The 57,671-nt window shown below is 63.5% G+C and carries 49 protein-coding genes, 1 tRNA gene and 1 pseudogene (2 of these 51 running past the window's edge); 26 read left to right on the top strand and 25 right to left on the bottom strand.

Annotation, left to right across the window (positions count from 1 at the left end):
• The 7 genes from hfq to WD006_RS07035 all read left to right on the top strand — a co-directional run.
• Positions 1 to 34, top strand: partial view of an RNA chaperone Hfq gene (hfq, locus tag WD006_RS07065; protein ID WP_011516814.1) — the 3' portion only. It extends 206 nt beyond the left edge of the window; 34 of the gene's 240 nt are visible here — the last part of the coding sequence; its start codon lies beyond the left edge, outside the window; it ends in the stop codon at positions 32 to 34.
• A 223-nt stretch (positions 35 to 257) separates the two neighbouring features.
• On the top strand, positions 258 to 1,493 hold the full coding sequence (gene hflX / locus WD006_RS07060; protein WP_011516813.1) for a GTPase HflX: 1,236 nt from the start codon (positions 258 to 260) through the stop codon (positions 1,491 to 1,493).
• Positions 1,494 to 1,598: 105 nt separating this feature from the next.
• Positions 1,599 to 2,942, top strand: coding sequence for an FtsH protease activity modulator HflK (gene hflK, locus WD006_RS07055; RefSeq protein WP_029307564.1), 1,344 nt, complete (start codon positions 1,599 to 1,601; stop codon positions 2,940 to 2,942).
• 11 nt (positions 2,943 to 2,953) lie between these two features.
• On the top strand, positions 2,954 to 3,856 hold the full coding sequence (gene hflC, locus WD006_RS07050) for a protease modulator HflC (protein ID WP_011516811.1): 903 nt from the start codon (positions 2,954 to 2,956) through the stop codon (positions 3,854 to 3,856).
• Positions 3,857 to 3,977: 121 nt separating this feature from the next.
• On the top strand, positions 3,978 to 5,129 hold the full coding sequence (locus WD006_RS07045) for an ATP phosphoribosyltransferase regulatory subunit (protein ID WP_029307565.1): 1,152 nt from the start codon (positions 3,978 to 3,980) through the stop codon (positions 5,127 to 5,129).
• Positions 5,130 to 5,308: 179 nt separating this feature from the next.
• Positions 5,309 to 6,652, top strand: a complete 1,344-nt coding sequence (locus WD006_RS07040; RefSeq protein WP_011516809.1) for an adenylosuccinate synthase — start codon at positions 5,309 to 5,311, stop codon at positions 6,650 to 6,652.
• Between the two features lie 126 nt (positions 6,653 to 6,778).
• On the top strand, positions 6,779 to 7,348 hold the full coding sequence (locus WD006_RS07035; RefSeq protein ID WP_029307566.1) for a phosphoribosyltransferase: 570 nt from the start codon (positions 6,779 to 6,781) through the stop codon (positions 7,346 to 7,348).
• Positions 7,349 to 7,478: 130 nt separating this feature from the next.
• On the opposite strand, the gene WD006_RS07030 is transcribed toward WD006_RS07035, so the two are convergent.
• From WD006_RS07030 to WD006_RS07020, 3 genes are all read right to left on the bottom strand, one after another.
• Complete coding sequence (locus WD006_RS07030; protein ID WP_029307567.1) at positions 7,479 to 8,090, bottom strand: NAD(P)-dependent oxidoreductase; 612 nt, start codon at positions 8,088 to 8,090, stop codon at positions 7,479 to 7,481.
• 63 nt (positions 8,091 to 8,153) lie between these two features.
• Positions 8,154 to 8,588, bottom strand: a complete 435-nt coding sequence (locus WD006_RS07025; protein WP_008643779.1) for an Rrf2 family transcriptional regulator — start codon at positions 8,586 to 8,588, stop codon at positions 8,154 to 8,156.
• A 263-nt stretch (positions 8,589 to 8,851) separates the two neighbouring features.
• A tRNA-Leu gene (locus WD006_RS07020) sits at positions 8,852 to 8,938 on the bottom strand.
• 69 nt (positions 8,939 to 9,007) lie between these two features.
• Here WD006_RS07020 and rnr point away from each other — a divergent pair.
• The 3 genes from rnr to WD006_RS07005 are packed head-to-tail and all read left to right on the top strand — an operon-like array spanning position 9,008 to position 13,162.
• Complete coding sequence (rnr, locus tag WD006_RS07015) at positions 9,008 to 11,638, top strand: ribonuclease R (protein ID WP_425648149.1); 2,631 nt, start codon at positions 9,008 to 9,010, stop codon at positions 11,636 to 11,638.
• A gap of 43 nt (positions 11,639 to 11,681) precedes the next feature.
• Complete coding sequence (gene rlmB, locus WD006_RS07010; RefSeq protein ID WP_029307568.1) at positions 11,682 to 12,425, top strand: 23S rRNA (guanosine(2251)-2'-O)-methyltransferase RlmB; 744 nt, start codon at positions 11,682 to 11,684, stop codon at positions 12,423 to 12,425.
• A 2-nt stretch (positions 12,426 to 12,427) separates the two neighbouring features.
• On the top strand, positions 12,428 to 13,162 hold the full coding sequence (locus tag WD006_RS07005) for an SIR2 family NAD-dependent protein deacylase (RefSeq protein ID WP_011516803.1): 735 nt from the start codon (positions 12,428 to 12,430) through the stop codon (positions 13,160 to 13,162).
• A gap of 63 nt (positions 13,163 to 13,225) precedes the next feature.
• Here the strand turns inward: WD006_RS07005 and tal are convergent, their stop codons facing one another.
• Complete coding sequence (gene tal, locus WD006_RS07000; RefSeq protein ID WP_029307569.1) at positions 13,226 to 14,182, bottom strand: transaldolase; 957 nt, start codon at positions 14,180 to 14,182, stop codon at positions 13,226 to 13,228.
• A 118-nt stretch (positions 14,183 to 14,300) separates the two neighbouring features.
• On the opposite strand from tal, the gene rpiA reads away from it, so the two are divergent.
• The gene (rpiA, locus tag WD006_RS06995; protein WP_011516801.1) at positions 14,301 to 14,987 is read left to right on the top strand and encodes a ribose-5-phosphate isomerase RpiA; all 687 of its coding nucleotides are present in this window, start codon (positions 14,301 to 14,303) and stop codon (positions 14,985 to 14,987) included.
• Between the two features lie 61 nt (positions 14,988 to 15,048).
• Here rpiA and WD006_RS06990 read toward each other — a convergent pair.
• Together WD006_RS06990 and WD006_RS06985 are read right to left on the bottom strand one after the other, a co-directional pair.
• Positions 15,049 to 15,700 (bottom strand): annotated as a pseudogene (locus WD006_RS06990) (response regulator).
• Positions 15,697 to 17,712, bottom strand: coding sequence for a type IV pili methyl-accepting chemotaxis transducer N-terminal domain-containing protein (locus WD006_RS06985; protein WP_029307570.1), 2,016 nt, complete (start codon positions 17,710 to 17,712; stop codon positions 15,697 to 15,699). The pseudogene WD006_RS06990 and the gene WD006_RS06985 overlap by 4 nt, the downstream one beginning before the upstream one ends.
• A gap of 250 nt (positions 17,713 to 17,962) precedes the next feature.
• Between WD006_RS06985 and WD006_RS06980 the strand changes: the two genes are divergently transcribed.
• Together WD006_RS06980 and WD006_RS06975 are read left to right on the top strand one after the other, a co-directional pair.
• Complete coding sequence (locus tag WD006_RS06980; protein WP_011516799.1) at positions 17,963 to 18,409, top strand: hemerythrin domain-containing protein; 447 nt, start codon at positions 17,963 to 17,965, stop codon at positions 18,407 to 18,409.
• Between the two features lie 16 nt (positions 18,410 to 18,425).
• A complete protein-coding gene (locus WD006_RS06975; RefSeq protein ID WP_029307571.1) occupies positions 18,426 to 19,760 on the top strand; it encodes a hypothetical protein in 1,335 nt (444 codons plus the stop codon).
• Between the two features lie 3 nt (positions 19,761 to 19,763).
• Here the strand turns inward: WD006_RS06975 and WD006_RS06970 are convergent, their stop codons facing one another.
• The 15 genes from WD006_RS06970 to argA form a co-directional block, all read right to left on the bottom strand.
• Complete coding sequence (locus tag WD006_RS06970) at positions 19,764 to 20,945, bottom strand: NAD(P)H-dependent flavin oxidoreductase (RefSeq protein ID WP_011516797.1); 1,182 nt, start codon at positions 20,943 to 20,945, stop codon at positions 19,764 to 19,766.
• Positions 20,946 to 21,063: 118 nt separating this feature from the next.
• Complete coding sequence (locus WD006_RS06965) at positions 21,064 to 22,035, bottom strand: radical SAM protein (protein WP_029307572.1); 972 nt, start codon at positions 22,033 to 22,035, stop codon at positions 21,064 to 21,066.
• Between the two features lie 2 nt (positions 22,036 to 22,037).
• A complete protein-coding gene (locus WD006_RS06960; RefSeq protein ID WP_011516795.1) occupies positions 22,038 to 22,529 on the bottom strand; it encodes an AsnC family transcriptional regulator in 492 nt (163 codons plus the stop codon).
• Entirely contained in the window at positions 22,526 to 22,975 is a 450-nt protein-coding gene (locus tag WD006_RS06955) for an AsnC family transcriptional regulator (protein ID WP_029307573.1), read from the bottom strand. The genes WD006_RS06960 and WD006_RS06955 overlap by 4 nt, the downstream gene beginning before the upstream one ends.
• Positions 22,976 to 22,977: 2 nt before the next feature.
• Entirely contained in the window at positions 22,978 to 24,150 is a 1,173-nt protein-coding gene (locus WD006_RS06950; protein WP_011516793.1) for a cytochrome D1 domain-containing protein, read from the bottom strand.
• Positions 24,150 to 24,503: a c-type cytochrome gene (locus WD006_RS06945; RefSeq protein WP_035832664.1), complete on the bottom strand. Its 354-nt coding sequence runs from the start codon at positions 24,501 to 24,503 to the stop codon at positions 24,150 to 24,152. The genes WD006_RS06950 and WD006_RS06945 overlap by 1 nt, the downstream gene beginning before the upstream one ends.
• A gap of 38 nt (positions 24,504 to 24,541) precedes the next feature.
• Complete coding sequence (locus tag WD006_RS06940; protein WP_029307575.1) at positions 24,542 to 25,276, bottom strand: carbonic anhydrase; 735 nt, start codon at positions 25,274 to 25,276, stop codon at positions 24,542 to 24,544.
• A 12-nt stretch (positions 25,277 to 25,288) separates the two neighbouring features.
• Positions 25,289 to 25,972: a respiratory nitrate reductase subunit gamma gene (gene narI, locus WD006_RS06935; protein WP_011516790.1), complete on the bottom strand. Its 684-nt coding sequence runs from the start codon at positions 25,970 to 25,972 to the stop codon at positions 25,289 to 25,291.
• A gap of 37 nt (positions 25,973 to 26,009) precedes the next feature.
• Entirely contained in the window at positions 26,010 to 26,669 is a 660-nt protein-coding gene (gene narJ, locus WD006_RS06930; protein WP_011516789.1) for a nitrate reductase molybdenum cofactor assembly chaperone, read from the bottom strand.
• A gap of 17 nt (positions 26,670 to 26,686) precedes the next feature.
• Positions 26,687 to 28,240 (bottom strand): nitrate reductase subunit beta, encoded by a 1,554-nt coding sequence (gene narH / locus WD006_RS06925; protein WP_008643816.1) that lies wholly within the window; start codon positions 28,238 to 28,240, stop codon positions 26,687 to 26,689.
• On the bottom strand, positions 28,240 to 31,998 hold the full coding sequence (locus WD006_RS06920) for a nitrate reductase subunit alpha (RefSeq protein ID WP_029307576.1): 3,759 nt from the start codon (positions 31,996 to 31,998) through the stop codon (positions 28,240 to 28,242). Before WD006_RS06920 ends, narH begins: the two co-directional genes overlap by 1 nt.
• Positions 31,999 to 32,029: 31 nt before the next feature.
• Positions 32,030 to 33,412, bottom strand: a complete 1,383-nt coding sequence (locus WD006_RS06915; RefSeq protein WP_011516786.1) for a NarK family nitrate/nitrite MFS transporter — start codon at positions 33,410 to 33,412, stop codon at positions 32,030 to 32,032.
• Positions 33,413 to 33,448: 36 nt separating this feature from the next.
• Positions 33,449 to 34,732 carry an MFS transporter gene (locus WD006_RS06910; RefSeq protein ID WP_029307577.1) on the bottom strand — a complete coding sequence of 428 codons (1,284 nt, stop codon included), beginning with the start codon at positions 34,730 to 34,732 and terminating at the stop codon, positions 33,449 to 33,451.
• Positions 34,733 to 35,000: 268 nt separating this feature from the next.
• Positions 35,001 to 35,276, bottom strand: coding sequence for an oxidative damage protection protein (locus WD006_RS06905; protein ID WP_024570137.1), 276 nt, complete (start codon positions 35,274 to 35,276; stop codon positions 35,001 to 35,003).
• Between the two features lie 99 nt (positions 35,277 to 35,375).
• Complete coding sequence (argA, locus tag WD006_RS06900; protein ID WP_029307578.1) at positions 35,376 to 36,812, bottom strand: amino-acid N-acetyltransferase; 1,437 nt, start codon at positions 36,810 to 36,812, stop codon at positions 35,376 to 35,378.
• A 23-nt stretch (positions 36,813 to 36,835) separates the two neighbouring features.
• Here argA and hrpA point away from each other — a divergent pair, with 23 nt between their 5' ends.
• The 6 genes from hrpA (at position 36,836) to WD006_RS06870 (ending at position 45,601) form a co-directional block, all read left to right on the top strand.
• On the top strand, positions 36,836 to 40,786 hold the full coding sequence (hrpA, locus tag WD006_RS06895) for an ATP-dependent RNA helicase HrpA (RefSeq protein WP_029307579.1): 3,951 nt from the start codon (positions 36,836 to 36,838) through the stop codon (positions 40,784 to 40,786).
• 133 nt (positions 40,787 to 40,919) lie between these two features.
• Positions 40,920 to 41,906, top strand: coding sequence for a cytochrome D1 domain-containing protein (locus WD006_RS06890; protein ID WP_024570139.1), 987 nt, complete (start codon positions 40,920 to 40,922; stop codon positions 41,904 to 41,906).
• Positions 41,907 to 41,919: 13 nt separating this feature from the next.
• On the top strand, positions 41,920 to 42,795 hold the full coding sequence (locus WD006_RS06885; protein WP_029307580.1) for a polysaccharide deacetylase family protein: 876 nt from the start codon (positions 41,920 to 41,922) through the stop codon (positions 42,793 to 42,795).
• Positions 42,795 to 43,790: a sterol desaturase family protein gene (locus WD006_RS06880; RefSeq protein ID WP_029307581.1), complete on the top strand. Its 996-nt coding sequence runs from the start codon at positions 42,795 to 42,797 to the stop codon at positions 43,788 to 43,790. Before WD006_RS06885 ends, WD006_RS06880 begins: the two co-directional genes overlap by 1 nt.
• A gap of 111 nt (positions 43,791 to 43,901) precedes the next feature.
• Positions 43,902 to 44,777, top strand: coding sequence for an EI24 domain-containing protein (locus WD006_RS06875; protein WP_011516778.1), 876 nt, complete (start codon positions 43,902 to 43,904; stop codon positions 44,775 to 44,777).
• Positions 44,778 to 44,800: 23 nt separating this feature from the next.
• The gene (locus tag WD006_RS06870) at positions 44,801 to 45,601 is read left to right on the top strand and encodes a competence/damage-inducible protein A (protein ID WP_011516777.1); all 801 of its coding nucleotides are present in this window, start codon (positions 44,801 to 44,803) and stop codon (positions 45,599 to 45,601) included.
• Positions 45,602 to 45,629: 28 nt separating this feature from the next.
• Here WD006_RS06870 and WD006_RS06865 read toward each other — a convergent pair whose 3' ends face one another.
• Entirely contained in the window at positions 45,630 to 46,094 is a 465-nt protein-coding gene (locus WD006_RS06865; RefSeq protein ID WP_029307582.1) for a rhodanese-like domain-containing protein, read from the bottom strand.
• A 527-nt stretch (positions 46,095 to 46,621) separates the two neighbouring features.
• Here WD006_RS06865 and WD006_RS06860 point away from each other — a divergent pair.
• The 4 genes from WD006_RS06860 (at position 46,622) to ntrC (ending at position 51,564) form a co-directional block, all read left to right on the top strand.
• Positions 46,622 to 48,037 carry a 3-hydroxylaminophenol mutase gene (locus tag WD006_RS06860; protein ID WP_011516773.1) on the top strand — a complete coding sequence of 472 codons (1,416 nt, stop codon included), beginning with the start codon at positions 46,622 to 46,624 and terminating at the stop codon, positions 48,035 to 48,037.
• A gap of 121 nt (positions 48,038 to 48,158) precedes the next feature.
• Positions 48,159 to 48,740 (top strand): DUF4124 domain-containing protein, encoded by a 582-nt coding sequence (locus WD006_RS06855; RefSeq protein WP_375199098.1) that lies wholly within the window; start codon positions 48,159 to 48,161, stop codon positions 48,738 to 48,740.
• 5 nt (positions 48,741 to 48,745) lie between these two features.
• A complete protein-coding gene (glnL, locus tag WD006_RS06850; RefSeq protein ID WP_011516771.1) occupies positions 48,746 to 49,909 on the top strand; it encodes a nitrogen regulation protein NR(II) in 1,164 nt (387 codons plus the stop codon).
• A gap of 95 nt (positions 49,910 to 50,004) precedes the next feature.
• Positions 50,005 to 51,564 carry a nitrogen regulation protein NR(I) gene (gene ntrC / locus WD006_RS06845; protein ID WP_029307584.1) on the top strand — a complete coding sequence of 520 codons (1,560 nt, stop codon included), beginning with the start codon at positions 50,005 to 50,007 and terminating at the stop codon, positions 51,562 to 51,564.
• 79 nt (positions 51,565 to 51,643) lie between these two features.
• Here ntrC and WD006_RS06840 read toward each other — a convergent pair whose 3' ends face one another.
• The 3 genes from WD006_RS06840 to WD006_RS06830 form a co-directional block, all read right to left on the bottom strand.
• Positions 51,644 to 51,952, bottom strand: coding sequence for a hypothetical protein (locus WD006_RS06840; RefSeq protein ID WP_029307585.1), 309 nt, complete (start codon positions 51,950 to 51,952; stop codon positions 51,644 to 51,646).
• Positions 51,953 to 51,998: 46 nt separating this feature from the next.
• A complete protein-coding gene (locus WD006_RS06835; protein WP_413784089.1) occupies positions 51,999 to 53,633 on the bottom strand; it encodes a M30 family zinc metallopeptidase in 1,635 nt (544 codons plus the stop codon).
• Positions 53,634 to 53,796: 163 nt separating this feature from the next.
• Positions 53,797 to 54,603, bottom strand: a complete 807-nt coding sequence (locus tag WD006_RS06830) for an HAD-IIB family hydrolase (RefSeq protein ID WP_029307587.1) — start codon at positions 54,601 to 54,603, stop codon at positions 53,797 to 53,799.
• Positions 54,604 to 54,808: 205 nt separating this feature from the next.
• Between WD006_RS06830 and ugpB the strand changes: the two genes are divergently transcribed.
• The 3 genes from ugpB to ugpE all read left to right on the top strand — a co-directional run.
• Positions 54,809 to 56,119, top strand: coding sequence for a sn-glycerol-3-phosphate ABC transporter substrate-binding protein UgpB (gene ugpB / locus WD006_RS06825; RefSeq protein WP_029307588.1), 1,311 nt, complete (start codon positions 54,809 to 54,811; stop codon positions 56,117 to 56,119).
• Positions 56,120 to 56,195: 76 nt separating this feature from the next.
• Entirely contained in the window at positions 56,196 to 57,077 is an 882-nt protein-coding gene (ugpA, locus tag WD006_RS06820) for a sn-glycerol-3-phosphate ABC transporter permease UgpA (RefSeq protein WP_011516765.1), read from the top strand.
• A gap of 10 nt (positions 57,078 to 57,087) precedes the next feature.
• Positions 57,088 to 57,671, top strand: partial view of a sn-glycerol-3-phosphate ABC transporter permease UgpE gene (ugpE, locus tag WD006_RS06815; protein WP_029307589.1) — the 5' portion only. The gene runs 265 nt beyond the window's last position; the window shows 584 of its 849 coding nt (coding positions 1–584); it begins with the start codon at positions 57,088 to 57,090; its stop codon lies off the right edge, out of view.

The raw sequence follows: 57,671 nt of genomic DNA, 5'->3' as shown, positions 1-57,671 counted from the left end.
CAATTTCCGTGTGGATGATTCTTCCGAGAGCTGATTTTTCCTCTCCCATGGGCGGCCGCATCTCCGTGCGGCCGTCGCATCGCGTGCCTCGGCTTGTCAGCCGTCTTTTCCGCCCGGAACGGGCGAACCCTTCCGTCGCTTCCCGCTTGCAACCTGAACCTGTCCCGAGCCTTACGGCGTCCGGGGGCGGCAGGCTGCGCCAACGCGGCCAGATTTTGTCTTAACAACGATCCCTTCGGCGCACTGCGTCCATCCGCTTGCAACCCAGAGCTACCTCCCAGACCGAACCGACCCGTGCCATCCTGGTTGGCGTCGACTTCGGCAAGCATGACTTCCAGGAAAGCCTTTCCGAACTGGCGCTGTTGACGACCACGGCCGGCTCGGTGCCTGTGCACACGCTGACCGGCAAGCGTTCGCGCCCCGATCCGGCACTCTTCATCGGATCCGGCAAGGCCGAGGAACTGCGGCAGGCCGCTGACGCGCTGGATGCCGATGTGGTGGTGTTCAACCACGCCTTGAGTCCTGCCCAGCAGCGCAACCTGGAGCGATTCCTGGGGCGTCATGTGATCGACCGAACCGGTCTGATCCTGGATATCTTTGGTCAGCGTGCACAGAGCCACGTCGGCAAGGTGCAGGTGGAACTGGCGCAGGTGCAGTACCAGGCGTCGCGCCTGGTTCGCGCGTGGAGCCACCTGGAACGGCAGAAGGGTGGTATCGGGATGCGCGGCGGCCCTGGCGAGCGACAGCTCGAACTGGATCGGCGGATGCTCGATGATCGAGCCAAACGACTCAAGTCCGATCTGGCGCGCCTGCAGCGCCAGCACCATACGCAGCGCCGCGCCCGGGCCCGTAATGACACGCTCAGTATCTCGCTGGTCGGATATACGAACGCCGGCAAGTCGACGCTGTTCAATGCGCTGACCAAGGCGCGGGCCTATGCGGCCGATCAGCTTTTTGCCACGCTCGATACGACCTCGCGCCGCCTGTTTCTCGACGGATTCGGCAATGTGGTGCTGTCCGACACCGTCGGGTTCATCCGGGATCTGCCGACACAACTCGTGGCGGCGTTCCGCGCCACGCTCGACGAGACCGTGCATGCCGACCTGCTCCTGCATGTGGTCGATGCATCGAGTCCAGTGCGCCACGAGCAGATCGAACAGGTCAATCGTGTGCTCGCCGAGATCGACGCCTCGGACATTCCGCAGATCGTGGTCATGAACAAGATCGATGCGGCACCAGAGCTGCTCGAACTCGGCCCCCGTGTCGAGCGAGACGAAGACGGTGTTCCAACGAAAGTGTTTGTCTCCGCCCGGGATGGCCTGGGGCTGGATGGCCTCCGCGAGGCCATCGTCGCGATGGCCCAATGGCTGTCGTCGCGGCCGGAGGCCCCGGCCCCCTATGATCCAAGGCTGGAAGGGCTGCAGCCCGCCCAGGATGGGGAGCCGTGGGACGTCGATGACGAACCAGATACCCGCCAGCAAGGTGCCAATTGATCGTTTTTGAACGAGAATCCCCGCCCGATTGGGGATTCTGGGCAAAAGTGATCAAGATGGCTGCTAGAATCCCTCTGATCCAAACTTCCCGGACCCGTGCTCTTCATGCCCCTGTTCCCTCGGAATCCTGACCCGCACATCGTGCCAGGCAGCCGCGCCCTGCGGTTTGCGCGCTGGCCGCGCCTGCGCGCCATCTTCTCGCTGAACGACCCCCGCTGGGGCCGCAACGGACAGGACGATGAAGACAAGGACAATAGCCGCCAGCAAAACCAGCGCCCGCAGGATGGCCCGCCCGATCTCGACGAGCTCTGGCGCGACTTCAATCGCCGCCTGAACGGCCTGCTGGGCCGCAAGGACAACGGCGGTGGTGGCCAGGGTTTCGGCAGTGGCCCGCGCCCGTCAGGCAAGGGTTCTAATGTCGGCATCGGCGTGATCATCGCCGCCGTGATCGGTATCTGGCTGGCCAGCGGTTTCTTCATGGTGCAGGAAGGGCAGACCGCTGTGATCCTGCAGTTCGGCAAGTTCAAGTACTCCACCGGTCCCGGTATCAACTGGCGTATGCCATGGCCGATCCACTCGGCCGAAGTGGTAAACCTGTCGGCTGTGCGTTCGGTGGAGGTCGGTCGTGCCACGTCGATCAAGGACAGCAACCTGAAGGACTCGTCGATGCTGACGCAGGACGAGAACATCATCGACGTCCGGTTCACGGTGCAATACGACATCCAGGACGCCAGCGAATTCCTGTTCTTCAACAAGACCGACCGCGGTGGCGACGAAGAACTCGTGACGCAGGCCGCGGAAACGTCGGTGCGTGAGATCGTCGGCCGCAACAAGATGGATGCGGTGCTCTACGAGAATCGCGAGCAGATTGCGCAATCGCTGGCCAAGTCGATTCAATCGATCCTCACGGCCTACAAGACGGGTATTCGTGTGATTTCCGTCAACGTTCAGAGCGTGCAGCCGCCCGAGCAGGTGCAGGCCGCATTCGACGACGTCAACAAGGCGAGCCAGGATCGCGAGCGCGCGATCAGCGAAGGCCAGGCCTATGCGAACGACATCATTCCGCGCGCGAAGGGCACGGCGGCTCGCCTGAAGGAAGAATCGGAGGCCTACCGTTCCCGCGTGGTGGCACAGGCCGAAGGTGACGCAGCGCGCTTCCGCTCGGTGCAGTCCGAGTATGCCAAGGCACCGCAGGTCACGCGTGACCGTATTTATCTGGAGACCATGCAGCAGATCTACGCCAATTCGAGCAAGATTCTTGTCGATGCCAAGTCGGGCAATAACCTGCTGTATCTGCCGCTGGACAAGCTGATGACACAGGTGCCGGGCTCGTCGGCCGCACCGTCCTCGGCAGCGCCGGGCACGAATGCGCCGGCGGTACCGGATGCGACCACGCCGGATATCCGGTCACGTGAGTCGATGCGCAACCGCGACCGCGACATTCGCTAAGGAGACCCGTCATGAATCGACTGATTTCCTTTGTCATTGGCCTGTTTATCCTGCTGGCCGTCGCTTCGTCGATGCTGTTCGTGGTCGACCAGCGCCAGTACGCCGTCGTCTTCGCTTTCGGCGAAATCAAGCAGGTCGTGCGTGAGCCCGGTCTGCATTTCAAGCTGCCGCCGCCGTTGCAGAACGTAGTGTTCATGGATCGTCGTCTGCAGACGATCGATGTCGCAGCCAACGAGCGTTTCCTGACCGCCGAGAAGAAATCGATGGTGGTGGACTGGTTCGTGAAGTGGCGCATCACCGATCCGCGCAAATTCTTCGTGGCGTTTGGTGGCAACCTGCGCGGCGCGCAGGACCGCATGACGCAGCGTATCGATGCTGTGGCGCGTGAGGAGTTCGGCAAGCGCACCGTGGCGGATGTGGTGGCGGGCCAGCGCGAGCAGGTCATGCAGAACATCCGGGTCGGTATGGCCGAGTACGCGCAGTCGGTGGGTGTCGAGATCATCGATGTGCGCCTGAAGCGTGTGGATCTGCTGCCGGCCATCAGCGAGTCGGTCTATCGACGCATGGAGGCCGAGCGCAAGCGCGTGGCCAACGAACTGCGTTCGACTGGCGCCGCGGAAGGTGAGAAAATCCGGGCCGATGCTGATCGCCAGCGTGAGGTGGTGCTGGCCGAGGCTTATCGTGATGCGCAGGTGGTCAAGGGTGAGGGCGATGCCAAGGCTTCGCAGATCTATGCCGATGCATTCGGCAAGGATCCGAGCTTCGCCCAGTTCTGGCGCAGCATGGAGGCCTACCGCAACACGTTCCGCGACAAGGGCAACGTGATGGTGCTGGAGCCCAATTCGGACTTCTTCCGCTATATGCGTTCGCCGGGTGGCAACACCGCACCGGCCCCGTCAGGTGGCAAGAAGTAGCGTGGATGGCGCACCAGGCGCCTGATCGCGTGATTCGACAGAACCCCGGATCTTCCGGGGTTTTGTCCGGCTGGAGGGCATGAACCTTTCCCGCCTGTGTTTTTGATAGAAGAGATTCCCCATGTCCAACCGCTGGCTCCTGCCCGAAAACATTGCCGATGTCCTGCCGTCGGAAGCGCGCAAGATCGAAGAACTGCGTCGCCGAATGCTGGACCTGTTCCGCACCTATGGCTATGAGTTGGTCATGCCACCAATGCTCGAGTACCTGGAGTCGTTGCTGACTGGTACCGGGCACGATCTGGATCTGCGCACGCTGAAGCTGGTGGATCAGCTTTCCGGTCGCACGCTGGGCCTTCGCGCGGATATCACGCCGCAAGTGGCCCGCATCGATGCGCACCTGTTGAACCGCCCGGGCGTGACACGCCTGTGCTATGCGGGCAATGTGCTTCACGCGCGTCCGGCGGGTTTCAATGCGACGCGCGAGCCGATTCAGATCGGTGCCGAGATCTATGGCCACGCCGGGTTGGAAGCCGACGTCGAGATCCAGGAACTGATGCTGGCCGCGTTGCAGGTGGCTGGTCTGTCGGACATTCGTCTGGACCTGTGCCATGCCGGTATTCTCGAGGCGCTGCTGGCGGCGTTGCCGTCGATTCGCCAGATCGAAGAGGCGATGTTTGCGGCGCTCGAAACCAAGGATGTGCCGGCCCTGCGCGAATTGACCCAAGGGCTGCCCGACACCGAGCGGAACGCGCTGCTGGCGCTGCCGACGCTGTACGGCGGTGTCGAAGTCATTGAGCGCGCTCGCGCCACGCTGCCTGCCAGCCCGGCCATCGGCCGTGCGCTGGACGAACTCGCGGCGCTCGCCGCGCAGGTGAGCAATGCGAGCGTGAACATCGATCTGTCCGATTTGCGCGGTTACCACTATCACAGCGGCGTGATGTTCACGGCCTATGTTTCTGGTTTGCCCAACTATGTGGCGCGTGGCGGCCGCTATGACAAGGTGGGCGAGGCCTTTGGTCGCGCTCGTCCGGCCACGGGCTTTTCGCTGGATCTGCGTGAAGTGGCGGCGTTGTCGCCTGTCGAGGTGCGAGCCCAGGCGATCTTCGCGCCGTGGGATGCCGATCCGGCGCTGCGTTTCGCCATTACCACGCTGCGTGCCAATGGGGAGATCGTGATCCAGTCGTTGCCGGGCCACACGCATGAACTCGACGAGTTCAATTGCGACCGGCAGTTGCAGCGCCAGGGCGCAAACTGGGTGGTGGTGCCTCGCTGAATTTCCTGGCCGGACGTGCGAGCCGGCCGTTTTTGGTGCTCTCAGATGACGTTTGATGCCCGTGGCGGCCTGTAATCGCCCGCATTGGACAACAATCGTCTGTCATACGCGTGCCCGAAAACCGGGAACCGTAGAACAACGAGAGTAGAATACGTTTTTAACCTTCTGACCAATTCAACATGTCCGCATCCGCAGTAGGCCAGGGACGCAATGTCGTCGTGATCGGAACCCAATGGGGTGACGAAGGCAAAGGGAAAATCGTCGATTGGCTTACCGATCATGCTAAAGGTGTGGTGCGGTTCCAGGGCGGCCACAACGCTGGCCATACGCTCATCATCGGCGGCAAGAAGACCATTCTGCGACTGATCCCGTCGGGGATCATGCGCGAAAGCACCGTCTGCTATATCGGCAACGGTGTGGTGCTGTCGCCTGAGGCGCTGTTCCGCGAAATCGAAGAGCTCGAGTCTGCCGGCCTGCAGGTGCAGAATCGCCTGCGCATTTCCGAAGCCGCTACGCTGATCCTGCCGTACCACGTGGCCATCGACAAGGCACGTGAAGCCCGCCGCGGCGCCGCCAAGATCGGCACGACGGGACGCGGCATCGGCCCGGCATACGAAGACAAGGTGGCTCGCCGCGCGCTGCGCGTGCAGGACCTGTTCGATCCGAAGCACTTCGCTGAGCGTCTGCGCGAGAACGTCGAATTCCATAATTTCATGCTGACTCAGTACCTCGGCGCCGAAGCCGTCGACTATCAGCAGATCCTGGACGAATCGCTGGCATTCGCGCCGCGCCTGAAGCCGATGGTGGCCGATGTGTCGGCCGAGTTGTACGCTGTGAATGCGGCAGGCAATAACCTGATGTTCGAAGGCGCGCAAGGCACTCTGCTCGACGTGGATCACGGCACCTATCCGTTCGTGACCTCGAGCAACTGCGTGGCCGGCGCCGCAGCGGCTGGTGCGGGCGTGGGCCCGGGTCGCCTGAACTACATCCTTGGCATCACCAAGGCGTACTGCACGCGCGTTGGCGCTGGTCCGTTCCCGAGCGAACTGTACGACAACGACAACCCTGCCCGTCAGGATGCCGTGGGCGTGCGCCTGGCCAACGTCGGCAAGGAATTCGGTTCCGTGACCGGCCGTCCGCGCCGCACTGGCTGGCTCGATGCCGCCGCGCTGAAGCGCTCGGTGCAGATCAACGGTGTGTCCGGTCTGTGCATGACCAAGCTGGACGTGCTCGATGGTCTGGAAACGATCAAGCTGTGCGTAGGCTACGAGCTCGACGGCAAGCGCGTCGATATCCTGCCGCGTGGCTCGGATGCCGTGGCCGCTTGCGTGCCGGTGTACGAAGAGTTTCCGGGCTGGAACGAATCGACCTTTGGCGTGAAGACCTGGGATGCGCTGCCCGAAGCGGCACGCGTTTACCTGAAGCGAATCGAGGAAGTGGTCGGCATTCCGATCGACATGGTGTCGACCGGTCCGGACCGCGACGAGACGATTCTGCTGCGCCATCCGTACCAGGTCGCCTGACCCGCCTGCATTACCCCGTGAGCATGATCGTGGCGCCACGAGCGCCACGGCCTCACAGATAGTCCTCGGCCCGCGATATGCGGGCCGATGCTTTATCCATTGGCCATCGATACAAGAAAAGACGCCATGAACCTGCCAATCAATGATGACGAGAACCTGTGGGTCTCGTGGGACGACTATCATCGCCTGATCGCGCGTCTGGCGCTGAACGTGCACGAGTCGGGCTGGAAGTTCGACCAGATCCTGTGTCTGGCGCGCGGCGGCCTGCGCGTGGGCGACCAGATGTCGCGCATCTTCGATGTGCCGCTGGCGATCCTGGCCACGAGCTCGTACCGCGAGGCGGCGGGCACGCAGCAGGGCGAACTCGATATCGCGCAGTACATCACGATGACGCGTGGCAATCTGTCCGGCAGGATCCTGCTGGTCGACGACCTCGTCGACTCGGGTGTCACGCTGGAACGCGTGGGACGCCACCTGAAGGAGCGCTATCCCGAGGTGACGGATGTGCGTTCGGCCGTGCTCTGGTACAAGGCTTGTTCCAAGGTGACGCCCGATTACCACGTGACGTTCCTGCCTTCGAACCCCTGGATTCACCAGCCGTTCGAAGAGTACGACACGCTGCGTCCGCATAACCTTGCAGCCTGGCTCAAGCGCGGCAAGCGCGCCAGCCTGCAGGAAGACGATTCGGCGGCCTGAAGGCCGCCGTCCCTCCTCCCGCAAGTGCGGGAGGGTAGGGGCTCGGGGAGCGTCGGGGTTCGATCTGGTCGACCCGTGCTCCCATCCTGTCTCTCAAGAATGGGGGGGCGGGTGATTGTCGCGGGTGAATTCAATACCCAACCGTGAATCTCTCCCGCACATGCTCTGGCTGCTCGATCTCATCGAGCATCGCGATGGCATAGTCCTCCATCGAAATCCAGCTCTTGCCGTCAGCGGCGACAAGCAGATCTTCCTTGCCAAGGCGGAACTTGCCCGTGCGCTCGCCGGGCGTGAACAGTGCCGACGGCGACAGGAACGTCCATTCGAGCTGAGATTCGCTGCGCAGGGCGTTCAGGAAATCGCGGCCTGCGGATGCCTCTGCCTTGTACAGGTCCGGAAACTCCGGTGTATCGATGAGTTGCACGCCTGGCGCCACGTAGAGGCTGCCCGCGCCGCCCACCACCAGCAGGCGCTTGATACCGGCCGTCTTGGCCGCATCTGTGATCTGTGCCGCTGTGGCTTGCAGAAACCGGACGGTGCTGATGACGACGTCGTTGCTGCGCACGGCATCAGCCAGTGCATTGGCGTCGGCGACATCGGCGTCGCGGGTGGTGACGCCGTCACGTGTTGGCAGTTTCGATGCCTGGCGGGCGATTGCGGTGACGGTATGGCCGCGGCGGAGTGCTTCGTCGGTCAGGCGCGTACCTACGTTGCCGGTAGCACCGATGATGGCGATCTTCATGGTCGTATCCTCTCGGAAGTGGTTGATATGAAACCAATGTGGTTACATATCCGGGCAAAAAAATCAGCGCTTGCGGCGCCGGGCGGCATGTTCGACTTCTCCGAGCATGCTGGCAATCGTGATCTCCGCGAGCGTGGCATCCATGGCGGCTTGCGCCCGATCGGCGACCACCTGCAGGGCGCCGGTGATCTCGCGGCCCACCAGGCAAGCAGGATTCGGCGCGCTTTGGTGCAGCGTGATCAGCGCAGTGGTCTCCGTGGCCTGAAACACCTCGAGCAATGTGATCTGGCTGGCGGGTCGCGCAAGCATTGCGCCGCCGGTGCTGCCCATTGTCGTGGTGACGAAGCCCGCCTCCGTGAGCGCGCCGATCATGCGCCGGATGAGTGCGGGGTTGGTTCCCACGCTGCCGGCGATCATCGACGACGGCACCGGTCCTTCGGCCTGCGCGAGCAGGGTGAGGATGTGAACGGCGACGGCAAACCGGCTACTGGTGCTCATACGGAAATCTCAATGTGAAACTATGGTAGTTACATATCGCCGGCGCGTCAAGCGACGAGTTGGCGTGGCAATACCGCGTGTTTTTCGTGATGGACGCTACGAGAGTGGCGAGATAATGCCGGAATCGGCACTGAAGCTGATACACTCATCCACGGCTTTGCGCCATAGAGAGAGTGAACAAAAGAGAGGAACGAGATTTGAAGGATTCGGCGACGCAAAAACAAAAAACCCGCAACGTGTGTTGCGGGTTTCTCGCCAAATCTTGGTGCCCAGGAGAGGACTCGAACCTCCACAGTGTTGCCACCGCTAGGACCTGAACCTAGTGCGTCTACCAATTCCGCCACCTGGGCAGGTGTCGAAACAACCGAAGCGGCCATTATAGCGACCGTAAAACGTTTGTCAAACAGTTTCGAGAAAAATTGAATCAGAACAACTATCCGATCCCCAGCCGGGAAGAAATCCTTGGCGTACTGAGAACTTCGGGGTCGCCCCTGTCGGCCGGCGATATCGCCAAGGCCCTGGCCGTCACGCGCAAAGAGCATGACGGCTTTCAGAAACGGCTCGCCGCGATGGAACGCGACGGCCAGATCGAACTCAATCGCAAGGGCCGCTATGAGCTGGCCCATCAACCCAATTTCGTGCTTGGCCGCGTGCAGGGCCATCGCGACGGCTTCGGCTTCCTGATTCGCGACGACGGCGAGGACGATATCTTCCTGCCCGAGCGCGAGCTGCAGAAGGCGATGCACAACGATCGCGCGCAGGTGCGCGTGGTTGGCTATGACCGACGCGGCCGTCCGGAAGGGCAGATCGTCGAGATCGTGGAGCGTGCCAATCGCTTCGTGATCGGCCGACTGCTGTCTGAAAATGGCGTGCTTGTGGTGGCGCCGGAAGACAAGCGCATTGGCCAGGACATCCTGATTCCGCCCAAGGCCCAAGGCAAGGCGCGCGTGGGGCAGGTGGTCAGCGTCGAACTGATGGAATGGCCTGATCGCTACGTGCAGCCGGTGGGCCGCGTGGTCGAGGTGATTGGCGATATCGACGATCCCGGCATGGAGATCGAGATTGCCGTGCGCAAGTATGGCGTGCCGCATCAGTTCTCGCCCGCTGCCGTCAAGGAAGCACAGGGGTTGCCCGATGAGGTGCGTCAGGCCGACCTCGATCATCGCATCGACCTGCGCGACATTCCGCTGGTCACGATCGATGGCGAGGATGCGCGCGACTTCGACGATGCCGTCTATTGCGAGCAGGTCAAGATCGGCCGTGCAAAGGGCTGGCGTCTGATCGTGGCGATCGCCGACGTGTCGCACTACGTGCGGCCGGGTACGCCGCTCGATGCCGATGCGCTGGATCGCGCCACGTCGGTTTACTTCCCGCGCCGCGTGATTCCGATGCTGCCGGAGAAGCTGTCGAATGGCCTCTGCTCGCTGAACCCGAACGTCGACCGTCTGTGCATGGTTTGCGACGCGGTGATCACGGCCAAGGGCGAACTCAAGGGCTACCAGTTCTATCCGGCGGTGATGCACTCCGCGGCACGCCTGACCTACAACGAGGTCTGGTCGGTTCTGTCGAATACCAAGGGGCCCGAGGCCCACAAGCGCGCGGAGCTGGTGCCGCATCTGCAGAACCTGTATGAGCTGTTCCAAGTTCTGCTCAAGGCTCGCCGTGCCCGTGGCGCGATCGACTTCGACACCACCGAAACCTATATCGTCTGCAACGCGCAGGGCAAGATCGAGCAGATCTTGCCGCGCACTCGCAACGACGCGCACCGTCTGATCGAAGAGTGCATGTTGACGGCTAACGTCTGCGCGGCCGACTTCCTCGAGCGATTCAAGCATCCGGCGCTGTACCGGATTCACGCGGGTCCGAGCGAAGAGAAGCTCAAGAATCTGCGCGAGTTCCTGAAGACCGCTGGGCTGTCGCTTGGCGGTGGCGACAAGCCGCAGGCCTCGGACTATGCCGAGGTCATGGACAAGATCAAGTCGCGTCCCGATGCGCCGATGTTGCAGACGATGCTGCTGCGTTCGATGCAGCAGGCGGTCTACAGCCCGGACAATATCGGCCACTTCGGCTTGGCCTACGAGGCGTACGCGCACTTCACCAGCCCGATCCGCCGCTATCCGGACTTGCTCATGCATCGTTCGATCAAGGCGATCCTCGCGCATACGAAGTATCGGCCGGCCTTTATCCAGGGGACGGAGCTCAATACGCAGATCTCGCCGAAAGCGCGCCGGATGCAGGCCGCCGATGCCGAGAAGCGTGCCGAGAACGTTGCCGCGCGCGCGAAGCGCGACGAGGGCGTCTGGGACGAACTGGGGTTGCACTGCTCGGCCAACGAGCGTCGTGCCGACGAGGCATCGCGCGACGTGGAGGCCTGGCTCAAGTGCTACTTCATGCGCGACAAGCTGGGCAGCGATTTCGCTGGCACGATCAGCGCGGTGACGTCGTTCGGCATCTTCGTGCAGCTCGACGAGCTGTATGTGGAAGGCCTTGTGCACGTGACGGAACTGGGTAGTGACTATTTCCAGTACGACGAGGCGCGCAACGAACTGCGTGGCGAGCGGACTGGTATCCGCTATCGGCTCACCGATCGCGTGCGCGTGCAGGTGTCGCGCGTCGACCTCGATGCCCGCAAGATCGACTTCCGTCTGGTGCAGGAGCCGTCCGCCAAGACGCTGCGCGCCCGGGCCGGCGTGCCCGAGCAGCCGCGGGTGCCGGCTGCCCACGCGGTGCCGGCGCGCAAGAAGGGACGCCAGCTTGCCGCGTTGCTCGGTGGCACTTCGAAGCCGGAAGAATCGTTCGACGAAACGCTCGACCGTGTGATCGAAGAGCAACCGGTGTTCGAGGCGGTCATCACGCCGCTCAAGCCGCGCGACGCCCATGTCGGGCATGCGCCGCATGGCCGCGGGTCGGCGAAGAAGGCGCAGTCAGGCAAGCCCGCAAAGCGAGCGGCCAAGCCAAAGCCGGCGCATCTGAAGACCGAACGGCAGCCGACGACCAAGCGCGCGCCCAAGCCCGCCGGCAAGAGCACGCGGCCGGCCCGCAAGCGCTAATCTGGCGCGTTTGAAGTTGGCCATGGCGGGTACAATGCGCGCCATGGCCAAACACAAACTCCTGATCGGCTTTCATGCCGTCAACGCACGCCTGCGCCAGAACGCGCAGAGCGTGTCCGATATCTACATCGAAGCGAATCGCCGTGACCGGCGCATGCAGGACTTTATCCGCCTGGCGGAGAGTCTTGGCGTGACGCTGCATCCGGTTGATGCCGAGCGCCTGCGCGGCATGGCCGGCACGGATCGCCACCAGGGCGTGGTGGCGCGGGCCGATGATGTCTCGCTTGCGCTCAACCTCGACGAACTCCTGGATGGCATCGAAGGCACGCCGCTATTGCTCGTGCTCGACGGCGTCACCGATCCGCACAACCTCGGCGCATGCCTGCGCGTGGCCGATGGCGCTGGCGCTCACGCGGTGATCGCGCCGAAGGACCGTAGCGTGGGTCTGAACGCCACGGTGGCGAAGGTTGCCAGCGGCGCGGCCGAAACCGTGCCGTACATCACGGTGACGAACCTTGCGCGCACGCTGCGCGAACTGCAGGAGCGTGGCATCTGGGTGATCGGCACGGCTGACGGCACCGAGAAGGCGCTGTACGACGTCGACCTGAAGGGACCGACCGCCATCGTCATGGGCGCGGAAGGCGAGGGTATGCGCCGCCTGACGCGCGAGACTTGCGATGAACTGGTGGCAATTCCGATGGCGGGGGGCGTCGAGAGCCTGAACGTGTCGGTGGCCAGCGGCGTGTGCCTGTACGAAGCGGTGCGTCAGCGCCGTCTGCCGCGCTGATCATGGATAGCCTCGCCCTTGAGCAGGCGCGTGGCTGGGTTGCCGAGGCCCGTCAGATCTTTGTGCTGACGGGTGCCGGGATTTCCGCGGAGTCCGGTGTGCCGACGTTCCGCGATGCGCTGACCGGCCTATGGGAGCGCTTCGATCCCGAGGAACTGGCGACGGAAGAAGCGTACCGGCGTCAACCAGCGCTGGTGTGGCAGTGGTATCAGCACCGGCGCGAGCTGGTGGCGGCGGCCCGGCCGAATCCAGCCCACCATGCGCTTGCGGTGCTGGCCCGGCTGAAGTCGATGACGCTAGTGACGCAGAATATCGATGGCCTGCATCAGAAGGCGGGTAGCGAGCAGGTGGTGGAGCTGCACGGCAACCTCTTCGCCAACAAATGGCTTGATGGCTGTGGTCGTTGCGATACCGTGCCGCCGATTCCGGGCGATCCCCCGCGATGCGCGATATGCGGTGCGATGATGCGTCCTGGCGTGGTGTGGTTCGGCGAGGACCTGCCGCGAGTGGCCCGTTTCCGCGCCGACCATGCGGCCGAGTCCTGTGACCTCTGCCTGGTTGTGGGCACGTCGGGGCTGGTGTATCCGGCGGCGGCGCTGCCGGGTGTGGCGAAGGAAAACGGCGCGCGTGTGATTGTGGTGAATCCGAAGCCGTCAGCACTGGACGAGACGGCGGATATCGTCCTGCCCGCGCCGGCGGGTGAATGCCTGCCGTTGCTCTGGCCGCAGGCAGTCTGAACGACTGTTCGACTGCGGATCCGCGGCTCCCTCCAAGGTGTTGGATAGAGCCGCGATCCCGACTCAACCGGCCAGTTCGCCGACGAGTTTTTCCAATTTCACCGCATCGGCTGCAAACAGGCGGATACCTTCGGAGAGCTTCTCCGTTGCCATCGCATCTTCGTTGAGTTGCCAGCGGAAGGCGGGTTCATCTGCGGCGATTCGCGCGACGTTGCCGGCCTGTGCCTGTTCCACGGACAGCTTGAGCGCAACGGCACTCTGTCCGCCTGCAAGCTGCTCGAGCAGTTCCGGACTGATCGTCAGCAGGTCGCAGCCTGCCAGCGACAGGATCTGATCGGTGCCGCGGAAACTGGCACCCATGACCTCGGTCGCGTAGCCGAACTTCTTGTAATAGTCATAGATCTGGCGCACGGAACGCACGCCGGGATCGTTTTCGCCGCCGTTCGCCACGGGGTCCCATTTCTCGCCAGCCTGCTTCTTGTACCAATCGAGAATGCGGCCCACGAACGGGGAGATCAGCTGCGCGCCGGCCTCGGCACAAGCCACTGCCTGCGCCAGCGAGAACAGCAGCGTCATGTTGCAGCGGATGTTCTCGCGTTGCAGGACCTCGGCAGCGCGGATGCCTTCCCATGTCGAGGCGATCTTGATCAGCACGCGCTCGCGTGCCACGCCACGTTGCTCGTACAGGCCGATCAGGTGGCGCGCCTTGGCAACGGTGGCCTCGGTATCGAACGACAGACGGGCGTCGACCTCGGTCGACACGCGGCCGGGCACGATGGCCAGGATCTCGCAGCCGAATGCGATCAGGAGCTGGTCCATGACGCCATCGAGCCCCGAATTGCCGTGGTGATCACGCACGGCCTGTTCCAGCAGCGGGCGGTATTCCGGCTTCTGTACCGCCTTGAAAATCAGCGACGGATTGGTAGTCGCGTCCTGTGGCTTGTATTGCTTCATCAACTGGAAGTCGCCGGTGTCGGCCACTACCGTGGTGAACTGCCTCAGTTGTTCAAGCTCGTTCATGATTGGGTTCCGTCGGAGGGAGAGGCCATTGTAACGGCGTGGCGCGTGGCGTAAACGTCGGAGATGGGGAATCAATCCGCTACACTACGCGTTTCCCAACGCTTTTCTGGCTGTAGTCATGACTCAGGATGAACTCAAGGCGCTGGTCGCGCAAGCTGCCGCTGACTATGTGAAGCAGGAAGTGCCCGAAGGCGCCGTTCTCGGCGTGGGCACCGGCTCCACCGCCAATCTCTTCATCGACGCCGTGGCGGCGTTCAAGGAGCGCTTTTCGGGCGCGGTGTCGAGTTCCGAGGCCTCCACACGCCGCTTGCAACAGCACGGTTTCAATGTGCTCGATCTGAACGAGGTCGACAGCATTCCCGTCTATGTCGACGGTGCTGACGAGATCGACAACTCGGGCGCGATGATCAAGGGCGGCGGCGGTGCGCTGACGCGCGAGAAGATCGTTGCCTCGGTGGCGGACCGATTCGTCTGCATTGCCGACGGCAGCAAGCTGGTGCCGACGATGGGCGCGTTTCCGCTGCCGGTCGAGGTGATCCCGATGGCACGCGCAGCGGTGGCCCGTAGCCTGGCGGCACTAGGCGGTCAGCCGCGTCTGCGCATGACCAAGGAAGGCGGCATCTACAAGACCGACAACGGCAACGTCATTCTGGATGTCTCGGGCCTGAAGATCGAGAACCCGAAGGCGCTGGAGCAGCAAATCAACCAGCTACCCGGCGTGGTGACCGTTGGTCTGTTCGCTCTGCGCGGAGCAAATGTGCTGTTGCTGGGTACCGAACAGGGCGTGCAGCGCTCGGATTACTGAATCGCATAAGCGTCGTATGAGTGAGAGGCCGGGCGGTGATGGCCCCCCGGCTTCGAATGCCTCACGCGGTGAGCCCATGCTCCACTGCGTAGACGGCCACTTGCACGCGGCTGGCCAGATTGAGCTTCTTCAGAATGTTCTGCACGTGAATCTTGACTGTGCTCTCCGCCACGCCCAGCGCGCGCGATCATCTTGTTGCTTTCGCCGCGTACCAGTCCGCGCACAATGTCCCGCTCACGCGCCGTCAGAGGGGCCGCGTCGCCACGCTCTAGCAGGGCAGGTGCGGCCGCCGGAGCCTTGAACTGCTGCACCAGCTTGGCGGTCATCGTGTCGGAGATCACCGGTTCCCCTGCGGCAGCCCGCCGGATCGCGCTCGTCAGCGCTTCGGTCTCGATGTTCTTGATCAGGTAACCCCGCGCGCCACTGCGCAGGGCGCTGGCCAGTTCTTCTCCTTCCTCGGATACCGTCAGCACGATCACCGCGCATTCCGGCAGATCCTCCGTCAGCAGTTGCAGGGCTTCGAGTCCTGACAGGCCCGGCATATTCAGATCGAGCAGGATCACGTCCGGTCGATGCTGTTTGGCCCGCTTGATGCCTTCCACGCCATCGGCGGCTTCGTCGACCACTTCGAAATCGCTCTGCCGCTGCAGCAGCGCACGGACACCCGAGCGGAACAATGTGTGATCGTCGATCAGTAGGATACGGATGGTCATTGGGAAGACTCCTGCGCCGCCAGCAACTCGTCTGGATGCGGCATGGTTTCGCCGCGCGGCAATGATAGTGCGACGCGGACGCCAGCCCCTGGGCGGGCGTCGATCGTCAGGGTCGCGCCAAGCCGCGACGCCCGTTCCTGCATGATGTGCAGACCGACGTGCGCGCTGTCCTGGCCGTCGAATTCGGAAGGATCGAATCCTTCGCCATCGTCCTGGACGACGAGTTGGAAGTCGCGCCCCTGCGTGAGCGAGATCGTGACATGCTCGGCCATCGCATGTTTGCGCACGTTCGACAACGCCTCCTGCAGGATGAACAGCACCTGTAGCTGCTGCTCCGGCTGCAGCGGTGGCCCGCTTCCTTCGATGGTCAAATTGGCGTCCGTACGGCATTGGCGGCGGAAGCGCGCGACGGTGTCCTCCACCGCTGGGCGCATGTCGCCCGTCGTCAGCCGGGAACGGAAGTTGTGCAGCAGTTCGCGCACGTCCTGGTAGCTTTCTTCCACGCCGTGTCGCAGCAGCGGCACGATCTCGCGCGTTTCCGCATTGTCGTTCCGTTCCACCGCATCGCCGAGCAGTTGTACCTGAAGGTTCAGGAAGTTCAGGCCTTGTGCGATGCTGTCGTGCAATCCTTGCGCCACGAGATTGCGCTCTTCGACGACCGCAAGCTGGCGCGCGCTGGCGGCAAGCCGCAGGTGCTCCAGCGCCGTGCCAAGGTGGCGGGCGAGGGTTTGGAGCAGTTGACGATCGGAAGGTGGCAGTTCGCGCGGATTGCGGAAATGCAGGGTGAATGTGCCGAGCGTGCCGCGTGGAGAGTCGAGCCGGAACGCCGCCATGCCCCTGAAACCTTCGCGGCCACAGGGAGATTCTTGTGTTTCGGAGCCCTGACGCACGAACTGGCGCAGGTCCGCTACAGTGATCATGCCCGCTTCAGCTGCGGCCCCGCAGTGGCAGTCATGAATCGCGCTACAGCGGCTGTTCTCCGCCAGTGCGTCCGAAAGTCCCACCGAGGCAAGTCGGTGGAGCTTTCCGTGCGCGGCATCGATCACACGAACGGTCCCGCCGTCGGCTTCGAACTGGCGCATCACGCGCTCCAGGAATCCGCGTGCCATCGCCTCGGCATCGCTGGCCCGATTCAGGAAGGCGGTCATGTCGTAGAGGGCCTCCAAATCCCGATTCTGCCGCGCCAACTCAGCAGTCTTGCTGTCCACGCGTGCCGCCAGGTCCTGATAGAGCTCTTGCAGTTCGTCGGCCATGCGGTTGAAGCCGGCGTTCAGCGTGCCGAATTCATCACGTGTGGCGATGGGCAAGCGCAGCGAGAACTCGCGGGCAGCCATGCGCTGCAGGCCATCCTGCAGACGCAGCACGGGCAGAATGATCCAGAGATAGAGCAGATAGATCACAGCGACCGTGCCAACGCACGCGATGATCGCAAGGCTTGCCTGAGAGAGTCGCAGCAGATCGGTTTTGCTCGCGTTATCGCGTTCGATCAGTTTTACCAGGCTGTCGGCCTCATTGACGAATACTGGCAGGGCATCGATGTAGGCCGTTGCAGGCGTGGTGCTTGCGGTGGCCACCGCAAGCGGCTTCAGGCGCTGCTGCCAGTCCGTGACGACGAGGTCGAGCTTGGCCTGGATCGCGGGTTCGTCGGGCAAGAATAGCGGCCGGGCCGGATTGCCACGGCGCAACTGCGCGAGCGTGGTGTCCAGCGCCGCGACTTGCCCTGCCAGATCGTTGGGACTGCCGCTTTGGGCACGGGTCAGTTCAATGGCGACCCGGTTCGCGCGCATCCGCAGGCTCCCGGCGTCGTTGATGGCGGCGCCGGCTCCTTCCAGCTTCCAGGAGAGATACAGCGTGCCTGAGATCATCCCCAGCACCACCATCAGTGACGCAAACGACAACAGAATGATCCGGGTGGAAAGCCGGTGGCGCAGTGGCGTCAGCCGGACCGCTTCCGGCACGTGGGCGTTGTCAGGCTGGGGGGCAGTGGTATCTGGATTCGTAGGGGCTAGCATTGGGAAGGTGCGACCCGGCGGGTGATATTGCAGGGTGATACTGCAGTATGAGTGGGGACGGGCGGCCCTGCCGCAAATTGTGCCAGCGTGTGATGGTGGCTCTACTGCGCTAGATCAAGGGAGTCTTTGGTTTCAATAGGCTCAACGGGGCACGTGGTATGTCAGCGAGTTTTGGTCCCGATCAAATCCATGCTGTTAACGTGCCCCTAGCATCGTTGCCATATCAAACCATGAGATCGAGAGAAACGACATGTCCACGACCATCACCACGCTGGTGCGGCAACACCGTGATTGCGACGAAGCCATCGAGCAGGTTGAAGCCTGCGTGCGCGCGAAAGACTGGGATGCCGCAGCCGGTGCGTTTGCGCGCTTGGAATTCGCCCTGCAGGGCAATTTCAGTACCGAAGAACAGCGCTTGTTTCCGGCGTTCGAACAAGCTGTGGGGTTTAGCAATGGCCCCACCGCGGTGATGCGCCATGAACATGATGAGGTGCGTGGCCTGCTGGACAATGCGCGGGAATGGCTGGAACTGAAGGATGTTGCCGCGCTGGCGGCCGAACTCGATACCCTGGTTGTTCTTCTGCAGCAGCACAACGTTAAGGAAGAAAATGTACTGTTTCCGATGTGTCAGGCCCAGGTGAAGGGGCTGGACACGCTGTTGGCGGATTTCGCGTCGGGACCAGCCGCTCACCCTTGAGACCTCGAATCGCGCCATGGTGAAAGCCGTCAACCTCGACTACGCGAGTGCACCGCGTCCCGGCCTGGTGTTTGGCTGCCTGATGCCTGCGCCCTGGCTTGGCGTGGTAGCTGGCTTGCTGCTGGTGCTTGGCCCGGTCGACGCGCTGCCGGATCGCTTTGCGCCATTGGCATTGGCGGCCGTCCACGCACTGGCGCTAGGGATGTTGTTGCCGGTCATGCTCGGCGCCTTGTTCCAGATGATGCCGGTCGTTGCCGGGGTATCCGTTCCGTTCGCGGGCTTGGTGTCACCATTCGTCGCCGCAGCGGGCGCCGGGACCGCCGCCGCGCTCGCGGCTGGATTCCTTGGTAGCGGTGCCACGGCATTTCGCTGGGCCGTCGCGACCGGCGGGACGTTCCTGACGCTCGCAGGCCTCTTGTTGCTGGCGGCAGGCCTCAGGGTCGCCGCAGTCGATGCAACCACGCGGACGTTGGCATGGATCGGCGCCCCGTTGATCGTTACGGCACTGGGCGGTGCAGCGCTGGCTGGCCTGTTCGGCGGCATGTGGACGGTGGCGCCCGAACAGGTGCTGGCGCTGCATGTCGTCTGGGGGCTCGGCGGCTGGCTGGCGGCGCTGGTGAGCGGCGTAGCTACCACCGTACTACCGATGTTCTGGCAGACGGAGCGTCTGCCGTCCTGGCTCGAACGCTGTTTGCCTTACGGGCATTGGCTACTGCTGCTGGTCTTTAGCATTGTCGTGATTGCGCGGCCGGGCGGGGCGGTCGAGCGCTTCGCGCTCGTGCCCTGGCTCCTGTTCGCCATGGTGCTTGGCGCCTGCGCATTGAAAGCCGCATGGCGAGCGAGGCGGCGACATGACCCGCAGTGGGTGCTATGGCCAGTGTCCGCCCTGAGCCTACTGCTGGCTGCGTTGCTGGTGACCGCCAGCGCTCTGATGCCGGATCAGATGCCGGCTGCGGCGCAGTGGTGCATCGGCGTGCTGGCGCTGATTGGGGGTGGGGTGCTGCCCGTGAACGCGATGCTGGGCAAGATCGTGCCATTTCTCGTCTGGTTGCATCTACGCCGGCTGTTGCCGCCACGCGCGCGCGTCCCGGCGATGCAGGTGATCATCTCGCCGGACAGTCAGAAGAGGCAGGGGTGGATGGTGCTGGCGGCATTCCTGGTGCTGCTGGCCGTGCCGCTGGCGCCGGGGTTGCTGGCGAAGGTTGGCGGTGTACTGTTCGCCATCACGAACGGATGGCTGGGCGTGCAATTGCTGCGTGCCTTGCGCTGTATGCGCGTCATGCGCAAACAGGGGGGGCTGCCACCACGGGTGGCGGCAGCCGTGGCGGAACATGGTGTTCCGCCGAACTGAGCATCAAGCCATGCTGACGGCGCGGGCGGTATCTTCGGTCAGATCCGCCGGCTTCTCGCCTGTCAGCAGATAGTGCATCAGGTCCGCAACCGGACGGATCGCCTCGCCGAAGGGTAGCGTGCCCTTGCCACGGAAGAACAGGCCACGCTCCACATCGCCACGCACTGCCTGTGCCAGTTTGAGGTCGATGCAGAACTGGCCGATACGGGCGATACCATCTCGCAGGCCACAGGCCTGCAGGCAATCGAATCCTTCCAGACAATCGCGCGTTTTCGCACGGCGCTGCAAGCGGCTCTCTGTAGATAGGTACTTCGCCAGCCAGGGCGTCAGCACGGCACGGGCGGGCAGACCGGCTACGCTCGTGAATTCGCGCAACGTTTCCGGGCGCGCCGTGGCCAGTACGTGCTTGAAGGCTGGATGCGCGTCGGATTCCTCTGTGACGGCGAAGGCGGTGCCGACTTGCACCGCAGCGGCGCCTTTGTCGAGCCAATGCCGGATCTTGGTGTGGCTGTTCATGCCGCCGGCAAGAATCAGCGGGATGCTGCCCCACGTCAGGCCCAGCGTCTTGAACAACTCGCGGCACTCGTCCAGCACACGGTCGAACGAAAAGCGGTCGTCGCCAATATCCTCGATGGCTGACGCACCGAGGTGGCCACCCGCATGGGCGGGATGCTCGACCACGATGGCGTCCGGCAGTCGGCCTTTCTTCATCCAGCGGCGGATTACCAGTCCGATGCCACGCGATTCCGAGAGGATCGGAATCAACGCCACTTTCGGGTGGTCGGCGGCGAGATCGGGTAGGTCCAGCGGTAGGCCGGCACCCATGACGATCGCGTCGGCGCCGCTCTCACAAGCCTGACGAACCAGTTGCGCGTGCGAGCCGACGGCCTTCATCACGTTCACGGCGATCAGGCCACGTCCTTCCGAGAGTTCGCGCGCGGCGCGGATTTCGCGGTCCAGCGCCACCAGGTTGGCGGCCTCGATGCGTGCCTTGTCACGCGTACCGGCGGTTTGCGCCATCAGGTCGGGATGATGGTGGCGCAAGTCGATACTGGCAATGGTGCCAACGCCGTTCTGACTGGCAACGGTTCCCGCCAGCCTGTGCGCCGAAATGCCGATGCCCATGCCGCCCTGCACGATCGGCAGCAATCGCCGGCCGGCCAGCGTCAGCCAATGCTCTGTCATGTTGAATTCACCTTGTATGCGTAGTAGTGACGGGCAAGCGTGGCACAGGCTCCGTGTCCCACTCTTGTCGAATATCAAAGTAGATGCTGGCGCGTACTATCGGCGTAGCTCTGGCGAACTACGCGTGGATCAAGCGTTGCTCGGCGATGTCGCTGAACGGTCGTTCGCGTACATTGCCGCAAGTTTCATCGAGCCGAGCCGAGCCCCGATGGACGCGGCCGAGCGCATCGATCAGAAGGATGCCAGCGCCCTTGGCCTTGCTGGCGCACGCGATACGCTCGCGAATGGCCCCCAGATGGTGTGGCGCGCGTGTTGAGACCCAATGCAGCAGATAGGCGCTGCTGGCCGCGTGCTGGCTGGTGACGAAGTCGCCTGCATTGCCTTTCTGCGCTCGCATCCACACATAATCGAACAGCCACTCGAGCGAAGCACGCGTCATATCACGAAGTGATGTGTTCTGGGCGGAGTCGTGCGCGCAGTCCGCAGGGCAGGGCTGAGAGAGATGAAACCTGTCGATGCGCTCGCTGTCCGCCAGGGCCACCACCGCGGGCAACTCCGCAGCGTTCATCGGGCTCAGTGCCATGCGCATCCCGACTCTCAGGTGGGCGTTGCGGGCAGCACGCAGGCCGCGCAAGGCGCGTTGGTAGGCGTGGCGGGAGCGTTGCACATGGTTGTGCGTGTACTGCAGCCCGTCGATCTGGATACCGACGTAGTCGAGACCATAGGCAGCCAGCTTGACGGCGTTCATGCCTGTCAGGCGGCTACCGTCCGTGGACAGCAGCACATTGAGGTCCAGCTCGCGGGCCCGGGCGATGATCTTGAAGAAGTCGGAGCGTGCCATCGGATCGCTGCCAGAGAGGATCAGCGAGCGAACCCGGGCGAGATGGAGTTGCTCGAGCAACGCCAGGGACTCGGTGGTATCGAGTTCGGTGCCGGTGCCGGTGCCGGTGCCGGTGCCGGCCGTGGACGGGTCGTGCGCGCACGGATGCCAGATGACAACGGGGCTTTCGTCATTGCGGCGATCGCGGGGCAGGGCGGAGGTTGGCGCGCCGTCGCACAGCGCTTCCATGAATCGGGACACGCGGAGCATGATCAGACGTTTCCTGTGGCTGGCAGCCGAAGACCGGTTTTCTTGAGGATCCGGGTCGACCAGAGTACGTCGTGGGCCCGGCAGGCATCACCCAGCAACGCTGCGATCCGGGCGACGAGTTCCTGTGCTTCCTCCCGCGTATGCGCGTGGACCATCGCGAACAGGTTGTACGGCCAATCCGGGGCGTGGCGCGTGCGGCGGTAGCAGTGACTCACGAACGGCAACGCGCCAACGCGTTCGCCGAGCGTGTCGGTATATGCGTCGTCAACGTCCCAAACGGTCATGCCGTTGGCCCGCCAACCCAGCAAGTAGTGATTGGGCACCGCGCCGATCCGGCGCAAGGTGCCAAGTGTCTGCATGGCTTGCAGCCGCGCAATGACCTCGCTTTCGTCGATGCCGAGCGACGCGCCGATGGCGGCAAAGGGTTCAGGCACGAGTGGCAGCCCTTGTTGCGTGGCGCGAATCAGTGCGAGGTCGAGCGAATCGTGGGTCATGTCGGGAGATGGAGGTGCACGAAGTACTCGCGTTCCTTCGGAAACGGCAGGACCTTCACGCCCGCGGCCACCTCGATGCGTTCCAGGGTGGGGGTGACATCCTCCGCGCGCGCGACGGCCAGCACGAACCACAGGTTCAGGTGATGTGTGCGCTCGTAGTTGTGGGCGACTTCGGGAAAGGCATTGATGGCTTCGATCACGGCGTCCAGGCGATCGGCAGGGGCATGGCATGCGCAGAGCATGAAGCGCCCCCCAACGCGTTCGACCTGGTACATCGGCCCGAAACGCGTCAGGATTCCCGCATCCAGCAGCGCCTGCAGCCGGGCAAGCAACGTGCCCTCGTTGATGCCGAGCGACCGCGCCGCGTCGGCGTAGGGCCGACGCGTAACGGGCAGTCCGAGTTGCAAGGCGTTGATGATGCGGCGGTCCAGGTCGTCCGGCGTCATGGTCACATCCCGAAGCGCTGCGCGCGCGAGGTGAAGAAGATGCCGCTTGGATGGTCCGCCGGCAGCGTGGCCAACGGCTCGTAACTGGTCGTGTCGTAGACCACCACGCGATTGTCGTCGCGGCACGACAGCCAGACTGCCTCGCCCTTGGGCGTGAACTCCATGTGCAGCACGCCACGGCAAGGCTTGAGCGTGCGCACGACCTTCCGGGTGGCTGTGTCGATGACCTGGACGGTTTCGTTGTTCGGGAACGCGAAGTTCACCCAGACCTGTCGTCCGTCAGGCTGCGCCATCACGAACACCGGCTGGCCCGCAACTTCCACGCGTCCGGCTTCCTGCCAGCCGTTGGCGGTATCGGCGATGAGCACTTCATGACGCCCGATGGCGGGCAGCCATGCCTTGCCCTGCGCCATGGCCCAGCCGCGCAGGTGCGGCATCTTGTAGACGGGCAGCGGTGCGGAGCCACGTCCATAGCCGGACAGGACATGCCGCGCGGCAGGCGGGGATTGCCACAGGTCCACCAGCGCCAGGCCGTCCTCCCCGAACAGTCCCGCCAGATACCAACGGCCGTCGGGCGTCACCAGCCCGTCATAAGGCTGCTTGCCTGCTGGCAGCTTGGTGACTTTGGGGTGGCGAGGGTCGGCTACGTCGATGATCCAGATCTCGCCTGCCTCGAACAGGCTCGCCGCCAGCCGCTTGCCGGGCAGGTCGGCCAGACCGACAACCTTCGAGCGTCGCCCGTCTGGGCCGATGGCGGGGATGTCGGCGAGCGGTTCGAGCGTGGCGGCATCGAACAACCGGATGCCACCGGGCTCGTAATTCTGCGCGGCCACCACGCGGCCATCCTGGGTAATGGCGCCGCCGATGCTGTTGCCTGCCTGGATGGTACGGTGGGTCACCTTGGCATTCAGCAGGTCCACGCGGGTCAGGCCACCGTCACGGCCGAAGACGTAGGCGTACCGGCCGTCGCGCGCGAAGACCACGCTGGCGTGCGACAGGTCACCGAAGCCATCGATCGTGGCCAGTCGGGTCATGCCCGAGGTTTCCACGACCTGGATGCGGCCGGCTGCGCGCTCGACCACGACGCCCATATCGCCGGTGCCACGTACCGCGGTGGCGCAGCCGGCGAGCAGCGCGCTCAGTGCCAGCACGACGGGAAGTGCGGTGCGGCGCATCATGGTTTCGGTACGGCGGGCACTTGCCCGGATTGGAGTCGATCGATCAACCATCGTGCTTCGTCCTGTGTCATGAATGGCCGCCACGGCGGCATCGCGGTTCCCGGCCTGCCCTGAAGCACCGTGGCGACGAGTCCGTCGCGCGGTTTGTCGGCTAGCGCCGCAGCCGTCAGCGGTGATCCGAGCCCTCCCTGCAGCGTCATGCCATGACAGGCGCCGCAGTCATCGCGTAGCAGGCGGAAGAGCTCGGCTTGTCTGGCAGGCGTCGGGGCGGCTGCCGGTGGCTCGGCGGCGATAGTCGTGGCGGCAATACACGAAAGGATGGGAATGCAGATCCAGCGCAGGGTTGGCATGGGTTCGCCAGCGAGTGGGGCAAATGCCGACATCATTATTAAGAACCCAGCATTTCGGCTTGACCGCTGTCAATGCTGGGGCGATTCGACGGTTGACGATGCGGGCGCGCCTCAGGTGTCAGAGGGCAGACCAGCGGCAGGAAGTCGTCTGCACGTTCCGAGTAGGCCAGCAGCGCGCCCGCCTGGAGGTCGAAGTACCAGCCATGCAGCGTGAGCGCGCCGCGCTCGCAGGCCTCGCGGACGAACGGAAAACTCTCGAGATTGCGCAGCGACACCAGGATCGCCGCTTGTTCGCATGCGCGCTGCCGTTCCGCGGGACTGGCGTTGGGCAGCGTCTGCTCGACCATGCGCCGGGCAGGGCCTGCAATGCGGACCCAGGGCCCGATAAAGTCCTGCGGCGCGTTCGTATCGTCGTTTTGCGGATGGGCCAGCAAAGCACGGATGCCGCCACATCCAGCGTGGCCCATCACGATGATGCGGACCACATGCAGTTGCTCCACGGCGAACTGGATCGCCGCCGAGACACCGTGGAGCCGCCCGCTGGCGCCATCCCCGCACGGAGGTACGAGGTTGGCGACGTTGCGCACCGTGAACAGCTCTCCCGGGTCGCAGCCGAGCAGCAGGCCCGGGTCCACGCGCGAATCGCTACAGCCGATCAGCAGCGTCTGAGGCTTCTGGCCCGTGCGCAGGGCATCGAAGAGTTCCGGCCTGGCCTCGAAGTAGCGCCGCTGGAACCGTTCGAAGCCCTTGAGCAGACGTTCGATCTCGTGCATGGGGACACGGCCTTACCGGCCCCGGACGAGTTGCCAGGCGCGTCCCAGGTAGGTCACCGAGGCAAAGCCGCTCCAGACGTGCACCAGTCGCGTGAACGGGAAGATCGCGAACAGCGAGATGCCCATGAACAGGTGCGCCTTGAAGAGCAGCGGGGCCTCGGCCACATAGCTGGCGGCATCCGCGCGCAGCGTGACGACGTGCTGCGCCCAGGTCATCAGTTGCACCATCATGTGGCCGTCCATATGGCTGGCCGACTCGAAGATCGTCGACAGACCCAGTAGCAGCGTGACCAGCAGCCACAGCAGCAGGACCTTGTCACCGAAGCGCGTGACGGCGGACACGCGTGCGTTGGTCAGGCGACGATGCAGCAGGATCAACAGGCCGGCCAGGCACATCGTGCCCATGACGCCGCCGGCGCTCATGGCGATGGCCTGCTTGAGGCCATGCGACACGCCAAGCGTGTCCCACACCACGACCGGCGTCAGCAGGCCGACGAGATGGCCGAAGAACAGGCCAAGGATGCCCACGTGGAACAGGATGTTGCCGGTGCGCAGGTTACCGCGATAGAGCATCTGCGAACTGTCCGACTTCCAGGTGTACTGCTCGCGCTCGAAGCGCGCCAGGCTGCCGAACAGGAAGATGGCGGCTGCGATGTAGGGATAGATCCCGAAGATAAATTGATGGACCAGGTTCATGGTAGTGGCTCTGGTTGGTTCCTTGTAATGGACGGGCTCACGGGCGAGGGGACGGCGCGGCGCGCTTGTGGAACGTGATCACGTCGACGGCTGGTTTCACGCCAAGCAGCGGTTCCACGCCATCGGCGCCGGGGCCGAACGTTTCCATGGCTTCATCCATGTCACGCACCGGAGGATCCTGCTGCGCGACGGGCTGCACATCGGTCAGCGTGCGCAGCACCCTGAAGACGGCGGCATATGGACTTTCCTTGCGGGCCAGGCGGTCGCCGATGGCGGCCAGCACGTGGATCGCGTCACCGAGCAACTGCTCCGCGCGCTCCTCCTTGCCATCGAGCGACAACGCGCCGAGATACTCCAGGAACAGCGGCACGTAGTCGGGAAGTTCGGTCTCCAGCGGCTCGAAGCCGTCACGACGGTACTCGTCGATCAGGTCGACCATGGCCTGGCCGCGGTCGCGGCTTTCGCCATGCACATGCTCGAACAGATGCAGCGAGTGGGACGGGCTGCGATCGAACGTGGCGACGTAGTTCTCCTGCAGCTCGATCAGCGGGCGGCTGCGCAGCTCGTCGAGCAGCGGCGCCAGCATGTCCCGCGCCTGCGGCCATTCGACCAGCGCGAGGTTGGCTTCCTCGAGGCTGTCGAGCCATTCCTGTTCCGGGTAGCAGAGCAGGGTGCTGAGTACCTGATGAATGGGCATGATTCGAACTCCTTCCTTTAACCGGTGATGGCCTTGCGGCGCGAGCGCGGCAAGTCGGCGTACGACACTTCTGGCTTGGGCTTCTTCGTGCCGAACAGCGAGCCGTCCGACGTGCCACCCGAGCAGCCGTTGCCGAAGCTGAAACCGCAGCTTCCCTTCTCGTCGAAGCTGTCTTCCGCCATTTCCTTGTGGGACGACGGCACGACGAAGCGGTCCTCGTAGTTGGCGATGGCCATGATCTGGTACATGTCCTCGACCTGCGCGGGCGTCAGCCCCACCTGTTCGAGCACGGCCAGGTCCTGCAGGCCGTCCACCGATTCAGAGCGCTTGTATGCGCGCATCGCCAGCATGCGTTCCAGCGCGGACAGCACCGGATTCACATCGCCTGCGGTCAGCAGGTTTGCGAGGTACTTGACCGGAATGCGCAGGCTCTTCACGTCCGGGATCACGCCGTTCATGCCCATGAAGCCCGATTCCGCGGCCGACTGGATCGGCGAGAGCGGCGGGATGTACCAGACCATCGGCAGCGTGCGGTATTCCGGGTGCAGCGGGAAGGCCACCTTCCACTCGCAGGCCATCTTGTAGACCGGCGACTTGACCGCGGCGTCCAGCCAGCTCTGCGGGATACCCTGACGCAACGCCTCGGCCTGGATCTTCGGATCGTGCGGATCGAGGAAGACGTCGAGTTGCGACTGGTACAGATCGCGCTCGTCGGCCACGGACGCGGCTTGTTCGATGCGGTCGGCGTCATAGAGCATCACGCCGAGATAGCGGATGCGGCCCACGCAGGTTTCCGAACAGACCGTCGGTTGCCCGGCCTCGATACGCGGATAGCAGAACACGCACTTTTCGGCCTTGCCGGTCTGCCAGTTGAAGTAGATCTTCTTGTACGGGCAGCCCGACACGCACATGCGCCAGCCGCGGCACTTGTCCTGGTCGACCAGGACGATGCCGTCTTCCTCGCGCTTGTAGACCGAGCCGGAGGGGCAGGACGCCACACAGGTCGGGTTCAGGCAGTGCTCGCACAGGCGCGGCAGATACATCATGAAGGTGTTCTCGAAGGTCGAGTACATGTCCTTCTGAATATCCTCGAACAGCTTGTCGCGGCTGCGCTGGTCGAACTCGCCCCCGAGGTCGTCTTCCCAGTTCGGACCCCATTCGATCTTCTCCATCTTCTTGCCGGTGATTGCCGATACGGGACGCGCCGTGGGCGGCGTCTGCATCAGCGGGGCGTTCTGGAGATGCTCGTAGTCGAAGGTGAACGGCTCGTAGTAGTCGTCGATCTGCGGCAGGTTCGGGTTGGCGAAGATGTTCGCCAGGATCTTTGCCTTGCCGCCCTGACGGGGCGTGAGGCTGCCGTCGGCATTGCGCTTCCAGCCGCCTTGCCATTTGTCCTGGTTCTCCCATTCCTTCGGGAAGCCGACACCGGGCTTGGTCTCGACGTTGTTGAACCATGCGTACTCGACACCTTCACGGCTGGTCCATACGTTCTTGCACGTCACGGAGCAGGTATGGCAGCCGATGCACTTGTCGAGGTTCAGCACCATGGCTACCTGGGCACGAATCTTCATTACCTTGCTCCTTCGATCTTTTCTGCTTCGTTTGCAGGGTTACGTTCTTCTCGTAGCGGCTGGTCGAGCCAGTCCACCTTGTTCATCTTGCGCAGGATCACGAACTCGTCGCGGTTGCTACCGACGGTGCCGTAGTAGTTGAAGCCGTAGGCCAGTTGCGCATAGCCGCCGATCATGTGCGTGGGCTTGGTCACCGCGCGGGTGACCGAGTTATGGATGCCGCCGCGCATACCGCTGGTCTCGGCCCCAGGCACGTTCACAATCTTTTCCTGGGCGTGGTACATCAGGCACATCCCTTGCGGAACGCGCTGCGATACGACCACCCGCGCCGTCAGCGTGCCGTTGACGTTGAAGACCTCGACCCAGTCGTTGTCGCGAATGCCGTTGGCCTTGGCTTCCACTTCCGAGATCCATACGTGCGGGCCGCCGCGGGACAGCGTCAGCATCCGCAGGTTGTCGGAGTACGTGGAGTGGATGCCCCACTTCTGGTGCGGGGTGATCCAGTTCAGCACCAGTTCGGGGTTGCCGTTCGGCTTCTTGCCGAGCATCGGGCTGATCGTCTTGGTGTCGATCGCCGGTTTGTACACGCACGCGCCTTCGCCGAAGTCGAGCATCCAGCGGTGATCCTGGTAGAACTGCTGACGGCCCGTCAGCGTGCGCCATGGAATCAGCTCGTGCACGTTGGTGTAGCCGGCGTTGTAGCTGACTTCCTCGGACTCGAGTCCTGACCACGTCGGCGCCGAGATGATCTTGCGCGGCTGGGCCTGCACGTCGCGGAAGCGGATCTTGTCGTGCTCGCGGCCGACGGCCAGATGCGTGTGGTCGCGGCCGGTGATCTTCGACAGCGCGTCCCAGGCCTTGACGGCCACGTGGCCGTTGGTTTCGGGCGCGAACGTCAGGATCATCTCCGCGGCGTCGATCGCGGTTTCCAGGCGCGGACGGCCCTGGCTGACGCCAGGCTCGGTCACCGTCTTGCTCAGGTGGCCGATCTCGTGCACTTCGTGCTCGGTGTTCCAGTTGATGCCCTTGCCGCCGTTGCCAAGCTTGTCGAGCAGCGGGCCGATCGACGTGAACTTCTTGTAGATGTCGTGATAGTTGCGTTCCACCACGGTCATCGACGGCGCGGTCTTGCCCGGGATCAGGTCGCACTCGCCGTGCTTCCAGTCCTTCGGCTCGAACGGCTGGCCCAGTTCACCCGGGGTGTCGTGCAGCAGCGGGGTGCAGACCAGGTCCTCGCGTGTGCCAAGGTACGGGCCGGCAATCTCGCTGAACGTCTTCGCGATCGCCTTGTAGATTTCCCAGTCCGTCTTGCTTTCCCAGAGCGGCTGCACGGCTTCCGAGAGCGGGTGGATGAACGGGTGCATGTCGGACGTGTTCAGATCGTCCTTTTCGTACCACGTGGCCGTCGGCAGCACGATGTCGCCGTAGAGGCAGGTGGTGCTCATGCGGAAGTCGAGCACGGTCAGCAGGTCGAGCTTGCCTTCGGCGGCTGGCCGAACCGTGACTTCGCTGGGCTTGATCGCATCGTTCTCATCGCCGAACACGGCGTTCTGCGTGCCGAGCAGGTACTTGAGGAAGTACTCGTGGCCCTTGCCGGAGCTGCCGAGAATGTTCGAGCGCCACACGAACATGTTGCGCGGGAAGTTGGCGGGATTGTCGGGGTCGTCGCAGGCGAACTGCAGCTTGCCGGACTTTAGTTGCTCCACGGTATCCGCGATCGGGTCCTTGCCGGCGGCGCGGGCCTCGGCCACCACGTCGAGCGGGTTCCGGCCCAGTTGCGGCGCGGATGGTAACCAGCCCATCCGTTCGGACTTGGCGTTGAGGTCGAGCAGCGACAGCTTGTCGTAGCGCGCGCGGTCGGCGGTCGGCGCGAGGATTTCGTCGACACCGAGCTTCTCGTGACGCCACTGGCTGGTGTGGTTGTAGAAGAACGACGTGCCGTTCATATGGCGCGGCGGGCGCGACCAGTCCAGCCCGAACGCCAGCGGCGCCCAGCCGAACTGCGGCCGCAGCTTTTCCTGGCCGACGTAGTGCGCCCAGCCGCCACCGCTCTTGCCGATGCAGCCGCACATCATCAACAGGTTGATGATGCCGCGGTAAATCATGTCGTTGTGGTACCAGTGATTCAGCGCGGCGCCAACGATGACCATGCTCTTGCCCTGCGTGCGGTCGGCGTTGTCGGCGAACTCGCGGGCGACCTGGATGACGAGGTTACGCGGCACGGACGTGTGCTTTTCCTGCCAGGCAGGGGTGTAGGGCACATCGTCGTCGTACGACGTGGCGACGTTCGGGCCACCAAGGCCCTGGTCGACGCCGTAGTTGGCCATCTGCAGGTCATAGACGGTGGCCACGTGGACCGTGGTGCCGTCGGCCAGCGTCAGGCGGCGCGTGGGCACGCGGCGCTTGAGCAGGGCATCGTGCTCGCCGCCGAAGTACGGGAAGCCGACTTCGACCACTTCATCCTCATGACCGATCAGTGACAGACGCTGGTCGATCTCGCGGCCGCTGCCGCCATCCTTCATCTCGAGGTTCCAGCGGCCGACCTTCGCGCCGTTGTCGTGGACGGCTTCGCCCCAGCGGAAGCCGATCGAGCCATTCGGCGCGACGATTTCGCCCGTGGCGTCGTCAATGGCCAGCGTTTTCCATTCGGGATGGTTCGCCTGGTCGAGATTGCCGTCCAGGTGCGAAGCGCGGAGGAAGTGATCGGGCACCAGCGTGCCGTCCTGCTCGCGCAGCAGCACCAGCAGCGGCATGTCGGTGTACTGCTTCACATAGTCGCGGAAGTAGGCCGACTTGCCGGTGGCGTGGAACTCCTTGAGCACCACGTGGCCCATGGCCATCGCCAGGGCGGCATCGGTACCTTGCTTCGGCGCGAGCCAGATGTCACCAAACTTGACCATTTCGCCGAAGTCCGAAGACACGGCCACGGTCTTGGTGCCCTTGTACCGCACCTCGGTGTAGAAGTGGGCGTCAGGCGTGCGCGTCTGCGGCACGTTCGAGCCCCACACCATCAGGTAGGTGCTGTTGTACCAGTCGGCCGATTCCGGCACGTCCGTCTGCTCGCCCCAGATCTGCGGGCTGGCCGGCGGCAGATCGCAGTACCAGTCGTAGAAGGACAGGCAGGCGCCGCCGATCAGGCTCAGGTAGCGCGCGCCGGCGGCGTACGACACCATCGACATGGCCGGAATCGGCGAGAAGCCGATCACGCGGTCGGGGCCGTACTGCTTGATCGTGTAGGCATTGGCCGCCGCGATGATCTCGGTGGCAGTCTGCCAGTCCGCGCGGACGAAGCCGCCCTGGCCGCGCACGCTCTTGTAGCGGCGGGCCTTCTCCGGGTTCTGGCTGATCGATTCCCAGGCGGAAATCGGATCCATCGTCTTGCGGGCCTCGCGCCACATTTCCATCAGGCGGCCGCGAATCATGGGGTACTTCACGCGCTGGGCGGAGTAGACGTACCAGCTGTAGGACGCGCCACGCGGGCAGCCGCGCGGCTCGTGGTTGGGCAGATCGGGGCGCGTGCGCGGATAGTCGGTCTGCTGGGTTTCCCAGGTAATCAGGCCGTTCTTGACGTAGACCTTCCACGAGCAGGAACCAGTGCAGTTGACGCCGTGCGTCGAGCGCACGATCTTGTCGTGCTGCCAGCGGCTGCGGTACGTGTTCTCCCACTTGCGGTCCTCGTTGACCACCGCGCCGTGTCCGTCCGAGTAGGTGGACTTCACGCGCGACAGGAACTTCAGTCGATCGAGAAAGTGACTCATTTTGTAGGGTTCTCCTGTGGGGTTCGTTCTGTCAGCACGGCATTGCGGCGTTGCGGCGGGCGTAGAACCACCACGTCACGAGCACACAGGTCACGTAGAAGACGATGAAGCAGTAGAGCGCGGCAAGGGGCGAACCAGTCAGGTCCAGCGAGGTGCCGAAGCTCTTGGGGATGAAGAAGCCGCCGTAGGCGCCGATCGCACCCGAGAAGCCGAGCACGGCGGCCGATTCCTTGCCGGCGTCCTGCACGGCCTGCCGCTGCGAGGCGGCGTCCTTGCCGGCCGCGCGCTGGCGCTCTGTCAGGAAGATCACGGGGATCATGCGGAACGTCGAGCCGTTGCCGATGCCGGTCAGGGCGAACAGCACGATGAAGGCGCCGAGGAAGGCGGGGAAGCTGCCCGCGCCGCCATCGGCGGGCAGGGCGGCCAGCACGGCGAAGACCGCGAGGATCATGCCGATGAAGGTCCAGAGCGTGACGCGGGCACCGCCGAGTCTGTCCGAGATCCAGCCACCAACCGGGCGGGTCAGTGCGCCGACGAGCGGTCCGAGGAAGGCGTAGGCCGTCGGGTTGACGCCGGGGAACTGCGACTTGGTCAGCAGCGCCAGGCCGGCCGAGAAGCCGATGAACGAGCCGAACGTGCCGATATAGAGCCAGCACATCAGCCAGTTGTGCTTGCGTGTGAAGATCACGGCCTGTTCGGCGAACGATGCGCGGGCGTCGGCGATGTCGTGCATGCCGAACCATGCCGCCAGCGAGGCGACGATGATGAACGGCACCCAGATGAAACCGGCGTTCTGCAGCCAGAGTTGTTGCGTGGCGTCGGCCGCCTTGTAGGTCTGCGGTTCACCGCCGAGCGCACCGAACACGGCCACCGAAACCACCAGCGGCGTGACGAACTGCACCACGGAGACGCCCAGGTTGCCGATACCGGCGTTCAGGCCAGTGGCTAGGCCCTTCTTTTCTTTCGGGAAGAAGAAGCTGATGTTGGCCATCGACGAACTGAAGTTCGCGCCGCCCAGGCCGCACAGCAGCGCCAAGATCAGCAGCGTGGGGTAGCTGGTCGACGGGTCGCGTAGCGCGAAGCCCATGCCCACCGCCGGAATCAGCAGCAGCGCCGTGGAGATGGCCGTGAAGCGGCGGCCGCCAAAGATCGGCACCAGGAACGAGTAGAAGATACGCAGTGTGGCACCGGACAGCGCGGGCAGCGCGGTCAGCCAGAAGAGCTGGTTCTTGGTGAACTGAAAGCCGGCGCGGTCGAGGTTGACCGCCACCACGCTCCAGAGCATCCAGATCACGAACGCCAGCATCAGCGCGGGGATCGAAATCCAGAGGTTGCGATAGGCGATTCGCTCGCCCTGGTCGCGCCAGAAGGCCACGTTCTCGGGCTCCCAGCGGGTCAGTATGGAACTTGACATGATATGCAGTTAGGTTGGTTTGGGAGGAGACGGAACTCAGGCGGCTTGCAGGGTTTCGGGCGTCGGCCTGGCGTTTGCCGCGCGCTGGCTGTAGTGCATCCACACCAGACTCACGCAGACCGCGCCGTACATCAGCATGAAACAGCTGGTGCGGATGCCGGTCAGGTCAGCCAGTGCGCCGAACAGGATCGGGAGGATGAATCCACCGAGGCCGCCGGCCAGACCGACCACGCCGGAGACCGCGCCGATGTTGTGTGTGAAATCGTTCGAGATGAATTTGAAGACCGAGGCCTTGCCGACCGCGAACGCGATACCGACCACGAACATCAGGATGGTGAACACCGTTGGCGAGAGCGCGATATGGAAGCTCTCCGGGCCGTTGGCGGTGTGGATCGTGAAGTCGCTCCTCGGGTAGCTGAGCAGGAAGAACGTGACCCAGCTGACCCACATGACCCACCACGTGGTGCGGTGCGCGCCGTAGCGGTCCGAGATCCAGCCGCCGATCGCCCGGAGCACGCCACCCGGCAGCGAGAAGCAGGCAGCGAGGAACGCGGCCGTCTTCATGTCGAAGCCGTACTCACCGATGTAGTACTTGGTCATCCACAGCGAGAGGCCAACGTAGCCGCCGAACACGACCGAGTAGTACTGCGAATAGCGCCAGACACGCGGATCACGCATGACGGCAAGCTGCGCACGCCAGCTGGTGGCCGACGAAACGCGGTGCGCGGGATTGCTGCGCGAGAACAGCCAGAACACGATGGCGGTGATCAGCATCGCCACCGAGTACACCTTCGGCACGATTTCCCAGGTGCCGGCGGCCAGGATCAGAGCGGGCGCGACGAACTTGGTCAAGGCGGCGCCCGAGTTGCCGGCACCGAAGATGCCCATGGCCAGGCCCTGGCGCGAGCGCGGGAACCAGCGGGCCACGTATGGCGTGCCCACCGAGAACGAGCCGCCCGCCAGGCCGACGAACAGCCCGAGCACCAGCAATTGCCACAGCGTATGCGCGTACGAGATCAGCCAGATGGGGATCACCGTCAGCAGCATCAGCACAAAGAACACGATGCGGCCGCCGTAACGGTCCGTCCAGATGCCGAGCGGCACGCGGATCAGGGAGCCGCTCAGCACCGGCGTGGCTGCCAGCAGGCCGAACTCGGTGTCATTCAGGCCGAGTTCCTTCTTGAGCGGAATGCCGAGCACGGCAAACAGCATCCAGACGGCGAAACAGATCGTGAAGGCAAAGGTGCTGGACCAGAGCGTCGTCCAAGCACCGGAAGAGACGGGTTCTGGCTTGCTGGAGGGGAGGTTTGGGGTGGCCATGGCCGGGTTCCGAAGTCACTTTGGGGAGTGACGTCAGATTAGGCCTGTGGCGATTGGCCGACTATTCGCCGGGCGTAGAGGTAGGCGGGGGAGGGGCTATGCGGGACGGACTAGTCCGATCGGCATATGGACGGCGGGAAGTAATGGGGGAGTCGGCCAATTCCGGACCGTGCGGTCGGCGAATCCCGGCAAGGCGGGATTCGATGTGGCGGCCGTTTCCCCCGGGCTCCTCTCCCGCGGGCGGGAAAGGAGCGAGCGGCAGTAGTGCTTAAGCCGCCGGCGGGGGCACGTAGCCTGCGGCCTGGTCGGCGCCGTCGCCGAAGAAGTACTTCTCGGTCTGCTTGATCAGGTACTGGCGCGCCCGCGGGTCGGCCATGTTCAGGCGGTTCTCGTTGATCAGCATGGTCTGATGCTTGAGCCAGCCGGCCCAGGCTTCCTTGGACACGTTTTGCCAGATCTTCTTGCCGAGATCGCCCGGCAGCGGGGGGAAGTCGAGGCCTTCGGCTTCCTTGTTCAGCTTGATGCAATGGACCATGCGGGCCATGAGGGACTCCTTGTTCGTTTGGCCGCTATTGTAGCCAAGCTGGCCGGCCGGGCGGGAGTATCCGCCCATGCCCCTGCCGACCTTGTTGTTACTGCCGCGTCAGAGCTTCTTCATCAGGACCATCGACTTGCGCTGCCAGTTGTAGAGCTTGCGCTTGTCTTCGGGCAGATCGTCGACCGTGGCGTGGACGAACCCGCGCTTGAGGAACCAGTGTTCGGTACGCGTGGTGAGCACGAACAGGCGTTCGAGGCCCAGCGCGCGGGCGCGGCGCTCGATCCGCTTGAGCAGCCGTTCGCCGTCGCCAGTGCCCTGGGCTTCCTGCGATACGGTCAGGCAGGCCATCTCGCCCATGTTCTCGCGCGGGAATTCGTAGAGCGCGGCGCAGCCGAACAGCACGCCATCGTGCTCGATCACCGAGAACTTGTCGATGTCGCGCTCGATCAGATGGCGGCCACGGGGAACCAGCGTGCCATCGGCCTCAAGCGGGGCGATGAGCTGCAGAATGCCGCCAACGTCGTCAAGCGTGGCTTCACGCAGGCTTTCCAGATCGCTGTCGGACAGCATGGTGCCCACGCCGTCGTGCAGGAACAGCTCCAGCAGCACCGAACCGTCCAGCGAGAACGGGATCAGGTGCGCGCGCGGCACGCCGCCCTTGAGCGCTTTGACCAGATGCTGGAGGTAGTACGCGACGTCGGGTGGCAGGTGGTTGTTCTGCAGCCGTTCCACGGCGGTGCGCAGCGACATTTCCTTCATCAGCTTGCCCACCTGGTCGGGCACGCCGGGTACCTCGGTGATGAAGATCAGCTTGTCCGCCTTGAGCGCGCTGGCCGTGGCGCTGGCCACGTCCTCCATTGACAGGTTGAATGCCTGGCCGGTCGGCGAGAAGCCGAGCGGCGACAGCAGCACCACCTTGCCGTGCGATAGCGACATGCGCATCGAGTCGCCGTCGATCTTGCGGACCAGACCGGTGTGCTGATAGTCCACGCCATTGACGATGCCCACCGGGCGCGCGGTGATGAAGTTGCCCGACACCACGGAAAGCTGGGCGCCAGCCATCGGCGTGTTCGGCAGTCCCTGGCTGAACGCGGCCTCAATGTCGAGGCGCAACTCGCCGGCGGCTTCCTTGGCGCATTCCAGCGCGGCATTGTCGGTGATTCGGATGCCTTCCGCGTACTGCGACTGGACATTGCGCAGCGCGAGCTGTTCTTCCACCTGCGGTCGGGATCCGAACACCAGCACGATCTGCATGCCCATCGCGTGCAGCAGCGCCACGTCATTGACCAGTCCGTCGAGCACCCCGGCCTTGACCAGTTCGCCGCTGAAGGCGATTACGAACGTCTTGCCGCGGAAGGCATGGATATAGGGCGCGACCGATCGCAGCCAGTCGACGAACTGCTGCTGGTCCGGGCCGGCGGGCTCGGCAAGCTCCGTGGCGACGGGCGGATTCTGGGTGTCGGGCGCGGCCTTTACGGGCAGCGGGAGCGGGGCGGAGGCAGGATCGGGGTCCTGCTGCGGGGAGTCGGTTCTGGCGTTCATGCGGCGGATTATAATCCCGGCCAATGTCAGCACAACGCCCCGCCAAACCTGTTCCGTCCCGGCCCGCCGAGGCCAAGACTTCCCCGGTCCCTCCGAATCCCGCCAAGCGGCCGGCGGAGGCCGCTGCACGCGCGCCTCGCTCGCCCGGCGGGCCTCGCCAGCCCCGTGCGCCGCAGCCGGCACGGCTTGCCAATCCGATACCGGAAATCGCGTTTCCGGAGGCCTTGCCCGTCTCGGCACGGCGCGAAGAGATCGCCCGGGCACTGCAGGCCAACCAGGTCATTATCGTTTCCGGCGAAACCGGCTCGGGCAAGACCACCCAGTTGCCGAAGATCGCGTTGTCGATCGGGCGGGGCCCGGCACGCGAGGGCAAGCCCGGCGGCGGGCTGATCGGCCACACCCAGCCCCGCCGGATTGCGGCCACCTCCACGGCCAAGCGGATCGCACAGGAGCTGGGCACGCCGCTGGGCGAGACGGTCGGGTATCAGGTCCGGTTCAACGACACGATGTCGGCCGGGGCGTCGGTCAAGCTGATGACCGACGGCATCCTGCTGGCCGAGACGCAGAATGACCCGCTGCTGCGCGCCTACGACACGATCATCATCGACGAGGCGCACGAGCGCAGCCTCAACATCGACTTTCTGATCGGCTACCTGCGCCAGATCCTGCCGAAGCGGCCGGATCTGAAGGTGATCATCACGTCGGCAACCATCGACGCCAAGCGCTTTGCCGAGCATTTCGCGCGCAACGGCAAGCCGGCGCCCGTGATCGAGGTCAGTGGCCGGCTCTATCCGGTGGAGGTGCGCTACCGGCCGATACAGGCGGATGCGCCGGCCGACGGCGCCCCGCGCACCGAGAAGGCCCGGGAGCGCGATCTGTACGACGGTATCGTCGACGCCGTGGACGAACTCTGCCGGGTCGGGCCCGGCGACGTGCTGGTGTTCCTGCCGGGCGAGCGGGAGATCCGCGAGGCTGCCGAGGCGCTGCGCAAGCATCATCCGCCGCATACGGAAATCCTGCCACTGTTTGCGCGGCTGTCCGTGCAGGAGCAGGAGCGTGTGTTCAAACCGTCGAACGCGCGGCGCATCGTGCTGGCCACCAACGTGGCGGAGACGTCGCTGACGGTGCCTGGCATCCGCTACGTGGTAGATACGGGGCTGGCGCGCGTCAAGCGCTACTCGTACCGCAACAAGGTCGAGCAACTCCAGATCGAATCGATCTCGCAGGCGGCGGCCAACCAGCGTGCCGGCCGATGTGGCCGGGTGGCGAACGGTGTCTGCATCCGCCTGTACGAGGAAAGTGATTTCCTGGGCCGCGTGCGCTTCACCGATCCGGAAATCCTGCGCTCGTCGCTGGCAGCGGTCATCCTGCGCATGAAGGCGCTGCGCCTGACCGATATCGAGGCGTTTCCGTTCATCGAGCCGCCGCTGGGCCGTGCCATCGCCGACGGCTATCAGTTGCTGCAGGAACTGGGCGCGTTCGACGAGGCCAACCAGCTCACCGGCGTTGGCCGCCAGTTGTCCAAGCTGCCGCTCGACCCCCGCGTGGCGCGGATGATCCTGGCCGCGCGCGACCAGCAATGTCTGCGCGAGGTGCTGATCATCGCCAGCGCGTTGTCCGTGCAGGACCCGCGAGACCGCCCGCAGGAGGCCCAGGAGGCCGCCGACCAGGCGCATCGCAAGTTCATGGACGAGAAGTCCGAGTTCCTGGGCTGGGTCAAGCTGTGGAAATGGTTCGAAGACGCCGTCGCGCACAAGAAGACCAACCGGCAGTTGCAGGAGCAGTGCCGTGCCAACTTCCTGTCGCATGTTCGCCTGCGCGAATGGCGCGATGTGCATTCGCAGTTGCTGACCACGGTGACGGAGCAGGGCTGGCGCCTGAACGAGAGCGAGCCGACCTTCGAGCAGGTGCACAAGGCGCTGCTGACCGGCCTGCTCGGCAACGTTGGCCTGAAGCTGGATGAATCCGACGGCAAGGGGCGCGAGTACCTGGGCGCGCGGGGCATCAAGTTCCACCTCTGGCCGGGCTCGCTCATCGCGCGCAAGGTGGGGCGCTGGATCATCGCGGCCGAATTGGTGGAAACCAGCCGCCTGTACGCGCGCACGCTGGCCCGTATCGAGCCGGAATGGGTCGAGCAGGTCGGCAGCCATCTGCTCAAGGTGAGCTGGAGCGAGCCGCACTGGGAGAAGAAGGCTGGGCAAGTGCTGGCGCTCGAGCGCGGCACGCTGTACGGCTTGCCCGTGTACCAGCATCGTCGGGTGCACTTTGGGCCGATGAACCCGGCCGAGGCGCGCGAGCTGTTCATCCGCCACGCACTGGTGGAAGGCGAGTTCGACACGCGGCTGCCGTTCTTCGCCCACAACCAGCGTCTGGTACGCGAGATCGAGAACCTGGAGCACAAGTCGCGCCGTCAGGACGTGCTGGTGGACGACGCGCTCATTTTCGCGTTCTACGATCGCGCGATTCCCGCCGACATCCACAATCAGGTGGCGTTTGAAAAGTGGTATCAGGCGGAGTCCGCGAAGGATCGCAAACTCCTGTACCTGAATCGCGACGAGTTGATGCGGCACGAAGCCGCGGGTATCACGACGGACCTGTTCCCGAAGATCCTGCCGATCGCCGGGATCGATATGGCGCTGACGTACCACTTCGAACCGGGCAGCCATCGCGACGGCGTGACGCTGACGGTGCCGCTGTATGCGCTCAACCAGGTGCGACCCGAGCGCACCGAGTGGCTCGTGCCTGGCATGATCAAGGAGAAAGTGCATCTGCTGCTGAAATCGCTGCCACAGAAGCTGCGCCGCCATTGCGTGCCGCTGCCCGACTACGCAGCCGGGTTTGTCGACCGCCAGCCGTTCGGGGAGGGAGATCTGCTCGATGTGTTGATCGCCGACATCCGCGAGCAGACCGGCACGATGATCAAGCGTGCGGACTTCAAGCTCGAGACGCTGCCTGCCCACCACGCGATGAATTTCAAGGTGATCGACGAGCACGGTCGCCAACTGGACATGGGCCGCAACCTGGCCCAGTTGCGTGCGGAGTTCGGCGGTCAGGCGCAGCAGTCGTTCCAGAACATTGCCGCGCGCGATGTGCCTGCGGCCGAAGCCGGTCAATTCGAGAGCCTGACCTCGTGGTCGTTCGGTGAGTTGCCCGAACTGCTTGAGATCCGCAAGGGCAATCAGACGCTGTTTGGCTATCCGGCGCTGGTTGACCACGGCGATCACTGTGACGTGGAAGTCTTCGACGATCCGCAGGAGGCTGCGCGCATCCATCATGCCGGACTGCGCCGGTTGTTCGCGCTGCAACTGCGAGAGCAGGTCAAGTTCATCGAGAAGAACATCCCGAACCTGCAGCAGATGGCGATGCAGTACATGACGCTGGGCACGCAGGAGGAGTTGCGCAACCAGATCGTCATGATGGCGCTGGAACGCGCCTGCCTGCAGGCGCCCCTGCCGCGCAACGAAGCCGAGTTCAATACCCGCAAGGAAGAAGGGCGGGCGCGGCTGTCGCTGCTGGCCCAGGAAATCGCGCGGCTGGTGGGCACGATCCTCGCCGAGTTTGCGGGGCTGCCGCGCAAGATGCTCCAGGCCAAGCCGTTCGGCTCGGCCTATCAGGACCTGGAAGGCCAGCTGGCGCGTCTGATGACGAAGTCGTTCGTGATCGATACGCCATATGTCCAGTTGACGCACTTTCCGCGTTACCTGAAGGGCATGGCGATGCGGGTGGACAAGCTCAAGGGCGATCCGGCCCGTGACAGCCAGCGCATCCAGGAAATGACTCCGCTGGTGCAACAGTGGCAGCGTGCGGAGAAGCAGCTACGGTCGCAGGGCCGAGGCGCTGCCGATGCCCGTCTCGACGAGTTCCGCTGGATGCTCGAGGAATTGCGGGTGGCCTTGTTCGCGCAGGAACTGCGCACGCCACAGCCAATGTCGGTCAAGCGGCTTCAGAAAGTCTGGGAGTCCATGCAGCGATAGGCCGGTGTCCAAGGGGGGGCTGTCCAGGTTATTTGTATCTAATTGTGATAGACCCTCAAGTTTGATGATTCACGTCATCGTACTGGTCGATTGAAACGTTAGAATGCGCGATTCGTCATGATTTAACGGTCTTATGCTCGCATTGCGTCGTGTTGTGGCTGGCGCTGTTTCGGTCGGCACCCTGGCATTGGCATTGGTGTCCGCACCCGCCCGCGCGGAAGTTGTAGTAATCCTGAATTCAGGTGACGCAAGCGTTACTTTGATCGACAAGGACACGCAGAAGGTGTTGGAGACTTTCCCGATCGGGAAGGAACCCCATCACCTGATCGCCACCCCCGACGACAAATCGCTGATCGTCGCCAATGCGGTTGGCAACGACCTCGTTTTCCTCGACCCGGTGACCGGCAAGGTGCAGCAGCGCGTGCCGAACATCGACGACCCGTACCAGATCGGCTTCTCGCCCGACCAGAAGTGGTTCATCGCCACCGGCAACCGGCTGGACCGCGTCGACGTTTATCGTTGGGACGGCCGCCAGCTCAAGATCGCCAAGCAGTTCCCGCTGGCCAAGACGCCGAGCCACATCGCGTTCACGGCCGACAGCAAGATTGCATTCATCACGCTGCAGGACTCGAACCAGATCGCCGCAATCGATCTGACCACGCTGACCGTGCTCTGGACCATGGAGGCTGGCTCCGCGCCGGCCGGTATCTGGGTCACGCCTGACCAGAAGTACTTGCTGGTGGGTATGACGGGGGCTGACTACGTCGCCGTGATCGACTGGCGTACCCGGACAGTGGTCAAGCAGATCCAGACTGGCAAGGGCGCGCACAACTTCCGCGCCGTGGGCGACAAGCGGCACCTGTTCCTGAGCAACCGGGTGTCTGGCTCGATAAGCATCATCGACCAGCAGACGCTGTCGAAGGTCGGCGAGATCACGGGTCTGCTGCCGGGCCCGGACGACATGGAACTGACCGCTGATGGCAAGACGCTCTGGGTGACGTTCCGCTGGGCGCGCTCGGTTGGCCTGATCGATGTGGCCAGCCGCAAGATGATCAAGACGATCCGTGTCGGCAAATCGCCGCATGGCATCTACTTCCGCACGCGCGCCCCGCTCTATTAAGAAGGTCAGCGCCATGCGCAACTGGATGATCCGGATCGGGGTGGCTGCGGCGGGGTTGCTGGCGAGCGCCTCGCTTGCTCTGGCGGCCGACGCCAGCCCCGGAGCCTGCCGAGCCGGCACGCTCTATCTGACGTTTGACACTGGCAGCATGAGCCAGGCGGAACTGATCGCTCGCACGTTGCGCAAGCACCATATCCGCGCGACGTTCTTCCTGGCCAACGAGCCCACGGTCAACCACGATAATTCGCTGGATCCAACTTGGGCGGCTTACTGGAAATCGCTGGCTGCCGACGGTCATGCCTTTGGCACCCACACCTTTGACCATGTCTACCTTCGCAGCGCGAAGGGTGGCGAGGGCGGCAAGGTCGTCATGCGGCCGCAGTTCGGGGCGCAGGGTGGCAAGGACGTGGCGATGACCGAGGAATCGTTCTGCAAGGAACTGCGCCGGAGCGTGCAGGCCTTCCAGTCGATGACCGGTCAGCCGATGGTGCCGCTGTGGCGCGCTCCGGGTGGCCATACGTCGCCGAAGACGCTGGCATGGGCCGAGCAATGCGGCTTCAAGCATGTGGGCTGGGCGCCGGCCGGTTTTCTCGGCGACGAACTGTCCTCAGAACGCTACCCTAACCAGATGTTGCTCGAACGTGCGCTGCGCGATCTGCGCGATGGCGATATCACGATGGCCCACCTGGGTATCTGGTCGCGCAAGGACCCCTGGGCGCCGGGCGTGCTGGAGCCGCTGATCAGCGGGCTCGAGCAGAAGGGCTTCTGCTTCGCCACGCTGCGTGAGCATCCGCAGTACAAGCACTGGATTGCGCAACGTGGTCCGGTGCGAGTGGAGCAGGCGGGGGAACAACCTCAAACATCGTCAGTATCGGGAGCCAAACGGTAATGTGGGACGCGCTCACCAACTGGCTTAACCTGTGGGTGGGCCAGATCGAAGCCACGGTCTTTCAGAACGTGGTGTTGCCCGTGGTTTATAACCTCGGCTTCGGTGGCTATGCCGAAGACGCGTTCACCGGCACGGAGTGGCTGCTGGTCGGGTTGGTCCAGATCGCCGTGATGGTCCTGATCCTCGGACCGCTCGAGAGACTGCGGCCGGTTGAGGTCGTGACCGACCGCGCGGCCATTCGCACCGATATCCTCTACACGCTCATCCATCGACTGGGGCTGTTCCGGCTAGCGATGTTCTTCCTGCTGGCACCGTTGATGGATGGCATCGAAGGCCATCTGCGATTGCTGGGCTGGCAGCGCGTCAACGTCGAGGACTGGTGGCCCGGCGTGACGTCGATCCCGCTGATCAGCTTTTTCCTCTATCTGGCGCTGTTCGACCTGCTCGACTACTGGTATCACCGGCTGTCGCATACGTACCGCTGGTGGTGGAGCCTGCACGCGGTGCACCACAGCCAGCGCCAAATGACGCTCTGGAGCGACAACCGCAATCATCTGCTCGACGATATTCTGCGCGATTTCGTTTTCGCGGCTGTTGCGCTGGCGGTAGGTGTCGAGCCGTCGCAGTACGTCCTGCTTGTAGCGCTGTCGCAATTGCTGCAGAGCCTGCAGCACGCCAATCTGCGGCTGCACTTCGGCTGGCTGGGCGAGCGCCTGCTGATTTCTCCGCGCTTCCATCGCACGCACCACGCGGTGGGGCTTGGTCATGAAAAACGCGCCACGGCGGAAAAGCCCGCGCGGCTCGGCGGGTGCAACTATGGCGTGATCTTCCCTTGGTGGGACATGCTTTTTGGCACCGCGGACTTCACCGACGTCTATCATCCAACCGGCATCCGCGACCAGATGCCGCCACCTGCCGGGCGTGCGCGTAGCTACGGCGATGGCTTCCTGTCGCAGCAATGGCTTGGCATCAAGCGGTTGCTGCGCCTGGGGTAGGTTCCTTTCTGGTCGGCTCCAGCGCCACTTCGCGCGCATTTCCGAGGGTTTCCGGAAACACGATCGCCGGGCTGTGCTAGGCTCCGAGGGCTTCTTTCACCTCTTTGCCGCATGAACGATATCTTCCGCTCGTTTGGCCGCGCACTGGTCAGCCAGATGCATCCACGGATGCTGATGCTGACCATCGTGCCATTCGTTCTCGCTACCGTCCTCTGGGGCGGCCTGATCTGGTGGGGCTGGGAACCGATCATGGGGACGGCCCGCGCCATCCTCGAAGGCTCGGTGTTCACGAGCTGGATCTACTCGATGCTCGACTGGCTTGGCCTGCAGTCGCTGCGCAGCGTGGTGGCGCCGCTCTTCGTGCTGACCCTGGCGATCCCGCTGGTCATTGCGTCGATGCTGATCTTCATTAGCCTGTTCTCGGTGCCGGTGGTGGTCAGGCAGCTCGAACGCAGCTATCCGGACCTGGCCAAGTCTCACGGGGGCAGCATCGTCGGCAGCGTCTTCCAGACGCTCGGCAGCACGCTGATCTTCCTGGTGCTGATCCTCATTACGCTGCCGTTATGGCTGATTCCGCCGTTCTTCGCGCTGATTCCGCCGGTGCTGTGGGGCTGGCTGACGTACCGCGTGATGACCTACGACGCGCTGGCGGAACATGCCACGGCCGAAGAACGCAAGACGCTCATGAAGCGCCATCGGGTGCCGCTGCTGATGATCGGTGTGGCGGTTGGCTTGCTCGGCTCCGCGCCGACGTTGCTGTGGGTCTGGTCCGCTGTCATCATCTTCCTGTTCCCGCTGGTGCTGGCCGGCACGCTGTGGCTTTACGTGCTGATCTTCATTTTCTCGGCGCTGTGGTTCGGCCACTTCTGCCTGCGCGCGCTGGCGGATCTGCGGGCAGAGCGCGCGGCCGCAGCGCCGCCACCGCCCTTGGCTACCGACGTGATCGAGTTGGCGCCCTCTGACGTGCGCCGCATCGAGCCTTCCTGAAAACAATTCTGAGCGAGCGCATCATGGGTTTTGGTTTGATTGTCATCGGCGACGAGATTCTCTCCGGTCGGCGCGAGGACAAGCACATGCGCCGTGCCATCGAGCTACTTGGCGCGCGCGGGCTGGCGCTGGACTGGGCCGAGTACATCGGCGACGACCGTGAGCGCATCACGGCCACGCTACGCCGCACGCTGGCGGGCCCGGATATCGTCTTCTGCACGGGTGGCATCGGTGCCACGCCTGACGACCACACGCGCCAATGCGTGGCCGCGGCGCTGGGCGTGGATCTGGCCTTGCACCCCGAGGCGCGCGAACTGATCGCATTGCGTATTGCGGAAACGGCCAATGGCGATCCGGTCAAGGCGGATCTGAATCAGCCAGAGAACCAGCATCGTTTCAAGATGGGGGAGTTTCCGGTCGGTGCCCGGATCATTCCGAACAGCTACAACCGCATTCCGGGTTTCTCGGTGGCCGATCACCATTTCATGCCGGGCTTCCCGGTCATGGCGTGGCCGATGATGGAGTGGGTGCTGGACAACAGGTACGCGCACCTGTTCCATCAGGATACCGAGGTGTCGCGCGCCTTCTACGTGTTCGAGGCACCCGAATCGACGCTGACGCCGTTGATGGAGCAGGTGGAGGCGTCGTTCGCCGGTATTCGCGTATTCAGCCTGCCATCAGTCGGGGATGCCGCGCGTGGTGACAAATTCGTGCGGCGCCATATAGATCTCGGCGTGAAAGGGCCGGCCGACATGGTCGGGCCGGCTTACGCGATGCTGCTCGACGGGGTCCGGGCGATGGGATTCGAGATCGTCGAGCAGTAAGCGGCGTATCAATGATTTGTGGCACTCCTCAGGCGCCGTGCCACGGCAGGCCGCGTACGCACCAGCCCTCCATCGTCTTGCGGTGATGATGGTCGTCGCGGTTGCCTTCGAAGCCTTCGAGCACATCCATCGCCAGCAGGTAACCGTTTTCCGTCGCCACGCGCGCCGCGTGTTTCGAGCGGGCGGCGCTGCGGCACAGGAACAGCACCGGCGCGTCGGCCGGTACCCGCGCCTTCAGTTCAGCCACGAAGTTGGCGTTCTGGGCGCCGCCGGGATACGACATCCATTCGATATGGGCGAACTGCTCGTCGGGCAGATCCACGCCGCCCACCCAATCCAGTTCCGCCTGCGTGCGCACGTCGACCAGCACGGCCTTCGGCTCGGCCTGCAGCAGCGCATAGGCCTCTTGCGGAGTGAGGGCGCCGTAATAGGCGAGTTCGCCTTGCTGCTTGCGCGTCTGGGCGGCCTGGAGGAGTTCGTCTCGGGTAGTCATCTTCTGTGACGGAGTCAATAAGAATGGAGGGAATGCGGGGGCTGGCCCGCGCAAGGGCAACAAGGCCAACGCGGCACTGGGAAGCCGGCTGAATCGGCGTTATTCTAGCGCGGCCATTGTGGCAGGCCCGAAAAATGTCCACGCAAGGCGCGGTGGTGGTGCCATGGGGTTGCACCTATATGGTGCCTAATTTCGTGGTGAGCACATAAACAGTGCAAATCCTTGGATTGCGCACCGTTATGGTGTTTGATTGGGGTGAGCGGCGTGCGCGGGCAGTGCACTTCGCCAAGGCATCAAGTTGATTGGCTGGATTGCATGCAATCCGGTGTTTTCGCTCCGGTGCGCGCCAATCCAAGCCAGTGCACGTTTTTCGGGAAGTCGGGAGTCTGGCAGGCGGAAAGGTGGCTTCGGCTGGCACGCTTTCTGCTAACATTCGACGTCCCTTTTGGGGCGGTCCAGGCAGATGACCGCACCAACTTTGGCTTACCCACTTTCCCAGTTTCAGCCCGAATTTCCAGGAGATAGGCATGGCGCAGAGCGTTGCAGATGTGATGAAGCTCGTGAACGAAAACGACGTGAAGTTCGTCGATTTCCGTTTCACGGATACCAAGGGCAAAGAACAGCACGTCTCGGTGCCGGTGTCGCACTTCGACGAAGACAAGTTCGAGAGCGGCCACGCCTTTGATGGTTCGTCCATCGCCGGCTGGAAGGGTATCGAGGCCTCCGACATGCTGCTCATGCCGGATTCGGGTACCGCCTACATCGACCCGTTCTACGAAGAGCCGACGCTGGTGCTGAGCTGCGACGTGATCGAGCCGTCGGACGGCAAGGGCTACGACCGCGATCCGCGCTCGATCGCCAAGCGCGCTGAAGCCTACCTGAAGAGCACCGGCCTGGGCGACACCGCCTTCTTCGGTCCGGAACCCGAGTTCTTCATCTTTGACGGCGTGACCTGGAACATCGACATGCAAGGCTGCTCGGTGAAGATCCAGTCGGAAGAAGCACCGTGGTCGTCGGGCAAGGAATTCGAGCACGGCAACAGCGGTCACCGTCCGGGCAAGAAGGGCGGCTATTTCCCGGTTGCCCCGATCGACACGTTCCAGGACATGCGTTCGGAAATGTGCCTGATTCTGGAATCGCTGGGCATCCCCGTTGAAGTGCACCACCACGAAGTGGCTGGCCAGGGCCAGAACGAAATCGGCACGCGCTTCAGCACGCTGGTGCAACGCGCCGACTGGACCCAGCTGCAGAAGTACGTGATCCAGAACGTCGCGCACACCTACGGCAAGACGGCCACGTTCATGCCGAAGCCGATCGTTGGCGATAACGGTTCGGGCATGCACGTTCACCAGTCGATCTGGAAGGACGGTCAGAACCTGTTCGCGGGCAACGGCTACGCCGGCCTGTCGGAATTCGCGCTGTACTACATCGGCGGCATCATCAAGCACGCTCGCGCGCTGAACGCCATCACCAACCCGGGTACGAACTCGTACAAGCGTCTGGTGCCGGGCTTCGAGGCACCGGTGAAGCTGGCCTACTCGGCTCGCAACCGTTCGGCTTCGATCCGTATTCCGTACGTGTCCAACCCGAAGGGTCGCCGTATCGAAACGCGCTTCCCGGATCCGCTGATGAACCCGTACCTGGGCTTCTCGGCACTGATGATGGCCGGTCTGGATGGCGTGATGAACAAGATCCACCCGGGCGAAGCTGCCGACAAGAACCTGTACGATCTGCCGCCCGAAGAAGACGCGAAGATCCCGACCGTCTGCTCGAGCCTGGATCAGGCCCTGGAGTACCTGGACAACGACCGTGAGTTCCTGACCCGCGGTGGTGTGTTCTCGAACTCGATGCTCGACGCCTACATCGAACTGAAGATGGAAGAAGTCACGCGTTTCCGCATGACGACTCACCCGATTGAGTTCGACATGTACTACTCGCTGTAAGCCGAGTGAGTTGCCGGGTTGTGGCCGGGCAACAGTTGCACCAGGAAGGGGCGGCTTCGGCTGTCCCTTTTTGTTTTGCGGCCACGTTGATCGCTAGAATGGGGCTCTTTTCCTAACCTACATGTCGATGTTCATGGAAGCGATCTCGAGCAGGGTCTTCAGCAATGCCAGCGGCGCGTTGCCGCACCAGATGCGTGTGGGCTTCCCCATTTTGGTGATGGTCGCGGCCATGGCGTTGCCATGGGCCCGGCCTGCCGCCGCGCAGTCGTCCGACGTGTACATGTGTAAGGGCGCCGATGGCGTGCCCGAGTACCGCAATGGCAATCCTGGCAACAGCAAGGACTGCAAGCGGCTGAACCTGCCGGATGTGGTCACCGTACCCGGCTCGCGCGCTGGTGGCGCGCCTTCGGGTGGCAAGTCGGCGGCAGCTACGTCGCCGACCAGCTTCCCGCGCGTGGATAGCGCTACGCAAAAGAGCCGTGATAGCGAGCGTCGCGCAGTGCTGGAAACCGAGCTGCAGACCGAGGAGGCCAGGTTGGCCGGCCTGCGCGCCGAGTACAACAACGGCGAGCCGGAGCGCCAAGGCGGCGAGCGCAATTATCAGAAGTACCTGGATCGCGTCGCGCGGCTTCGTGACGACATCACCCGCAGCGAAGCCAATGTGGCATCGTTGCGCCGGGAGCTTTCCGGCTTGAAGGATTGAGTGGAATGCGCCGCCTGATTCGTGAAGTGTCCCGCAAGGTAGCAGGAACGGACCGCAAGCCGGACGCCGGCGAGCCGGCCGATCGTGATGCGGACATCCTGCCGCTGGGCGGCGCGGCCCTGCATCCGGGCCTGGATGTAGTGGCCAACCCTGTGCTGCTGGTGCGCCAGCCGGGCCTGCGGGTGATTTACGCGAATCCGGCTGCGGAGGCCAGCTTTGCCGTGTCGCGCAAGGCCATGGTGGAACTGTCCCTGCCGGACCTGTTCGGGGCGTCGGAAGAACTCGACAGCATGTTCGAGACGGTGATGGCCCGGCAGGTGGACGTGCGCAGGCAGGATCTGGTCCTGCGGCCGCCATTGCAGGAACCAATGCACGCGCACGTGGTAATCGGTGGCGTGGAAGGCTACGCGAACACAGCAGTGGTCGAGGTACTGCTCAACGAGCAGAAGGTGCGCAGTGACCGCGAGGAGCGCATTCTTGACCTGACCTCGGCGAACAAGGAACTGATCCGCAATCTGGCTCACGAGATCAAGAACCCGCTGGGCGGGATTCGCGGCGCGGCCCAGTTGCTCGAGTTCGAGCTGCCCGAGCGTGCACTCCGGGAGTACACGCAGGTCATCATCAAGGAGTCGGACCGCCTGCAAACGCTGGTGGACCGCCTGCTGGAGCCGCATCGCCATCCGCACATCGTCTCGGACCTCAATATCCACGAGGTGCTGGAGCGTGTGCGCTCGGTGGTGCTGGCCGAGTTTCCCAACGGGCTGGAAATCGTGCGCGACTACGATGCCAGCCTGCCAGAATTGCGCGGCGATATGGAGCAACTGATCCAGGCCGTGCTGAACATCGTCCATAACGCCGCCCAGGCCCTGCACGAGCGTGTTGCGCGCGGCGATGCGCAGATCATCCTGCGGACCCGGGTGGCCCGGCAGGTCACGATCGCCAAGCGGCTCTTCAAGCTGGCATTGGATTTGCATGTGATTGACAACGGCCCGGGAATCCCCGAGGACATTCGCGAGCGCATCTTCTATCCGTTGGTTTCGGGCAGGGATGGCGGTAGCGGGCTCGGTCTCACACTCGCTCAAACCTTCGTGCAGCAACACGAGGGCTTGATCGAATGCGAGAGCAAGCCGGGCTGTACCGACTTCCGTATCCTGTTGCCATTGCACTAACCGCCCGATCGGCGAGACGGTGCGAGCGGCGCGGGGCCCTGCCATCAGCAGGGAATACGGGAGACCACATGACACCGAGCAGACAAGCGACGCACATGAAGCCGATCTGGATAGTCGACGACGATCAATCAATCCGCTGGGTCCTGGAAAAGGCCCTTGCCCGTGAAAGCCTGCTCTCCCGCAGTTTTACCAACGTGCGCGACGTGCTCGCGGCGCTGGAAGAGGACGAGCCGCAGGTCCTGATTTCGGATATCCGAATGCCCGGCGGTTCTGGCCTGGATTTGCTGCAGGCCATCAAGGCGCGGCATCCGGGCCTGCCCGTTATCGTGATGACGGCCTACTCGGACCTGGATAGCGCCGTGGCCGCGTTCCAGGGGGGCGCGTTCGAGTACCTGGCCAAGCCGTTCGATGTCGACAAGGCGGTCGAGTTGATTCGCCGGGCGCTCGAGGAAAGCCTGCGCGAGGAGGAAATGGACGATCGCCTGGTCGATGCGCCGGAAATCCTCGGCCAGGCTCCGGCGATGCAGGACGTGTTCCGCGCGATCGGTCGCCTGTCGCAATCGAACGTCACCGTAATGATCACCGGCGAGTCCGGTACCGGCAAGGAACTGGTGGCGCGTGCGTTGCACAAGCACAGCCCGCGCGCAAATGGTCCGTTCATTGCGCTGAATACGGCGGCAATTCCCAAGGATCTGCTCGAATCGGAACTGTTCGGCCATGAGCGTGGCGCGTTCACCGGCGCGCAGACCATGCGTCGCGGTCGCTTCGAACAGGCCGAAGGTGGCACGCTGTTCCTCGACGAAATCGGCGATATGCCATTTGATTTGCAGACGCGCCTGCTGCGTGTACTTTCGGATGGAAATTTCTATCGGGTGGGGGGGCATAATCCGTTGCGCGCGAACGTGCGCGTCATCGCCGCCACGCACCAGAACCTCGAGACGCGCGTCAAGGAAGGGCTGTTCCGCGAGGATTTGTTCCACCGTCTCAACGTGATTCGCCTGCGCCTGCCGCCGCTGCGCGAGCGTCCGGAGGACATCACGCTGCTGGCCCGCCATTTCCTGCAGAAGAGCGCGAAGGAGCTTGGCGTCGAAACCAAGCGCATGTCCGATGACGCACTGGCCTACGTCAGCACGCTGCCGTTCCCCGGCAATGTGCGCCAGCTCGAGAACCTCTGCAACTGGCTGACCGTCATGGCGCCGGCGCAGACCATCGAAGTAAAGGATTTCCCGCGCGAAATGATCGAGGTGGGGTACGGCGAAAGCAGTGTGTCGCCGATGCGTTCGCCGGGCGAGTCGAGGTCGTCGGGAGAGTACGAGGCTGCGGAAGTTTCTGACTACGGCACGCATGCCACGGGCGAGGGCGACACGATGGTCGCCACAAGACCACCCATGGCCTCTTCGGCTACGTCGTCGGCGTCGGCATTTGCGGCGAGCGCCGTCTCGGCAAGCTGGGAAACGCTGCTGGCTGGCGAGGCAAAGTCGATGCTCGAATCGGGGCAGCCCGAAGTCATGGATGCGCTGACGCGGCGATTCGAGAAAGCGGTGCTGGAAGCCGCGCTCGGTGTCACGCGCGGGCGTCGCGTGGAGGCCGCGACGCGGCTCGGCATCGGTCGGAACACCATTACTCGCAAGCTGCAGGAGCTTGGGTTCGACTGATCGCAGAGTCGTTGGTTTGTGGACCTGGATCGAGAGGCCTCGCGTTCGCGTGGCCTCTTTTTTATTTGATGGTTTCCTCTCAGGGGCTAACCGGCTCTGGCACCCTGTCGACGCGCAGTGACGGTAGCCAGACATCGGGACCCGGCGGCCGCTCGATCTTCCCCCGCGCCGTTACGCGTTTGCCCGTCAGCGCGCGAGCGTCCGCGATGGCAACGCCGCTCAGCTCCCAGAAAGTCATGTCACTGGTTTCGAGCATGACGGTCGGAAAGGGGTCGTTCCCCTTGACGTAGATCTCACCCACCAATGTCTGACGGGCGTCTGCCGGCGAGTTTGTCGCACATGCCGCGATGCTGATTGCGGCAAGTAGCGCGCCGAGGCTTGCTCTCATGCGGTGTCTCCGGAAATGCGGGGCCGCTGCGCAGCCCCTGCATTCACTATTGAATCACGACAGACAGCGTGGAGCCGGCAGGAACCTTCACGGTCTCGCTGTATGTGCCGCTCACGGCGGAACGGACCACCGGCAGGTTGGCGTATGCCTCGAGAGTGGCAGGTATCGATTGCGTCAGTGTCCGGACGGGCAGGAGCGCTTGCGGATCGATCAACGGAAGCGTGAACGGGCCGTCCTGTCGTTCCGGGAACCCAAAACCGGCAGGGCTGGGGGACTTCATTAGTGCGCCCGAAGTCGCGCCGAACCGACGTAGTTGTTCTCCGAGGCTCGATTCCGGCTGCACCGAGCGAATGGCGGAGTCGAGTGCGGCCACGGAGCTGCTGCTGGTATCCGTCAGCAAGTTCTTGTAGAAATCGAGTCCGAGTTGTCGGTTCAGGAATCCGCCGAGCGAGCCGGAGACCGAATAGCTGTCGCATGACGCGGCGAACGGTGTCCACGTTGTCAGGCTGCAGTTGTAAGAGCCGGCCTTGTAGCCAAGGTAGTCCCGGAAGCGAACGTCGCGGATTGCGTTGTAGTTTGCGTCGATCGAGAGGCTTGCGAGGTCCTCCATCATCATGGCCGAAGCCTCTTCCAGCCACTCGTCGAAGCTGTACTTCGGCCCCATGAGCATCCCGCGACGGTAGAAGTTCTGCGCGTGCACGGCCTCGTGCGCCATGGTCAGCAGCATTGTCCTCATGCCATCTTCACCACCCAGATAGAGCGTCTCGGCATCCAGATACAGGGATACGGATTCGTTGCTGAATGGATTGGTTTTCGCCGCCTTCTTGATGGCGTTTCGTCCATAGAAGTAGCCGATCCCACCAAACGGCTGGTCATTGTGGTCGAAGTTCAGGATGACGATATCGATCGGCTGTCCGGTGGCGGGGATCACGTCGAAGTAGGCGTGTTGCCCCCAGAACGGGCCGCCCACCGACTTCAGCATGTCGTAGATTTTTCCTTCCGAGGCGAAGCTGTCTGCGAGGCGGGCAACGATGTCCGGACTTACCTTGGATGCATCGTTCTCCGACCCTTCAACCCAGAAGTTGATCGTGGTGCCATCGGAGGCCTTCAGTTGACGCACAAGCATGGCCGACCGCTCGGAATTGTCGGAGTGGTACCAGGTCCTCACATCATGCACCGCCGCGGGAGTCGGCTCGCTCGTAGCGGAATGGTAGGGCGTGCTGCCACGCTTGCCGGCGAGCGCGACCCAGCCTTCACGGTTGAAGTCGGAAATGCGGCGCTTGGTTTCCTGTGTGTCGTTGTCCCACCGCAGCGCGCTTGCGACAATGCTCGGCATTTGCGAAGTCGTCAGCGAGATGTTCGGCATGGTCCGCGCAATGCCGGTGTGGTTGGTGAAGATTAGCGTCACGTCCTGGCCCTTCAATCCCGAAATGCGAATTGGCATGTCCACGGTGTCTGCAGTGGCGTTGATGCCTTTCCAGACGCCCACCCCGGTCCCCGCGTAGGTGTCTGCATCGACGGCTCCGCAGTTACTGCAGGCCGGTGTCATGACGTTGGTTGGCTTGGGCGGAGAGGGTTCTGGAGTCGAGGGCGCACCGGACGTGGTCACGGGCTGGGAGGATTGATATCCGTCGCCTCCGCCTCCGCAAGCGCTCAGGGCAGTGGCCGCAAGCAGCGCCACAGCAGCGTACCTCGCTCGCGGCGATGTGCGGGATTTGTTCGTCATTGATTGTTCTCCTGGAGTATTGGCATTCCACGCCGTTGCGGCGCAGCAATGCTTATACGGGCGAGAATCGTGAGATAGCTACCCGCTCCAGGAGAACTTCAGCCTTGCTTGATGACTGTCAGGCCAACTGCCTCAGTCCCAACAACCTTTCCGCCATTTCGGCGAAACCTTCGCCACCGGATGCATTGGTGACGTAGGCCGGTTTGTGCGGCAGCAGGTGGAGGATGTCACCCACGTTGGCAACGCCGACCGACAGCGGGAAGTGGCCGAACATCGCGACGTCGTTGGCCGAGTCGCCAATGAACAGCCATTCGTCGCGATGGGCGTCGACGTCGTCACCGAGGAGTTCCTCTACACACAGCCGGCTCATCGATAGTTTGTCATGGTGCCCGAACCATCCATTCACATGGATCGAACTGATCGTTGCCGTCATGCCAGCCTCGCGCATTATCTCGGCGATCCGGTCAACGGCCGGTTGCGGCAGCGGCGGGACGTCCTCGGCATGGTCGATCGCGAGATCGGCAGCATGCCAGGCTTGGTCCGATGCCAGCGCGCAGCCGGGGACCTCGCGCAGGATTTTCTGACCGAGCGCGTGGATGCGAAACAGGTTGACATCGCGCGTTTCCGCATCGTCCAGAAAACGGGTAACCAGCTTGCCATCACGCAGATGCGAGTAAAAGGCGCCGTTTTCGCCGATGATTGCGTCAACCGGCCACAGACGAGTCAGAATCTCCGCCCACGCGATGCATCGCCCGGTTACCGGAATCACATGCAGCCCGGCGCGGGTGAGACGATCCAATGCCAGATACGTGGCTGCGGGAAGGCGGCCATCGGTGGTCAGCGTGCCGTCAATGTCGGTCAGGATGCCGCGCACGCGGCGCAGGGCGGCGTCGGGCAGGGCGGAGAAAGGTTGGGGCGAGGTCATGGCGGCGAATTGTATCTGCGTCCTTGTTGCAAGGGCGATGATTGCGCAGTGTCAATATGCCGCAACAATCTCTTCGGCAAGGCGGGTTTGCCCTGTTTGCCGTGACATAAGAGCGGCGTAACATGCCTGTCACAAAAAATGCATACAGTCGGTCGCTTTTTCAAAAAAATTGGTCGGACCGAACACAGCCTCAGGAGAAATGCCAATGTCTTTTCCACGCACCGCGTTGAAGTTCGCCGCCGTTGCAAGCCTGGCCTTGGCCGGTACGGCCCATGCCGCAGTTGAGATCCAGTGGTGGCACGCCATGCAGGGCGCGCTGAACGACAAGGTCAACGAGATTGCCGACAAGTTCAACGCCAGCCAGTCCGACTACAAGATCGTGCCGGTCAACAAGGGCAATTACGACGAGACCATGGCAGCCGGCATTGCGGCATTCCGCGCGGGCGGCGCGCCGGCCATCCTGCAGGTATTCGAGGTGGGTACCGCGACGATGATGAGCGCCAAGGGCGCCATCAAGCCGGTGTCGCAGGTGATGAAGGACGCTGGCGAGAAGTTCGATCAAAAGGCGTACATCCCGGCAGTGGCGGGTTACTACACGTCGTCGAAGGGCGAGATGCTGTCGTTCCCCTTCAATAGCTCGACGACTGTCTTCTATTACAACAAGGATGCCTTCAAGAAGGCGGGCATTTCCGCTCCACCCAAGACCTGGCCCGAGGTGATGCAGTACTCGGCCAAGCTCAAGGCGTCGGGCCAGAGCTGCGCCTATACCACCGACTGGCAGAGCTGGGTGCACCTGGAGAGCTTCTCCGCCTGGCACAACACGCTCTTCGCCACGAAGAACAACGGTTTTGGCGGCACCGACGCGCGACTGGTCTTCAATAGCCCGCTGCATGTGAAGCACATCACGAATCTGCAGGAGATGGTGAAGAAGGGCTACTTCAGCTACGGCGGCCGCAAGGCGGAGTCGCAGGCCAAGTTCTACAACGGCGAGTGCGCGATGTTCACGGGCTCGTCCGCATCGCTGGCCAATATCCGCAAGAATGCCAAGTTCCAGTTTGGTGTGTCGCAACTGCCGTACTACCCGGACGTGCCGGGCGCGCCGCAGAACACGATCATCGGCGGTGCATCGCTGTGGGTGATGGGCGGCAAGAAGGCCGACGAGTACAAGGGCGTGGCCAAGTTCTTCACGTTCCTGTCGCGACCGGAGATCCAGTCGGACTGGCACCAGGCCACTGGCTACCTGCCGGTGACGATGGCTGCGTATGAGATGACGAGGAAGTCGGGTTACTACGACAAGAATCCGGGTGCCGATGTCTCGGTCGAGCAGATGGTCGTGAAGACCACCGACAAGTCGCGCGGCGTGCGTCTCGGCAACCTCGTGCAGATCCGTACCGTGATCGACGAGGAACTCGAAGCGGTGTGGGCTGGCAAGAAGGAGCCGAAGGCCGCGCTCGACAACGCCGTGGCACGTGGCAACGAACTGCTGGAGCGTTTCCAGAAGACCGCCAGGGAATAAGCCCCTGCGGTGATGGAGCTGAAGCGGGCGGCGGCACAATCGTCGCCCGTTTGCGTTTGTTTTGGGAACCCCCTCGATGGAAAAGCGCGTCGTCTTTCGCTCTCCGTGGTTGCCGTATCTGCTGGTGCTGCCGCAGATCGCCATCACGCTGATCTTCTTCTTTTTGCCCGCCGGGCAAGCGCTGTGGCAGTCGATGCTGCAGCAAGATGCCTTCGGCATCAATCTCGAGTTCGTCGGGCTCGATAACTTCGTTACGCTGTGGAAGGACCCGCAGTACATCGAGTCCTTCCAGACCACTGCGATCTTCGCCATTGGCGTGACGGTGGTGGGCCTGTCCGTGGCGTTGCTGCTGGCGTACTTCGCCGATCGCGTCATACGCGCCGCCACTGGCTACAAGACCCTGCTGATCTGGCCGTACGCGGTGGCGCCTGCCGTGGCCGGCGTGCTCTGGATGTTCATGTTCAACCCAACCCTGGGCGTGGTGTCCTACGCGCTGCGCAAAGCAGGCGTGGACTGGAACTTCCTGCTCAATGGCAACCAGGCACTGCTGCTGGTGGTGCTGGCGGCCGCATGGAAGCAGGTCAGCTACAACTTCCTGTTCTTCCTGGCCGGGCTACAGAGCATTCCGAAATCGCTGATCGAGGCCGCTGCCATCGACGGCGCGGGCCCGTGGAAGCGCTTCTGGTCGATCGTGTTCCCGCTGCTGTCGCCCACCACCTTCTTCCTGCTCGTGATCAACATGGTCTACGCCTTCTTCGATACCTTTGCGATCATCGATGCGGTGACCCACGGCGGCCCGTTCAACTCGACGAACACGCTCGTCTACAAGGTGTTCCATGATGGCTTCCGTGGCATGGATATTGGTGGCTCGGCCGCACAGTCGGTGGTGCTGATGGTGATCGTGATCGCGCTGACAGTGGTGCAGTTCCGATTCGTGGAACGCAAGGTCCAGTATTGAGGAGCCAGCCATGGTAGAACGACGTCCCGTACTCGACTTCATTACTCACCTAGTGCTGATCGTCGGCATCGCGGTCGTGGCATTTCCGGTGTACCTGACCTTCGTCGCGTCGACGCTGACGGCCGAGCAGGTACTCGATGCACCGATGACGCTGATCCCGGGCAGCCATCTGATCGAAAACTATCGCACCGTGCTGTTTCAAGGCGTGGGCGAGGCCGCTTCGCCGGTCTCGACCATGATAAAGAACAGCCTGATCATGGCGTTGGGCATTGCGCTGGGGAAGATCGCGATTTCGATCATTTCCGCCTTTGCGATCGTCTATTTCCGTTTTCCGCTGCGCAAGACGTTCTTCTGGATGATCTTCATCACGCTGATGCTGCCGGTGGAAGTGCGTATCCTGCCGACCTACAAGGTGGTATCTGACCTCGGCATGCTGGATAGCTACTTCGGCTTGACGATTCCCATCATCGCGTCGGCCACCGCCACGTTCCTGTTTCGGCAATTCTTTCTGACGATCCCGGATGAACTGGCCGAAGCCGCCCGCATCGACGGGGCCGGACCGCTGCGATTCTTCTGGGATGTGGTGCTGCCGCT

Source organism: Cupriavidus sp. Met-2, assembly GCF_049843575.1.
GTDB classification, from domain to species: Bacteria; Pseudomonadota; Gammaproteobacteria; order Burkholderiales; family Burkholderiaceae; genus Cupriavidus; species Cupriavidus metallidurans.
Note: the sequence above shows the minus strand (reverse complement) of the source record. Positions and strands in the feature narration are given on the sequence as shown.

Bases quoted from the DNA above. Each gene is read 5' to 3' on its own strand.
- hflK (WP_029307564.1), top strand. From the start codon at position 1,599: ATGCCCCTGTTCCCTCGGAATCCTGACCCGCACATCGTGCCAGGCAGC.
- hflC (WP_011516811.1), top strand. From the start codon at position 2,954: ATGAATCGACTGATTTCCTTTGTCATTGGCCTGTTTATCCTGCTGGCC.
- WD006_RS07045 (WP_029307565.1), top strand. From the start codon at position 3,978: ATGTCCAACCGCTGGCTCCTGCCCGAAAACATTGCCGATGTCCTGCCG.
- WD006_RS07040 (WP_011516809.1), top strand. From the start codon at position 5,309: ATGTCCGCATCCGCAGTAGGCCAGGGACGCAATGTCGTCGTGATCGGA.
- WD006_RS07035 (WP_029307566.1), top strand. From the start codon at position 6,779: ATGAACCTGCCAATCAATGATGACGAGAACCTGTGGGTCTCGTGGGAC.
- WD006_RS07030 (WP_029307567.1), bottom strand. From the start codon at position 8,090: ATGAAGATCGCCATCATCGGTGCTACCGGCAACGTAGGTACGCGCCTG.
- WD006_RS07025 (WP_008643779.1), bottom strand. From the start codon at position 8,588: ATGAGCACCAGTAGCCGGTTTGCCGTCGCCGTTCACATCCTCACCCTG.
- rlmB (WP_029307568.1), top strand. From the start codon at position 11,682: ATGGCCAAACACAAACTCCTGATCGGCTTTCATGCCGTCAACGCACGC.
- WD006_RS07005 (WP_011516803.1), top strand. From the start codon at position 12,428: ATGGATAGCCTCGCCCTTGAGCAGGCGCGTGGCTGGGTTGCCGAGGCC.
- tal (WP_029307569.1), bottom strand. From the start codon at position 14,182: ATGAACGAGCTTGAACAACTGAGGCAGTTCACCACGGTAGTGGCCGAC.
- rpiA (WP_011516801.1), top strand. From the start codon at position 14,301: ATGACTCAGGATGAACTCAAGGCGCTGGTCGCGCAAGCTGCCGCTGAC.
- WD006_RS06985 (WP_029307570.1), bottom strand. From the start codon at position 17,712: ATGCTAGCCCCTACGAATCCAGATACCACTGCCCCCCAGCCTGACAAC.
- WD006_RS06980 (WP_011516799.1), top strand. From the start codon at position 17,963: ATGTCCACGACCATCACCACGCTGGTGCGGCAACACCGTGATTGCGAC.
- WD006_RS06975 (WP_029307571.1), top strand. From the start codon at position 18,426: ATGGTGAAAGCCGTCAACCTCGACTACGCGAGTGCACCGCGTCCCGGC.
- WD006_RS06970 (WP_011516797.1), bottom strand. From the start codon at position 20,945: ATGACAGAGCATTGGCTGACGCTGGCCGGCCGGCGATTGCTGCCGATC.
- WD006_RS06965 (WP_029307572.1), bottom strand. From the start codon at position 22,035: ATGCTCCGCGTGTCCCGATTCATGGAAGCGCTGTGCGACGGCGCGCCA.
- WD006_RS06960 (WP_011516795.1), bottom strand. From the start codon at position 22,529: ATGACCCACGATTCGCTCGACCTCGCACTGATTCGCGCCACGCAACAA.
- WD006_RS06955 (WP_029307573.1), bottom strand. From the start codon at position 22,975: ATGACGCCGGACGACCTGGACCGCCGCATCATCAACGCCTTGCAACTC.
- WD006_RS06950 (WP_011516793.1), bottom strand. From the start codon at position 24,150: ATGCGCCGCACCGCACTTCCCGTCGTGCTGGCACTGAGCGCGCTGCTC.
- WD006_RS06945 (WP_035832664.1), bottom strand. From the start codon at position 24,503: ATGCCAACCCTGCGCTGGATCTGCATTCCCATCCTTTCGTGTATTGCC.
- WD006_RS06940 (WP_029307575.1), bottom strand. From the start codon at position 25,276: ATGCACGAGATCGAACGTCTGCTCAAGGGCTTCGAACGGTTCCAGCGG.
- narI (WP_011516790.1), bottom strand. From the start codon at position 25,972: ATGAACCTGGTCCATCAATTTATCTTCGGGATCTATCCCTACATCGCA.
- narJ (WP_011516789.1), bottom strand. From the start codon at position 26,669: ATGCCCATTCATCAGGTACTCAGCACCCTGCTCTGCTACCCGGAACAG.
- narH (WP_008643816.1), bottom strand. From the start codon at position 28,240: ATGAAGATTCGTGCCCAGGTAGCCATGGTGCTGAACCTCGACAAGTGC.
- WD006_RS06920 (WP_029307576.1), bottom strand. From the start codon at position 31,998: ATGAGTCACTTTCTCGATCGACTGAAGTTCCTGTCGCGCGTGAAGTCC.
- WD006_RS06915 (WP_011516786.1), bottom strand. From the start codon at position 33,412: ATGTCAAGTTCCATACTGACCCGCTGGGAGCCCGAGAACGTGGCCTTC.
- WD006_RS06910 (WP_029307577.1), bottom strand. From the start codon at position 34,732: ATGGCCACCCCAAACCTCCCCTCCAGCAAGCCAGAACCCGTCTCTTCC.
- WD006_RS06905 (WP_024570137.1), bottom strand. From the start codon at position 35,276: ATGGCCCGCATGGTCCATTGCATCAAGCTGAACAAGGAAGCCGAAGGC.
- argA (WP_029307578.1), bottom strand. From the start codon at position 36,812: ATGAACGCCAGAACCGACTCCCCGCAGCAGGACCCCGATCCTGCCTCC.
- hrpA (WP_029307579.1), top strand. From the start codon at position 36,836: ATGTCAGCACAACGCCCCGCCAAACCTGTTCCGTCCCGGCCCGCCGAG.
- WD006_RS06890 (WP_024570139.1), top strand. From the start codon at position 40,920: ATGCTCGCATTGCGTCGTGTTGTGGCTGGCGCTGTTTCGGTCGGCACC.
- WD006_RS06885 (WP_029307580.1), top strand. From the start codon at position 41,920: ATGCGCAACTGGATGATCCGGATCGGGGTGGCTGCGGCGGGGTTGCTG.
- WD006_RS06880 (WP_029307581.1), top strand. From the start codon at position 42,795: ATGTGGGACGCGCTCACCAACTGGCTTAACCTGTGGGTGGGCCAGATC.
- WD006_RS06875 (WP_011516778.1), top strand. From the start codon at position 43,902: ATGAACGATATCTTCCGCTCGTTTGGCCGCGCACTGGTCAGCCAGATG.
- WD006_RS06870 (WP_011516777.1), top strand. From the start codon at position 44,801: ATGGGTTTTGGTTTGATTGTCATCGGCGACGAGATTCTCTCCGGTCGG.
- WD006_RS06865 (WP_029307582.1), bottom strand. From the start codon at position 46,094: ATGACTACCCGAGACGAACTCCTCCAGGCCGCCCAGACGCGCAAGCAG.
- WD006_RS06860 (WP_011516773.1), top strand. From the start codon at position 46,622: ATGGCGCAGAGCGTTGCAGATGTGATGAAGCTCGTGAACGAAAACGAC.
- WD006_RS06855 (WP_375199098.1), top strand. From the start codon at position 48,159: ATGTCGATGTTCATGGAAGCGATCTCGAGCAGGGTCTTCAGCAATGCC.
- glnL (WP_011516771.1), top strand. From the start codon at position 48,746: ATGCGCCGCCTGATTCGTGAAGTGTCCCGCAAGGTAGCAGGAACGGAC.
- ntrC (WP_029307584.1), top strand. From the start codon at position 50,005: ATGAAGCCGATCTGGATAGTCGACGACGATCAATCAATCCGCTGGGTC.
- WD006_RS06840 (WP_029307585.1), bottom strand. From the start codon at position 51,952: ATGAGAGCAAGCCTCGGCGCGCTACTTGCCGCAATCAGCATCGCGGCA.
- WD006_RS06830 (WP_029307587.1), bottom strand. From the start codon at position 54,603: ATGACCTCGCCCCAACCTTTCTCCGCCCTGCCCGACGCCGCCCTGCGC.
- ugpB (WP_029307588.1), top strand. From the start codon at position 54,809: ATGTCTTTTCCACGCACCGCGTTGAAGTTCGCCGCCGTTGCAAGCCTG.
- ugpA (WP_011516765.1), top strand. From the start codon at position 56,196: ATGGAAAAGCGCGTCGTCTTTCGCTCTCCGTGGTTGCCGTATCTGCTG.